Genomic DNA, 57671 nt, shown 5'->3' with positions numbered 1-57671 from the left:
TCCAGAGCAGTGCGTTGATCCTAGCTTAGGCTTCTTAACAGTAAATGCATCAGGTCCAGGTGCAAGCTTTTCTTATGCTTGGTACAACGGTCAAAGCGCTTCAGGAACTGTTGCTCAAAATGGGCCAGATTATTTTGATTTAACGGAAGGTTTTTATACCGTTGAAGTGTTCGATAGTTTAACGAACTGTAGCTATGTTGAAACCTATGAGTTAGTTACAGAGATCAATCCTGTCAATTTGAGTATTTCAGCAACTCCTGTTACGAATTGTGATGCTCCAAATGGATCTGTATTCGCAACTGTAACTTCAAATGGAAGCGCAGTTTATGACTATGAATGGACAGATGCAAATGGAAACATTGTGGGCACTACTAAAGAAATTGACTCCTTAGCAGTTGGAGAATATACTGTAACTGCAATTGATGTTGATGACCCATCATGTCAAAATACAGCGACTATCACCGTGGAAGATCAGCGAATAATTCCTGAAATTACAATGGAAGAAATAGCTCCGCTTACTGTTTGTGATTTAAGTAGAGCGAATGGCGCAGCTAGAGCTTCTATAAATGGAGAATTTATTGGATACACATTCGAATGGTTTGAAGGAAGTTCAGCAAGTGGAAATGTTTTATATGTAGGCCCTGATTTCTCAGGTTTAGAAGCCATAACCTATACAGTACGAGTAACTGATAATATTACACAATGTAGTAATGAAGCCTCTATCACAATCTCATCAGACATTCCTGAAGTGGATAGACCTACAATTGAAGTTATTGCTAATGACACAGATTGTCAGATTGACAATGGTGTTTTACGTGTAGATGTAAATGGAAATATTTCTAACTATGAATTTAATTGGTATGAAGGAGATGAAGGACGAGGCACTGTAATCGGAACAGGTGATAGAATTAGTGATTTAGCTGCGGGAGAATATTCAGTTACTGCAACGGATTTAAGAACAGGATGTACATCAGAAGCTGTAAGTGCTGAAATTGAAGAAATACTAGTATTCCCTATTTTAGAAACTGAAACAATTGCAGCAAACTGTAATCAGGAAAATGGATCTGCTTCAGTTTTTGTAAGTGGTGAAGCTGAAATAAAAAATATCACCTGGTATACTGAATTTGGGAATTTAGTTGCTAGAGGTCCTGTTTTAGACGGAGTATCAAGTGGTAATTACTTCGTTAGTGTAGAATCTTTAAGAGGTTGTATAACGGAAGCAAATGTTACGATTCCTACATCTATTAATGCCTTTAATGGAATCTCTAGAAATGGGGATGGTGCGAATAGCTTCTTTAAAATAGAATGTATAGAAAATTACCCTGACAATTTGGTCAAAATTTATAACCGAGCTGGCACATTAGTCTATGAGGCGGTAGGATACGACAATAATACTGTTAAATTTGACGGTGTTTCCAATAGAGGGATCAATATTTTAGGAGAAGATTTACCTGATGGAACATATTTCTACGTGATTGATAAGAAGGATGGGTCTAAACCAGAGAATGGTTACTTAGAAATTGTTAATTAATATTTATGAATAAAAACAGAATCTATAAAACCTTATTTATAACGGTATTTCTGAGTATAATTGCTTTAACTAGTGTTGCTCAGCAATACCCAATTTATTCTCAGTATATTTTCAATGGTTTAATTCTAAACCCTGCTTATGCTGGGAGCCATGTGCAATTAAGTGCTTCTGCCATGTACAGAAATCAATGGGTGAATTTTGAAGGCGCTCCAAAAACTTTATTTTTTAGCGCCCATTCCTCATTTATGGATGAAAGAATGGGCTTAGGCTTGATTGTTAATGATGATAGAATTGGAAGCTATTCGAATCAAAATATATATGGGAGTTATGCATTTATAATCCCAACACCTAAAGGTAAATTAGCGCTTGGAGTTCAAGCAGGAATAAATATTCTGTCCGCTGATTTTTCAGGCTTAAATCTGGATGACATAGGCGATAACTCATTTGCAAGTATTAGTGCTAATTTGAAGCCTAATTTTGGAACCGGAGCATATTTTTATAATAAAACGATGTTTGCAGGCTTTTCAGTGCCGTTTTTAATAAATAATGGATACGAAAACGTAAATTTTGAGAATACACTAAATGAATTACGTTCTGCCAGATATTATTACTTACATGGTGGGTTAATGCTTCCACTTAACATGGAGAAAAATATTCATCTGCAACCATCTGTTTTAATTCGAGGCCAAGAAGGTGCTCCACTTAATTTTGATATCAATACTAGCTTCGTTTTTTATGATATTTTAAATGTTGGAGTTTCATATCGTAATATTGATGCAGTAGTATCCTATATTGATTTCAAACTATCTGACTCATTTCATTTCAGTTATTCATATGATTGGACAACCTCAGCCATCAGAGCTGCATCAGCAGGTACTCATGAATTTATGTTAAATTATAGAGTCCGTATAAAAGACATACATGATGATGTAAAGTGTCCTAAGTTTAACTACTTCATGTAAAAAAGCTTTTATCATTTTTTGTTATTTTTAAAGCCTATGGATTGTGATATCCATAGGCTTTTTCGTTTATTTTAAATCTTTCTGAACCCTAAAGGTTTCTTAAAGTTAATACTATGTGGTTTTGATTCAGAAATGAAGAAAAAGACATTTTTATATTAACTTTTGTATCATTTTTTATTAGCTTAAATCCTTAATGGAAAACTATCTTAACCGATACCAAGAAATTAGAAGGACTACTGAAAGTATATGTGAACCTCTTGAAATAGAAGATTATGTATCCCAACCAATCGAGGATGTCAGTCCACCAAAATGGCACTTAGCCCATACGACTTGGTTTTTTGAAACTTTTCTGCTCAAAGAATTTGCTACTCACTATAAAGAATTTCATCCTAAATATGCTTATCTATTCAACAGCTATTATGTGTCAGCTGGTGAACGAATGTTAAGACCAAATAGAGGAAATATGACCCGACCCACTGTTGAAGATATTTATAAGTATCGAAAATATGTGGATGATGCAGTTTTTGAATTATTAGGAGGTTTTATTTCAGATGAAATGAAAGAAATTCTTGAAATAGGATTTAATCATGAGCAGCAACATCAAGAGCTTTTATTTTATGATATAAAATACATATTAGGTCATAACCCTTTATTTCCTGTATATGACAAAGGCTTTGAAGAATACTTCCCTGAAGATTTTAAACACGATTGGATTCAAATTAACAAAGGGAATTATAAAATTGGCTTTGATGGAAAGGGTTTTTCTTTTGATAATGAGCACAACAAACATGAAGTGCATTTAGAAGGAGCAAAAATCAGCAATAAATTGATTACCAATGCTGAATATGCTGAATTTATTGAAGACAAAGGCTATGATAATCATGAGTTTTGGCATTCTGATGCCAGAAGCTGGTTAGATGAGAGCCAAATTAAAGCACCCTTATACTGGCATAAGATTGATAACCAATGGCATTATTATACATTAGCAGGATTAAGACCTATTAATGAAGCTGCGCCCTTGATGCATATTAGTTTTTATGAAGCTTATGCATTTGCTGAGTGGAAAGGAATGAGACTACCTACAGAATTTGAATGGGAAACTGCATCTAATCTATTTGACTGGGGTAAAAGATGGGAACATACTGCTAGTGCTTACCTCCCTTATCCTGGTTATAAAAAACCAGCTGGAGCTATTGGAGAATACAACGGGAAATTTATGGTAAATCAAATGGTTTTAAGAGGTGCATCAAGAGCTACTTCAAAAAATCACTCTAGAAAAACATACAGAAACTTTTTTCATCCCCATCTGCAATGGCATTTCAGTGGGATAAGACTTGCTAAAGATTTATGACAACAACTACTACCGAAAATATTAGCTTTTCTGTAGCCGATGCGGTTAAAGATGGCTTATCAAAAAAAGAAAAAACATTACCCAGTTGGTTATTTTATGATGCAGAAGGAGATCGACTCTTTCAAAAAATCATGAATATGCCAGAGTATTATCTTACAAACTGTGAGTATGACATTTTTCAGAAGTATAAAAATGATATACTGAACCTCATAACGAAGGAAACAAATAAGTTTAGCTTAATAGAATTCGGGGCGGGTGATGGCTTAAAAACAGAAATACTGTTAAAGCATTTTGTAGAAAATGACACTAATTTCAGCTACAAACCTGTAGATATATCAGAAAATGTTATTCAACTGCTACAGAATAGAATGCAAAAGTCAATTCCCGATTTAGATATCACTCCAATAAATAAAGAATATTTTTCAGCTTTGGATGAGTTTAATGAAGCTAGAACTAATCCTTGTATTGTACTATTTATGGGAGGAAATATTGGGAATTTTGAAATGGAAGATGCTCAATCTTTCGTAAATAAAATTGCCGCAAAATTAAGAACTGGGGATCGCTTTATTCTCGGATTTGACTTGAAAAAGGATCCACAAATGATTTTAGATGCCTATAATGATGCAGGTGGAATCACCCGACAATTTAATATGAATTTGCTTAAGCGAATGAATAATGAATTAAATGCTGATTTTGATAGTTCTGCATTCAAGCATTTCCCAACTTATGACCCGCAAACAGGGACAACCAAAAGCTTTTTAATTTCACAAAAAAAACAAGAAGTGAATTTAAACGCTATCGACACTATCATCTCATTTGATAAATGGGAACCTATACATGTTGAGATATCCCAAAAGTTTGATTCGGAAATGATTAACGAAATGGCTACTAAAGCAGGATTATCAGTTGAAAAATACTTCTATGATGATCAAGAATATTTTACTGATGTAGTGATGAGAAAGTTATAAATAATCATCTATGACTATCCTCATCCTCCAAAATACTTAAATAGCTCTCATATCTACTGGGGGCTATTTTTCCTTCTTCCATGGCTGCTCTGAAAGCACAACCTGGCTCATGGGTATGGGTACAATTATTAAATTTACACTCTCCAATATATTCTCTCATTTCTGGGAAGTAATGACTCAATTCCTCATCCCCTATATCCCATAAGCCTAACTCTTTAATTCCTGGAGTATCAATCACGAAAGTATTATCCCAGGCTTCAAACATTTCAGCAAAAGTAGTGGTATGTACCCCTTTTCCTACTGATTCAGATACCTCTCCAATTCTCTGATCGATGTGAGGAGAAATAAGGTTTAGTAAAGTAGATTTACCCACTCCAGAGTGGCCTGAAAATAAAGAAGTCTTTCCTTCTAACACTTTTTTCAGATCTTCTATCCCTTCATTCTGCTCTGCGGAGACTAATAAAACTTTATAGCCCAATTCCTCATAATCAAATTTTAAAGCTTCGTAATATTCTAAAGCCTCATCATCAAGCAAATCTGATTTATTAAACACCAATACAGCCGGAATTCTGAAGGATTCACAACTCACTAAGAAACGATCAATAAATCCTAAACTAGTTCTGGGAAAAGCCAAGGTTACTACTAAAACAGCCTGATCTATATTGGCAGCAAGTCTGTGGCTATGCCTTTTCTTACGGGTTGATTTACGTATAATGTAATTTTCGCGAGGAAGAACTTCTTTAATTATGGCTTCTTTTTCATTTTCAGGAGTTATCTCTACCCAATCCCCTACCGCTACAGGATTAGTAACCTTTTCCTCATCTAAACGCATCTTCCCCCTTAATCTACATTCATAAAACTTCCCCTCGGCCAAAACAGTGTACCAACTACCCGTAGATTTATAAACTCTTCCTTTCATGATGCAATTTCTAATTTATCGATTATGGGAGCAATATGATTCAAAATAATTTGAGTGGCTCCAATATTCTCATCCACATATTGTAGGGCCGAATTTGAAGCCTTTTCCAAATCAAAATCAGCACTGTTAAATATTGAGATAAATTCCTGCGAATCTTTTAATGGATAAGCGGCTTTCAGTCTAATCAGATCTACTGCTTCTTGAAACTTCTTATAATTTTGATCTCCAAAAAAGATTGGCATTCTAAAACAAGCTGCTTCTAATGTATTATGTAATCCATCTCCATAAGCGCCACCTATGAAAGCTATTGTACCGTATTGATAGAGAGAAGAGAGTAAGCCTATATTATCTATAATGATTACTTTTGTTTCAGTCTTAATAACACCATCAATTTTAGTAAACCTTTCAGATGATCCACCAATTAGTTGTTCATGTAATTTCAAATTCTTTTCAGAAATATCGTGAGGTGCTATTATGGCTTTCCAGTCTGGATATTCTTTTAAAAATGGAGCCATCACTTTAATATCTTCCTCCCAAGTGCTCCCTCCTATCAATACTTTTTCATTTCTAGCAAAATCATCAAATAATTTAATTGATTTAACATTTTGAGAAATGGAATAAACTCTATCAAATCTAGTATCTCCACTTATGGTGACATTATGAAGATTTATCCCTTTTAAGAGAGACTCTACTTTTTTGTTCTGAACAAAAATATGATCAAAATGATGCAATATTTTTCTATGAAAGCCACCATAAAATTTAAAAAACCTTTGATTAGCTCGAAAAATGGCAGAAATAGAATAAACCCAGCAATCTGAATTGGATAAAGCATTTAAATGATAATGCCAAAATTCATACTTCACAAAAAATGCAATTTTTGGCTGAGTTATTTCCACAAATTGTTTTGCATTACTGGCTGTATCTAAAGGCATGTAGCTCACATAATCTGCGCCTTTGTAACTCTTCCTCACTTCATAACCAGAAGGTGAAAAAAAAGTGAGTAAGATGAAATAATCAGGATATCGCTTTTTAAAAGCTTCTATGATGGGCCTACCTTGTTCAAACTCTCCTAATGAGGCACAATGGAACCAAACCACATTTTGATTAACTTGACTGAAGCGATTCTCTAATTGCTCAAATAAGTTTCTGCGGCCTTCAACAAACTTTTTAGATTTTGTATTGAACAATGAATGAATTTTCACTCCAATACTTAATAAACTTATCCCTAATCGATAGAACAACTCGCCCATAAGGTAAAATTAAGGGTAATATATTAAATCACCTTCAAATATGTTTGAGTTTATATTAAAAGACTTATTTAATGTATTTATTTGAGTGACTTTGATTGAAATAATTATGCACTTTTTCTAACAAATAATGCGACTAATGCTGAAGTAACTATACCAAAGACTGCCGCACCTATCATTGCTTGCCAAAGGTAACTGCTTAAATTAAAGTATTGAAGCGCTTCTTCATTAGTCATTTGACCTTGATTTACTGCATAAGCACTTACGTTTTCAAAGTAATCTGGCGTGATCAATTCATGGGTTATGAGCTGACTTAAAGGAGTTAAAATCACTACTACTGCTGTTATAATTAAACCAGAAATAAAGCCTTGTTTCCAGCTCATTACATTATCAAAATGCTTTTTTCTCTTATCTATCAATGCAAATACATAAATCAAAATGGAAGGAATAGCTACTAAGTTAGTATAGGTAGCATGATCAACAATATTTACATCATGCCAACCCATAGCTTTTTCGAAGTACATCCAAAGGAGCATCATAATAACGAAAATTAATCCCCATTTAATTTCAATTAGGCGCTTCTTCATTTTTAGTTCTTTTTTGTTGACTTACTAAATATACTCCAAAAAATATCATCAAAGCAAATAAGGCTTTCTCCCATTTGAAAGTCTCTTGCCCGAGCATAATCGTAATGAAAGTTGCGAAAACAGGCTGTAAATAAATATAGTAACCAACAATGGTAGAATTAACATGCTTCAAAGCCATAGCATTTAATAAATAAGCTAAAAAAGTAGTGCCGATGATAACATAAACAATACTACTCCAGATTTCCGTAGGAAATGAAGAAAAATCAACTTTAGTGATAGGGAAAATTCCAAATGGAATAATCATGATGGTTCCAAATAGAAAAACCCATTTCACAACGGTAATGGGTTCATATCTTTGCATCAATGGTTTTACCATTACCAAGTAAATACCATAAAAAGTAGCATTTAAGAAAATAAAGATGTCACCTAAAAAAGCATCATTTTCTATGCTCACCTCCTTATTCAATACTAATAGGATCACACCAATAGCACCGAGTGAAATACCAATAATTTTCCGCCAGCTTATTTTTTCATTTAATAGCCAAAAGGAAATCAGTAATACAATAATAGGATTTGCCGTCATGATAATACTGGCATTTACAGGACTTGTTAAACTCAATCCATTAAAAAATATTAGTTGATTACCCATTACTCCAAAAATTGCACATTTGGCAAAATGTAAATAATCCTTCTTTCTGATTACTTTTTCTGTAGATGTTAAAGCATGATAAATCCAAAACAAAATAGTGGCTATTGTAGCTCTTAATAAGATAAAAGCATTAGGACTCATGTAATCAGGCATAACGCCTTTTGCGATCACATAATTACCACCATATATTAAGCCTACTATTGCTAAAGCCCCATGTACGTGCCACTTTTTATTCATTTGGCAAAAGTAAGGGATTATATGGATATTGCAGTTTTAAAAATTGAAAGGAATATGATGTTTGGAGAAGAAAAACCATTAGCTGAAAGAATGCGTCCCACCAAGCTTGAAGAATTAGTTGGTCAAAAACATTTGGTTGGGGATAAAGGGGTTTTAAGGCTTACCATTGCTCAAGGAAAAGTACCTTCTATGATTTTCTGGGGACCTCCAGGAGTGGGTAAAACTACAATTGCCAATATCATTGCCAATCAAGTGAAAGCACCTTTCCAGACTTTAAGTGCAATTAGTGCAGGCGTAAAGGATGTTAGAGAAGTAATTCAGCGAGCCTCGCGATCTGGCAAAATCATTCTTTTCATTGATGAGATTCATCGATTTAATAAGTCACAACAGGATGCTTTATTGGGAGCCGTTGAAAAAGGTGTGATTACGCTAATAGGCGCAACTACTGAAAACCCATCATTTGAAGTAAACTCCGCATTATTATCTCGCTGTCAAGTTTATACCTTAAAGGCACTTGAATTAGATGACTTAAAAGGATTGCTTCATAAAGCAATGGAAGAAGATGAGAAACTAAAAGAAAAAAAAATAACAATCACTGACTATGAGGCACTGATCCAGCTTTCAGGGGGTGATGCACGAAAACTACTTAATTTATTCGAATTAGTAACCGATGCTTTTTCATCCGATGAAGAAATTGAGATCACAAATGAAAAAGTAAGAGAAATTGCTCAAAATAAAATGGCTGTATATGATAAGTCTGGAGAGCAACATTATGATATCATATCCGCATTTATAAAAAGTATTAGGGGTAGTGATCCAAATGCCGCTTTGTACTGGTTAGCCAGAATGATTGAAGGTGGTGAAGATGTTAAATTTATTGCTAGAAGATTATTAATCTCTGCTTCAGAAGATATTGGGCTAGCAAACCCAAATGCTTTGCTCATAGCTACCAATACTTTTCAAGCCGTTAGCATGATTGGATATCCAGAAGCTGAAATAATTCTTTCGCAATGTGTTACCTATCTTGCATGTTCTCCCAAAAGTAATGCCTCCTATTTAGCCATTAAAAAAGCAAGGCAATTGGTTCGTGAAACTGGCGATTTATCAGTTCCTCTTCATTTAAGAAATGCTCCTACAAAATTAATGAAAGACATGAATTATGGAGCCGGATATAAGTATCCTCATGATTTTTCCGGGAATTATACCTATCAAGAGTACATGCCGAATGAAATTAGTAAAAACACCCTTTACGAGCCACAGGACAATGTTAGGGAAAAGGATTTTCGACAAAAGCTTAAAAATCTCTGGCGAAAAAAGTATGATTATGACTAATCTAAGAATTATAGTATTTTTTTTATTAAATTAAATCCCTACCTTTAATTATTAAGTTAACTAAGAAAAATAATATTATAACAAAACATGGATCCAAAACTGGAAAAGTGGAAAGAGATCGAGTTTAATGTTGATCTGCCTCACGCAAAATATGAAGTCTCCAATTACGGCAGAATTAAAAGCTATTCTACTCGTGAAAATGGAAAGATAATTAAAGGCTCAAATGTAAACGGCTATCAGGCCATAATGGTAAGATTCGATAAAAGAATTACTCAAAGCTATTATGTTCACCGCTTAGTTGCAGAATCATTTATTCCAAAAGACAGTGATGACCAAGTTTATGTAACTCACCTAGATTATGATAAATCAAATAATCACATCAGTAACTTAAAGTGGGTTTCTGAAAGACAATTGGCTGATCACAATAATAAAAACCCTAAGGTTTTGAAGAAAAGAGTGACTGGTTATAAATTAACAGAGTCAGATGTTAAAGTGATTAAGAAAATGTTGAAGAACGAGAAAACGCGCTACAGTCAGATAGCTCGTCAATTCGGGATCACTCATACTCAGTTAAACCGAATAAGAAAAGGACATAACTGGGGGCACGTGACAATCGATGATTAACTTATTCATTTTAGAGATATTTTAAAGCATGCAAATTAAGATTTAGCATGCTTTTTTATTTTCATACCTAGAGCAATTTATACTTTACAAATAAATATCTGTTCGATTCAAAAAGCTTCACGCTAATCAATTGTTTATCCCGTAAATCTGCGCTAATTTTAAGGTCAAATTGGATTAGAAAAATGCAGAGAGATAATTTAATATTTGACCTTATAAAAAAGGAGCAAAAAAGACAAGAAGAAGGGATTGAACTAATTGCTTCTGAAAACTTTACGTCACCAGAAGTAATGGAAGCTATGGGTAGTGTGCTGACCAACAAATATGCTGAAGGCTTACCCGGAAAAAGATATTATGGTGGTTGCGAAGTGGTTGATGAAATTGAAAACTTAGCGATAGATAGAGTTAAAGAGCTATTTGGTGCTTCTTGGGCTAATGTTCAACCTCACTCAGGGGCTCAAGCTAATGCTGCAGTTATGCTTGCTTGTCTTAATCCTGGAGACAAAATTTTAGGGTTTGATTTATCACATGGAGGTCATTTAACGCATGGATCAACAGTCAATTTCTCTGGAAAATTATATCAACCCTCTTTCTACGGTGTAGAAGAAGAAACTGGTCTTATTGATTGGGATAAGGTTGAAGCTACTGCTAAGAAAGAAAAACCAAAAATGATTATCTGTGGTGCTTCTGCTTACAGCAGAGAATGGAATTATAAAAAGTTAAGAGAAATAGCAGATGAAGTTGGAGCTATTTTGTTAGCTGATATCTCTCACCCAAGTGGCTTAATCGCAAGAGGATTGTTAGATGATCCATTGGATTATTGCCATATCGTAACTACCACTACGCACAAAACATTAAGAGGCCCAAGAGGTGGATTAATCATGATGCGTGATGATTTCGAAAACCCATTTGGATATAAAAATCCAAAAGGCGAGTTACGCAAAATGACTCAATTATTAGATTCTGGTGTTTTTCCTGGAACTCAAGGTGGACCATTAGAACATGTGATTGCTGCAAAAGCAGTAGCCTTCGGACAATGCTTAACCGATGAATATTTCAATTACATCCTTCAAGTAAAGAAAAATGCTGAAGTTATGGCTAAAGCATTTATGGAGAAAGATTATAAAATCATATCAGGTGGAACTGATAACCATTTAATGCTTATTGATTTAAGGTCTAAAGGAATAACAGGAAAAATAGCTGAAGCTGTTTTGGGTGAAGCTGATATTACCATTAATAAAAATATGGTACCTTTTGATGATAAATCTCCATTTGTTACTTCGGGTATGAGAATAGGTACTGCAGCAGTGACGACCAGAGGCTTGGTAGAAAGTGATATGGAAAAAATAGTGAACTTTATAGACACTGTAATTACGAATCATGAAGATAAAGCGCAGATAGCTTCTATAAAGAATGAAATTAATGAATGGATGGTAGAGTTTCCTTTGTTTAAATAAGATATGCCTGCAGATCAACCACAAGCGGAGATGAGCTTTTTGGATCATCTGGAAGCCTTTCGGTGGCATATCGTAAGGGCTTTATCCGCAGTAGTAATATTTTCAATTATTGCCTTTGCTTCCAAAGAATTTGTATTTGGAACCTTAATTTTAGGCCCTTCAAGGCCTGATTTTTGGTTTTACCAAATGGCTTGCAAGCTAGGCGAAACTGTTGCTAATTCAACTGCCTTTTGTATTGATGATTTACCTTTCATTATTCAAAGTAGGAAAATGACTGGGCAGTTTAGTATGCATATCACCTCTTCTGTTGTGCTTGGGATAATTGTAGCTTTCCCTTATTTTTTCTGGGAAATGTGGCGTTTTGTTAGTCCTGCACTTTATGAAAACGAAAAAAAGACCAGCAGAGGTGCTACATTCTTTGTGAGCTTATTGTTTTTATCAGGTGTACTATTTGGCTATTATATAGTATCACCAATATCCATAAACTTCCTAGCGAATTATCAAGTTGATCCGAGCGTTCTCAATGAATTTGACATTACTTCTTATGTTTCCACTGTAACCATGTTGGTATTAGCTTGTGGGCTAATGTTTCAGTTACCAATGGTAATATTATTCATGAGTAAGGCGGGTATAATAGATCCTCAATCATTAAGGAACTACCGCAAAATTGCGATTGTGGTAATACTTGTGATCAGTGCATTTATTACCCCTCCGGATCCTATAAGCCAGATTCTAATTTCTTTGCCTTTGCTATTATTGTATGAAATCAGTATTTATATTTCAGCAATAATCCATAAGAAAAAGCAAAAGAAAGAGGCTGAAGAATTAAAGAAATTAAAAGAGCACTAAAAAAAATAAATAATGCTTTTTGCCGATATACCAGGATTAAATGATTTAAAGGAGCAACTTATCAAAGGTGTGAAGTCTGGAAAGATTGCTCATGCTCAATTATTCTGGGGTAAATCGGGTGCTCCTAATTTACCTTTGGCATTAGCTTATGCTAATTATCTTAATTGTGAAAATCCTGGTGAAACAGATGCATGCGGCACTTGTAATTCGTGCCATAAAAATGCAAAATTCATTCACCCGGATTTTCAATTTTCTTTTCCCACTGCAGCAAATGATAGCATAAAAGGTGATGATGCTAAGCTAAGCAATAACTTTTTGAAACATTGGCGATCATTTCTTTTAAAAGATCCGTTTGCCTCAGCATTAGACTGGATAGACCACATTGGATCAGGTAATCGTCAGCTTAATATTGCAAAAGACGAAAGTAAGAATATCATCCGAAACCTTTCACTAAAAGCATTTGAAGGAAAATATAAGATCATGCTGATATGGCTACCAGAATATCTACACCCTTCTGCCGCCAATGCCCTGCTTAAAATTATTGAAGAGCCTTCCAATAAAACCATCTTTTTACTAGTCTCTAATGATAGAGAAAAATTAATTGGAACAATTACTTCAAGGACTCAAGCAGTACATATTCCAAATTATTCCGATCCTGAATTAAAGGATATATTGGTTTCTAAATATGGAGTGGAAGAATCTCATGCCAAACAATTAGCTCATATATCACAGGGCGATCTTCACAAAGCAGTCCAGCTCGTTGATGATGTTTCTGACGATGCTCAGCAGGAGTTCGAACAATGGATGCGCGAATGCTGGGCTAATGACTACACCAAGTTGGTTAAACGCTCTGAAGACTTTCATAAATGGGGTAAAATGAACCAGCAGCAATGGTTGATTCATGCTGAAAATATCCTAAGAGAATCATTAGTAGCTTTGATGCAAAGCACTGAATTAATGCGGGTTCCTGATGAACACGAGCAATTCGTTTTGAAATTCAGTAAGACATTAAGTCTAGAGAAAATTATTCAAATGACTGAAATACTAAACAAGGCCATCTATTACTTAGAAAGAAATGCAAGTGCTAAAATGACCTTATTGAATGTTTCATTAAAAATTGCTTCCATTCTAAGAAGTAATTAAAGACTTCCCTAAAAGTTAATGCTAGCGAAGTGTATCAACTCTTGATCATTTCCTCTAATTTCTAGATCAACTCCTAAGCCATTATTCGTTTCATTAATTTTAATAAGGCCATAGTTCAGTTTTGTAACTAATTCTCCTAATCTATATCGGTTATCTTCCTCAGCATCTTCCCATACATGCGTTAAACCGCTTGATGTAATCTCAACCAGTGGATAATCTAAACCCTCTAAATCTATTCTTGATATCTCACCTATATGACGATCTCCACTAAGTAAAACAACTCCTTTAGGTTGTTTTTCTTGAATTAGATCAAGTAGTCTTTGCCTTTCTTTAGGGAAATTAGCCCACTTCTCGTAATCATGATCTTCTGGAATCATTTGTATACCACTTGCTATAATATACAATGAGACAGCATCGTCAGAGAGTTGATTTTCCAGCCAATTCCACTGTTCTTCACCTAATACCGTTCCTGTTTCATTCTTTTGATAAACACGGTTTATCCTTTCTAAGCTATCTCGAAAATACCTGGCATCCAGCAAAATGACTCTAATAGTTTTAGAATTCCAATTTATATCATGAGAAGAATAGACTCCTTCTCTCTTTCTTCTAGGATCATCTTTTGGAACATCAAAAAAATCTAAAAATAACTGCTGGCTTTCTTCTTTGAATTCATATTCTTTTCCTGCATCATTCTTACCATAATCATGATCATCCCATACTCCAATAACCGGTGTTTCCTGTCTAAGCTTAGTATACCCTTCATTTTGTTTTTGGCGATTATATTTTTTCTGCAACACCTTCATATTGTCAGTATCACCATAAATATTATCGCCTAAAAACATAAACAAATCTGAATTATGGGCACTGATCGAAGACCATAATGGTTGAGGAAGATTTTCTCTATTACATGAACCAAAGGTTAAAACCAATTCATCTTTCGATTGAATTTCGAATGTTTGATCTTGGGCCTTTATTGAGTTTGATAAAATCAAAACACAAAATGCAACTAAAAGATAATTTCTCATGATTTCTAAATTTTAAACCGCAAATTAATGCTTAATAAAATTTAAATTTAGAAAAACGGATTATTTTTATGTAAACAACAGGAATGTTGTTTTTAATTAGTGAGCTATAATATTAAAAACTGTATTGATTCTTTCAGAATCATACAGATTAAGTGCTTGTTGCAGCCTTTGGCTAGCTAATTTTAAATCCTGATTATTAATTGCAATCAAACCTTGATTAAAGTACTGCAGAGCTACTAGCTGTCTTAGGCTAATCTGTTTATAAATAGTTTTTGAATTAGGATTTCCATACTGGAGCTCGCCTACTTTCTCATTACTCATTAAAGTATTAACCTGACCCATGGGTAAAAACTCCGCTTTAAATTGAGCTACTTTTTGAGGATCAGAAATAAATCCAGCTTGAGCATCTGTAGATTCAAATATGTATTCTTTTTCCTTAAGCTCGGCTATGATAAAAACATGATAATCCGTTTCAATGATTCGGTGAGAAATATTAAAATAATTCAGCAGTACAGAATACATGATACTTCCAGAAACACAATCGTAATCTCCACCAGATAACAATTCATTTATGGTAGTACCCTTATTATAGTTTTTAAGCATTTTTTGATGAGAAGTGTAAAATAAATACTCCAAAAAATAATCTTGATCATAAGCTGATCTGCGTTCCAATTTATTGATTAATCTGTTCCATTTTTTATGAGTTTCGAAGTCTTTTTGTGAAACTGCAAATTCCTTATCCTTCAAAAGAAACTCATCTTCTAGCTTTAGGGGCTGCCCCAAAACTGGTGCAATGAGTAAAAGGCAGAATGCTGCTATTACTCCTGATAGGATTGAAACTTTGTGATGATATGGTTTTTTAATGTTATCCAATATTAACAAATTGTTAACATATAACGATTTTTACTAATCCAAAGTTAACAATTAATTAATAAAAATAATAAATAGATAACATTATTTAAGCAAAAACCTTACATAAAGGGCTGATTTACATGTTTTTATAAGATTATGTTAATGTTAAAGCTTGTTAATATTATCTAAATAATAGTTGGCTTGATTGAGTAATTCCTCTTTTTCTTCTTTACTCTTTTTATCCCATGTTCTGTACATCATGGAAATTCTCTGGTTCTTCTCTAGCTTTTCTCTGTGCTTATCATAAAAATTCCAGTAAAGACTATTAAATGGACAGGCATTTTTTCCGGTTTTCTTTTTATGGTCATAATGGCATTTGGAGCAATAATTACTCATTTTATGCATATAATTGGCACTCGCCAAATATGGCTTAGAACCTACAATTCCACCATCTGCAAACTGACTCATACCCCTCGTATTAGTAATTTCCACCCATTGAATAGCATCAATATAAATTCCTAAATACCACGCATCAACCTCATCAGGATCCGTCATATTCAATAATGCAAAGTTCCCGGTCACCATCAACCGTTGTATATGATGAGCATAAGCATCAGATAAAGATTGTTTGATAGATTTTTCAAGGCATTTCATTTTAGTATCACCTGTCCAGTAAAATTCAGGTAATTTTCTTTTATGCTCAAAGAAATTAAGCTTCTCATATTCTGGCATTTTTGCCCAATAAATTCCTCGCATGTATTCACGCCAGCCAATAACCTGTCGGATGAAACCTTCTACTTGCGCTAAGCTAATTCGATCTGAATCATCTTCCCATGCTTCAATCACTTTATCAACCAATTCTTTAGGATGAATCAATTTTGTATTTAAAGCAAATGATAATCTAGAATGGAAAAGAAATTTCTCATCCGTGTGCATTGCATCTTGATAGGTTCCAAAATACGGTAACAGTTCTCTACAGAAATACCTAATAAATTGTAAGGCTTGTTTCCTGTTAATCGGCCAATCAAAATGATCCGCATTAATTTCTCCTAAAGTTTCAATTTCAGCATCTTTTATTTCTTCAAGAACATCTTCTACATTGTTTTGGTAACTATATTCCTCTGGTATTGAAACCTCTCCTTTATATTTGTTGCGATTATCATGATCAAAATTCCATTTTTCACCAACTGGATCTTTCCCATTCATCAAAATATCATGATCCTTCCTCATTTGACGATAGAAGTTCTCCATCAAGAACTGCTTTTTACCTTTAAAGAAATTAGCGATATCTTCTCGTTTGGTAAGAAAGTGTTCTGTATCCATAGATTCTGAAGAAATTTCAATCTGATTACAAAATTCTTTAAGCTGCTGATCGAGCCTGTATTCATCGGGTAATAAATATTCAAAATGCTCAATCTTTTCGCTTTTTATTATCGCTTGCAAATTCTTAGTTAAAGAGTGTTGATTATTATCGTCATTGATTTTATAATATATAATGTGATGGCCCTGATCTTTAAGATATTCTGAAAAGGATCGCATAGCTGTAAAAAAAGCTACAACTTTCTGGATATGATGTTTTACATAATCTGTCTCTTGACGCATTTCCATCATCACATAAATAATTTCATTATTTACATCTGAAAACCAGGAATGACGTTCGTATAATTGGTCCCCTAGAACTAATCGCAATGTCTTTTTCATATTAAAAATTTGTATATCAACTCTAGGATAAAATAAATGTTGATAAAATACATTGATAATAAAACGACAATGCTGCCTAAATAGGAACTTTATGTTTTGATAAATGACGCTATACTTTTGCTATCATTTTTTATTTATAAATTTACATTTGCATTCAACTAAGAAAAAATTATGAAAAAGCTATTAATCATTCTCGCCAGTATTGTAGGATTATTGGTTTTAACTATTGTCCTGGTACCTATAGTATTTAAGGATAAAATTATATCAAGCATTCAAACTGAGATTGACAAGTCACTAAATGCAAAAGTTAATCTTGACCCTACAAAAATCAGAGTTTCATTGATTTCAAACTTTCCAAATATGACCTTAGGAGTGGAAGATTTCTCCATTTCCGGAAAAGAAGTATTTGAGGGAGACACCCTTTTTGCAGCCAAAGACTTCGCTGTAGAAATGGATATAGTAGCTATTATTAAAGGAGAACCTCTGAATATTAAGGGAATCACATTAGACCAGCCATTAATTAATATTTTGGTATTAGAAGATGGCTCAGCCAATTATGATATCACCTATCCTTCTGAAGAAGAAACTCCTGAAGAAGAAACTACTTCAGAGGATGAATTCACCTTTGGTATTGACCACTGGGAAATCAAAAACGGTAGAATTAACTACATGGATCAGATGTATGGAGTAGCTATTTCGTTGTTAGGAGTAGATCACTCTGGTAATGGTGATTTCTCACTTTCTGTTTTTGATATGCAAACCAATACAACGGCTGAAGATTTTTCTTTTGCCTATGATGGAGATGTATACATTGCGCATAAAAAATTGAAAGCCGATCTGTTGTTTGGTATGGACCTAGATAATTTTAAGTTTACTTTCAAGAATGCCAAAGCATCCTTAAACGATTTCAACCTAAATTTTGATGGATATTTTGCGATGCCTACTGATGACTATGATATGGATATCGCATTCTCAACCACTGATACTCAGTTTAAGAGTTTACTTTCATTAGTGCCGGGTATGTATGCTGAGGGATTTGATGCGTTAGAAACCAGAGGTGAATTTGATTTCTCAGGTTATGTAAAAGGAATTTACAGCGATACTAAAATGCCTGGGTTCTCAGTTGACCTTGCCGTAAGAGACGCCTACATTAAATCTCCAGATGTACCATTGCCAATTGAAAAAATAGCTATGGAGATGCATGCTTCATCTCAAAGTGGCGATATGAAAGATGGTTATCTTGAAGTCAAAAATTTTGGTCTCAGCATTGATAAAGACAGATTTACAGCCAAAGCAAAAGTTAATAATTTCGATTCTCCTATTTGGGATTTAAGTGTAAACGGAGGATTAAATTTAGATATTATTTCTAAGATTGAACCTACCGAAGATTTCACATTAGCAGGAATGATATCCGCAAACCTAAATTCAAAAGGTTCCTATGTTGATGTAGAAAGTGAAAACTATGCTAAGCTGAATACAAGTGGTAGCATGAGCATGAAGAACTTTTCATATTCAGAAAAAGGTTCGCCAGATTTTAAAATCACAACTGCAGACTTGAGCTTTGATCCTAAAGCCATTACTCTTAGTAATTTTGCTGGGAACTATGGTAAAAGTGATTTCACTTTAAATGGAGGTGTAAGTAATTACATTGCTTATGCTTTAGATGAAAAAGCCGTTATTAAAGGAAATATGGAATTAAAATCATCCTTATTAGATATTAACGAGATGATGGGAGTATCTGAAGAAGAAGCGACAGAGACTCCTGAAGATACTACAGCTATGGAAGTAGTAGTTATTCCTGAAACTATTGATTTCACTTTTGATGCCACTGTAGGAACAATCAAATATGATAATTTTGATATGAAAAATGCAGTAGGTAAAATCATTATAAGAGATGGAATCTTAACATTGGATCCAATGAAAGTGGATATGTTAGGTGGATCAATCAAAATGGCAGGAATTTATAATAGCCAAGATGAATATGAACCTAAGTTTGATTTTAAACTAGATATATCTGAATTCAGCATACCTGAAACCTTTAAGAATGTTACTACCGTTCAAAAATTCGCTCCAATAGCCGAAAAAATGGATGGTAAATTCAGCACGAATTTCTCCATGAATGGATTATTGACTCAAACTATGATGCCTGATTTGAATACTTTATCGGGTGGAGGATTGATTAAAATCGTGCAAGCTGCCGTTAAAGATTCCAAAGTGATTAGTGGAGTAACCTCCTTATCTAAACTAGATAATACAAGCGAAGTGAAAATTAATGATGTTAAGGTTCAGGCAGAAATTAAAGATGGCAGATTGAATGTAAAACCATTTGATGTGAAAATAGGAAACTACAATGCCACTATTGATGGAAGCACTGGATTAGGTGGAGACATTGCCTATAATTTAAAAATGAATGTTCCTACAGGAAGCATGGGGAAAGCTGCTAATTCGGCAATTTCAAGCCTCTTAGGCAACAACTTGAATGTAGTAGGTAATTCCATCAATTTAAACTTCAATATCGGGGGTACTTACGATGATCCAAAAGTTAAACTAGGCAGTACAACTTCTGAAGGCGGAAGCACAGTTGCTTCTTCAGCAAAAGAACAGATAACAGAAAAAATTGATGCTGAAAAAGATAAGTTAAAAGCCGAGGCTGAAGCCAAAGCTAAAGCTGCAAAAGATAGTGCGGCCGCTGAAGCAGAAAGATTAAAGAAAAAAGCTGAAGAAGAGGCTAAAAAGAAAGCTGAAGAGGAAAAAGAAAAGCTTAAAAAGAAAGCCAAGAGCAAGCTTAAAGATATGTTTGGTGATGGTAAATGATCAGAAATAAATAATTCAAAATAGCATTAAAGGAAAATCAGTTTGATTTTCCTTTTTTTATGTCTTCGAAAATGCCGCTGTACTGTTTCTCAATTTTAAGAACGACCAGATTTAAGAAAAAAGGCATTTGCTACAACAAAATATTTTAAAATCGTAAGCATGAACAAGGGGTAAAAATTCAGAAGGTAAAAACGAGGCAATCTGAAATATTTACCTAATTTTAGACTTTTATTTTTCAAGCATAAATTATTTAATAATATGTCAACAGCAATTTACAAGGTGCCAGTACCTAAGAACGAACCTGTTAATAGCTACGCTCCTGGAACTCCAGAAAGAGCTTCTTTACAAGCTAAGTTAAAAGAGCTAAGATCTCAAGAAGTTGATGTTCCAATGTACATTGGTGCTGAAGAGGTAAGAACAGGAAAAACACATCCTTTAAATCCTCCACATGATCATCAGCATAAATTAGGTCAATTCCATGAAGGCGATGCCAGCCATGTAGATCAAGCTATAAAAGCGGCTTTAGCAGCTAAGCAGGAATGGGCTGATTTACACTGGCAGCAAAGGGCTGCAGTATTCTTAAAAGCTGCTGACTTAATCGCTGGTCCATACAGAGATAAAATTAATGCGGCTACAATGTTAGGTCAATCTAAAAATGCTTATCAAGCAGAGATTGATTCAGCATGTGAGTTAGCCGATTTCTTAAGATTCAATGTAAAATATATGACCGAAATCTATGAGGAGCAGCCTTATTCTCCTGATGGAATTTGGAACAGAATGGAATACAGACCATTAGAAGGTTTCGTATTTGCCTTAACTCCATTCAACTTTACTGCTATTGCAGGTAACCTTCCGTCTAGTGCAGCCCTTATGGGTAATACAGTAGTTTGGAAACCTGCTTATTCTCAAATCTATTCTGCAAATGTAGTAATGGAAATCTTCAGAGAAGCAGGAGTACCAGATGGCGTTATCAACCTAATTTATGTGGATGGTCCAACTGTAGGTAAAAAAGTATTTACGCATCCTGATTTTGCAGGTATTCACTTTACAGGTAGTACTGCAGTATTCCAGACGATTTGGAAAACTATCGGTGAGAATATTGAAACCTACAAATCTTATCCAAGAATTGTTGGGGAGACAGGCGGTAAAGATTTCATCTTAGCACACAAAACTGCAGATGCTAAGCAAGTGGCTACGGCTATCACTAGAGGGGCATTTGAATATCAAGGACAAAAATGTTCTGCTGCCTCAAGAGTTTATGTTGCGAATAATATTTGGGACGATGTTAAAAAGAATCTTCTTGCAGATATCAAAGATATCAAAATGGGAGGACCAGAAGATTTCGATAACTTCTTTAATGCAGTAATTGATAGAAAAGCTTTTGATAAAATTAAAGGTTATATCGACCATGCGAAAGAAAGTAATGTAGCAGAAGTGATCGCTGGTGGTGAGTGTGATGACTCAAAAGGTTATTTCATTCAGCCTACTGTAATTGTAACTAAAGATCCTCAGTATGTTACTATGCAGGAAGAAATATTCGGTCCAGTGGTTACCATTTATGTTTACGAAGCGGAAAACTTTGATGAGACCTTAACATTAGTTGACGAAACATCACCTTATGCATTAACTGGAGCAATCTTCAGTAATGATCGCTACATCATAGAGAAAGCTACAAAAAGATTAAGCCAAGCGGCTGGTAATTTCTATGTTAATGACAAGCCAACAGGTGCAGTGGTAAATCAAAACCCATTTGGAGGAGCTAGAAAATCAGGAACTAACGATAAAGCAGGTTCTAAATTGAACTTATTACGTTGGTGTTCTGCAAGAATGGTGAAAGAAACATTCGTTACTCCATCTGATTACAAATATCCGTTCATGGGAGAATAAGATCTAATTACTCATTAGAGTTACTGAAAGCCTTCGAGTTTATTCTTGAAGGCTTTTTTCATGCACTTACTTTATCCTTATTTATTTCCCCCTATCCCCTTTCTTCACCTTCTTAAATAGTTAATATTTTCGAAACTTTTCGATGTAATATTTGTATTATATTCGCATTAATTTTAAAATAAATCAATTTAAAACCAATCAACTTATGATGAAAAGACTTATAATCGGGTCTTTGTGCTTAATGATGTCAATAGGCGCATTTGCACAAAAAAAAGAGATTGAATTCACTGAATTTGATCTTGACAATGGAATGCACGTGATTTTACATCAGGATAACTCTACGCCAATTGTAGTTGTTTCTGTAATGTACCATGTTGGTTCAAAAAATGAGAATCCTGAACGTACTGGATTTGCGCATTTTTTCGAACATTTATTATTTGAGGGTTCAGAAAATATTGAAAGAGGTGAATTCGATAAATACATCACCAATGCAGGTGGTGTTAACAACGCAAACACTTCAAATGACAGAACCTATTATTACGAAATACTACCTTCAAATCAATTAGAACTTGGGCTTTGGCTCGAATCTGAGCGATTAATGCACGCAAAAATTGAAGATATTGGAGTTGAAACACAAAGAGAAGTAGTGAAAGAGGAAAAAAGACAGCGTGTTGATAACCAGCCTTACGGAAGCGTGTTGGAGGAAGTAATGAAAAGAGCTTACACAAAGCACCCTTATCGTTGGACGCCAATTGGTTCTTTAGAGCATTTAAATGCGGCTTCATTAGATGAATTTGTTGAGTTTTATGAAACATTCTACGTCCCAGAAAATGCAACATTATCTATTGCAGGTGATATTGACATTGCAGAAGCAAAAAAGATGATAGAAGATTACTTTGGCACTATACCAAAGGGAGGAAAAGAAATTCCAAGACCTAACATTGTAGAACCAGAGCAGAAAGAAGAGGTAAGAGATACTATCTATGATAACATCCAATTACCGGCCGTAATTCAGGCTTATCATATGCCAGCACAAGGTACTGAAGATTCATATGCTCTTGAAATGTTGAGTACAGTATTATCTGGTGGTCAGTCTGCCAGAATGTATAAATCATTGGTAGATGAACAGCAAAAAGCTTTACAGGTAGCCGCTATCCCTTTTTCGTCAGAAGATCCGGGCCTATATCTATTATTTGGATTACCAACTATCGGGGGTGATTTAAAAGAATTAGAAGCAGCTATGGATGCTGAAATCAAGAAGGTACAGGAAGAATTAATTTCTGATAAAGAATTTGAGAAAATAAGAAATCAGAAAGAAAATGACTTTATCTCAGGAAACAGTAGAATGGCCGGTATAGCTGAAAGCTTAGCAAATTATCATGTTTACTATGGCGATGCTAATTTGATCAATAAGGAAATTGACAGATTCATGAATGTAACTAAGGAAGATATCAAAAGAGTTGCTAATGAATACCTTAATGAAGACAATCGAGTGGTATTGTATTATCTACCAAAATCGCAACAAAACCAATAAGTCGTTTCACTTTATAAATGAATAATGATGATTAAGAAATTATATATAAGCTTAATTTTTACCCTTATTGCAAGTTTTGCAATAGCACAGGTAGACAGAACTACGGCTCCTGAACCAGGGCCGGCAAAGGAAATTAACATTGGCGAACCAACTACTTTCACTCTTAAAAATGGACTAAAGGTATTTGTAGTAGAAAACCATAAGTTACCAAGAGTTGCGTTTTCTTTAACCTTCGACAGAGATCCAATCTTAGAAGAAGATAAAGCAGGCTATGTGAGCATGGCGGGTCAAATGTTAATGAAAGGAACTAAAAATAGAAGCAAAGCAGAATTAGATCAAGACATTGATTTTATTGGGGCTAACATCAATACATTCGCCACAGGAATGTACGCTACGTCCTTAACTAAGCACCAAGATAAATTAATGGAGTTGATGACTGATATCTTATTTAATCCATCTTTCCCGGAAGAGGAATTAGATAAGTTAAAAAAACAATCATTATCTGGTTTAGCTGCATCAAAAGACGATCCGAATGCCATTGCTTCAAACGTTAGAGGTAAATTAGTATATGGAGACAATCACCCATACGGTGAATTCGAAACTGAAGAAACGATTGAAAATATCAATTTAGAAGGCATCAAAGAATATTATAATACCTACTTCAAGCCAAATATTGGCTACCTAGCGATTGTAGGTGATATTACTCCTAAAGATGCTAAGAAGTTAATCAAGAAAAATTTCGAAAGTTGGGAAAAGGCAGAAGTTCCTACAAAAGATTATGAAATGCCTACTCCTCCGGAAGAAACTTTTGTGGCTTTAGTTGATCGTGAAGCTTCCGTACAATCTGTGATCAATGTGACTTATCCAGTTGAGCTTCCAATTGGTAGCGAAGATGTAATTACAGCAAGAGTTTTAAATGAAATTTTAGGAGGTGGTTTTTCATCCCGATTAATGCAAAACTTAAGAGAAGATAAAGCTTTCACTTATGGAGCAAGATCTTCACTAAGTGCTGACAAATTAGTCGGAAGCTTTAATGCTAGCGCTAGTGTAAGAAATGAAGTGACTGATAGTGCTGTGAATGAGTTTATGGCTGAATTAGTGAAAATCAATAAAGAAGGTGTAACACAAGAAGAATTAGATGCTGCTAAAGCTTCTATTTCAGGCAGTTTTGCCAGATCTTTAGAAAGCCCACAAACGGTAGCCTCATTCGCGATCAATACTGCGCGATACAATCTTCCAAAAGATTATTATGCGAACTATTTGAAAAATTTAGAAGCGGTAACTTTAGAAGATGTAAAAGCAGCGGCTCAAAAATATATCCTTCCCGAGCAAGCTAATATTTTAGTAGTGGGTAAGGGATCTGAAGTAGCAGAAAAATTAGAGCGTTTTGGTGAAGTGAAATACTTTAACCGTAAAGGCGAAGAGTATGACCCGAATGACAAAAGCGCGATGCCTGCTGACTTAACAGTTGAGAAAGTGTTCGAAAAATACTTTGAAGCATTGGGTGGAAAAGAGAATATCGAAGCAGTAAAGTCTATCAAAACAGTTTACTCAGCGAGTGTTCAAGGTCAGAATATAACCATTACGGAAGTAAAAAATAATGCCAACTACAAAAATGAGACTGCTATGGGACCAATGGTATTAAGTAAAGTATTGGTAACTGATGAAGATGTGAAAGTTTTTCAGCAAGGACAGGAAGTTCCAGTACCAGATACGGCAAAGGATAATATCAAATTTGGTGCTAAAATTTATCCTGAACTTTATTACGATGAAATTGGAGCTACTTTAAAATTGACGAATGTTGAAGAAGTAAATGGCAAACCTGCCTATGGTGTAAGTGTCACTTTACCTTCCGGAATAAGCTCTACTTCTTACTTTGATGCAGAATCAGGTTTAAAAGTGAAATCAAGCTCTGCTCAAGGATCTGAAGTCATTAAATCATACAAAGAAGTGGATGGAATCATGGTTCCTGAAAAAAGAGCGATCAGTCAGGGCTTTCAATTAAGTGCTGATTTAGAATCTGCAGTGATCAATTTCGAAATCAAAGAAGATACTTTTAAATAAAGGATTAATAACATTTTAAGAAAAGCCCGAATAAATCATCTTTATTCGGGCTTTTTTTATTGAATCTAAAAAGATTAAAATTGGCGATTAAAGTTAAATAGTTATTTAAATTGTTCTTTATTCCTCTTAACAAAGCCAAGGAAGCTTTCAGGCTTTTTTCCACTTATCTTCAAAACAGAATCACTTATTTCCGGAGTTGTTTGAAATCTTGGGAAATAGTGTAGCATAATCATTACAAATATCAGCATAGTAGGCACTTTCTCCTTCCTTTTTCTAAAAAAGAAAGAGAGCAAGTTGGGGGATATGAATATAATATTTTGACCTGTCACTTGATTGATTTGACTTACCATTTCTCCAAAAGTCAATTTTTCACTATTGGTTAAATCATAAGCTTTATTTTGATGCATTTCTGGATTTTGCAATATTTTAGCTCCTACTAGACCGATATCGTTTACATCTACAAGGGTGAACTTCGCATTACCCGCTGGTAAGTACACCTCCGCTTTTTCAATTATATCCTTCCTTAGGGTGGTAGTAAAGTTTTGCATAAAATAAGCTGGCCTCAAGAAAGTATAGTTAATACCTGAGCCCATTATCATTTTTTCAATTTTATGATGAGGAATAATACTGTTTTTGTCTGCACCCTGAACTGATAGAAATACAATATGTTGAATATCCACTTGAACTGCTGCTTCTATTAAAGGCTTAAAATATTTTTTCGTATCGGATATTTGAGGTGGTCTCAATAAAAACAAAACGTCCACACCGCTTAAGTAGTCGTTGAATTGATTGACATTTTCAAAGTCAAACTTCTGAAATTCAAGTGAATGAGACTTTTCAAAAGCGGTACTATCCTTTTCTAAATCTCGAATTCCAGCGATTATTTGTGATTCTATTTTGAGTTCCAATAAAGCCGCTATTGTTGCTTTCCCAATATTTCCGGTGGCACCAGTGATTAAAAGATTCATGATTTTAATTTGATAAATTCTAAAAAATATATTTATAATGCTTCTATAGCTTCAACATAATTCTGAAGAAGCGATTCAGCTTTATAGCTGTTTTATGATGCTGGGCCCTTCATATTGATCAACATATTACTTAAGCTTAAGGGAAAAATATTGATACAAGGTCCATCAATAGCTTACAAAAGGCATCTGTTTATTATACTTTGCAAAATTTTCATCCTTGCACAGCTGGAGAATATAATCGGCTAAATCTTCTCTTCCTATTTTGGTACTTGCATTAACACCGACCCAGCCCACTCGATAATCATCTTTTTTGGGCTCATCTGTCAACCTTGGCCCCCTTACAATAATCCAATCCGTAGCACTATTTTTCAACAATTCGGCATGCTCCACAGCATCATTAAGTATTTTAGGAACCGCCAACTTCATAATGAAACGAATCATCTTGTCCGGGAATTTTGGTTGGTCTTTATCAGGAAAAGGTAGCCCACCACCTGATAGAGAAATAATTTGGTTAACTCCTGCTATTCGCATAGCTTTTATGATATTTTCGGTCCCTTTTGTTTGTAAACCTTCTGGTGATCCTTTTACATGACCGAACAAACTTATTACCATGTCTGTACCACTCACTGTTTTAGTTACATCTTCTGGATTTAAAACATCTCCTTGAATGATTTCTATAATTGATTTTTTAGTTTTGATTTTTTCAGGATTTCGAACCAATGCTTTAATCGAATAGCCTGCGTCAAGTGCTTGTTCTACAAATTTCTCTCCTGTTTTTCCACTCGCTCCAAATACAGCTAATTTCTTCATATCTTTAATTACTCCTTAGTTATTTGCTATTATACCCAATAATTAGGTACTTGTTCAGTAATTATATACACACCTTTTTGTAAGTATGGAAAAAGACATTGCTAAAGTAAGTCCGAGATGCCCTATTAGAACCACGCTTGAATTAGTAGGCGGAAAATGGAAGCTTCTAATTATCATTCAACTAACGCATGAACCGAAACGTTTATCAAAGTTAAAACGGGATATTCCTGACATCAGCGAAAAAATGTTGATACAAGAATTAAAAAATTTAGTGGATAGTGAATTAGTATTCAGAAAAAATTATGGAGAGGTACCCCCTAGAGTAGAATATGAATTAACCAAAAAAGGAAAACTAGCTTTGCCGCTAATAGAACACATGAAAGATTTTGCAGAACAGTATACAGCTCTATAACAATCAAAAAACTATTCTTTTCATGTTTATTGATTAAGACTCTCCTCCAATAAAATCATCTAATTCTGTCCTAATTCAACATATGGGAGTTGAAATTATATGCTTCCATATCAACACAGACAATTCCACTTCTTCCTACATTTATGTATTATTACATCTATAATGTGAAAGATATAGAAAAGCTGATCTGCAATTAGGGGGTAATTTGCTACATTTTATTACTTCATCGCATAATTTTCTCTAATGAATAATCGCAAGAGAACGCTAAAAGAGCAGCAAAATTTCTATTTGATTAAAACAGTGAACAAGAGAGCTCAGCATTTAGAGTTAGCCCTACAAAATTACCACTAATTCTATTTTGACCTCTTACTTAAAAAATTGCAAGATAGCTTCAGAAAGCAAGTCTGCATTTACTCTTTCAATAGGATGCTTCGTTTTGGGGAACACCTGCATTTGACCATTCTGAAGTGCTTTGTAAAATGCATTCGTTTCCTCCAAACTCACCATATGGTCTTGATCGCCTAAGCCTAACCTTACCGGAAGTTCTAACTTATTCACATTGGCGGTATTTAGTAAAGGATGACTTCCTAAATCAAACATCATTTCAGCTGTTTGAGTACATAGGGCTGACCAATTTTCAGCATGTTGAGATTTCAAATGCTCTGCAAACTGAGGTACTTTCTCCTGAATTTTCTCTGGATCTAACATCTTCACTTCCTGCTTAGCTTGTTCTGCTTTCCAGTCGAGCTTAGTACCCAAAGTCATGATTCTATTAAATAAATCCGGCTTTTGCAAGGCAAGTGCTAGTGCGACATATCCACCCATACTGAATCCAAAAACAGCTGCATTAGAAATATTATCCTTCGTTAAAATCGATTCCAAATCATCCACTAGATCTTGCATTCTAAAGCCGTTGCCACCCTCGGCTCTACTGCCGTGCCATTTAAAATCAGGAGTGATGAGATTGAAATGCTTTTCCAATTTCGGAATTAAAAATTCGAAAGATTTCGAGCTTCCTAAAGCTCCGTGTAATAGAATAAGGGTTGGTTTATTTGCCATAAAACTGTTTCCTTTTTTATTAATTTATCATTTAATTTTCTTCTGATAAAAAAACTAAAACCTGTCAGGTTTTTTCTCCTCTTTATTCCGAAAATGACTACTATTCTACTCTTTTTATTCCGTGAAACCTGACAGGTTTAGAAAATTTTGCTGAACTGCTTTAAAATGAAAACCGTCAGATTAATTCGGCTCAAATAGTTCAAGCGTCCGCTTGGACTTTTCATCTTAAATTATCAGCTTTCAATTGACTACCAAAACCTGTCAGGTTTATATCTGCTCTTTATTCTGAAAATGACTACTATTCCACTCTGTCAATTCCTCGAAATCTGATGGGTTTACTTAATCGCAGTATCTGATATTCTAAACTAGTTCAAGCGTCCGCTTGGACTTAATACCTTAATATAACTGTTTATAAATTACAAATAACCTGCTAGCCAATAAGCGGTATAGCCCATCCATTCTTTAAACAAGGTGTGCCATTTGAATAGAGCATCATCTGAAGGAAGAAACATGGACGGACTAATGAGCTGGTCGTTTGTATAATAAACTGTTGGGTATTCTGTCAATTGAAAGCCTTGCTTTCTAAAGCAGCCTGCCGCCCTGGGCATATGAGAAGCACTGGTAATCAGTAATAAGGGTCTGCTTTTATCAATGAAGTCAGAAGCTAAACGAGCGCTTTCCACTGTATTTCTAGATTGATCTTCAATTTTTACCCGAGCCACAGGAAAATTGATAGATTTCAAATAACCGAGCAGCACTGCAGACTCTTGTAAGTCCTTTCTTAATGCGGTAGCACCTCCTCCTGAAATGTATAGCGTATCGATTATTCCTTGCTCAAAAAGCATGATAGATTGTAAAAGTCGATCCGCGTTCTGATTGAAATAAACTCTATCTTTTGGCTCTTTGAGGGTATTGGTCATCCCTGTGAGTAAAACTCCATAGGTATAATGCCTGGATTTAATCTGTTGCAAGTCGGCAGGCGGAGACTGATATGCCTTTAGAAAACTATTGGCTAAAAAATCATTGGTAAAAATGACAAATAAGCTAAAGCCCAAAATGGCTAAATATTTTCGGAATTTCCATCTGCGGAAAATGAAAAAAGCTAGCCAAACAAGGCCAATCAAAGTGGCTGGCATTAATAAATAACTTATGGTTTTGGAGAGGATGAAGAACATATTATTTAAAGATTCAACTTTTCCAAAGTTTGGAACTTTGGAAAAGTTATGCCCATTTTATTGATAAATCCTTTTATACTGATCTTGCTTTACAGTACAGTTGATCCATCCTTCATCTAAATCTGCACCAATGGCTTTATAAAATTCAATAGAAGGCTCATTCCAATCCAGCACTTGCCAGGTTGTTAATCTACAATTTAGCTTATCCGCTTCTTCAAGTATAGCATTTAACAATTTTCGACCATAGCCATTTCCTCTTTCTGACTCGGTTACAATTAAATCTTCCAAATACATCACCTTTCCGTTCCAGGTAGAATAGCGGAAATAATATAAGGCTATGCCTACAATTCCATTTTCCGTTTCTGCCACAAACAAACCATAGGCAGGATTATCACCAAAACCATCTTTAATGAGTTCTTCCACATCCACCACTACAGCATCTGGCTCACGTTCGTAAACCGCTAATTCCTGGATTAACTCTAAAGTTCTTGGGATATCTTTTTCGCTTGCTCTTCTTATTATAATGCTCATAAGGCTAAAATTAACTATTAATAAACTGAACCACAAAAGAGACAAAAGAAAACAAAAGTTTTTCAGCTAAGCTGGAAATAAATTGACAGTTGACAAAAATCAAGCGCTTATCCCAACTCAATTGAAAATGACATTAGAAAAAGGACTAAAAATTTACTACCTTAAATCTCATAGAACTCAAATCAACCAAAAGACGTTTTAACTAAATATTATATTATATGAGTACCCACGAAGGGTTTCAAAAGAAAATTAATAAAAGTTTGACCCAAATGGATGCTAAAATCTCATTTTTAAATGAAGGGGTAAAAGGTTTGGGTGAAGCTTTTAAAGAATTTGAAGCTGATATTACCGAATTTATGGCTTTCTCTGCTGAAAGTTATGCAGACCATGAGAAAAGAATAAAAAAACTAGAGCAGAAACTCTGATTTCGTAAATCAATTCTCACGCGGTCAGCTGTATTTCCTTAAGCCATCTCCATAGCCTTCTTAGATTTTCTGTATAAGAAATTCTGGAAGATATTTCTTTTGGCAAATCGGTAGGGTTTATCAGCATTACAAAGCTTTTGATAGACATTCTTATTCACACCAAAATATTCGTAAGTCGTTCCGTCTAAAAAGCTAACCTCTAACAATAATCCCTTATGTCTGAAATCCAAAATATTTGATTCGGTAGTAGTTTTGGTATACTCTTCCAAATTAGCCTTATGGGTTTCAGGTGCAATACTTATTAAGAAATGATAGCCATCAATGATCTGCTGACTTTTGATCTCCGCCTCTTCAGCTTTGGGATCGCCAGCTTGAAATTTATCGGGATGCCATTCTTTTACTAAATTTCTATAGGTGGTTTTTAATTGCTTCAGGTCGATTGGGCCTTCTACATTAAATAACTTTTTGTATTCTTTAATACGCTTCATAAAGGTGCTTTCTAAAATGGAGCGCAAAGGTAGTTAAATTAAGCTTGTAAATAGCTGTTGATGAAAAATATAGCGATCAACAAGGTGGCAAAACAAACCTGTCAGGTTTCCAAAACCTAACAGGTCTCAGCAGTAATACAGTTAGCTTCGCTTAAAACTCATTCGCAATCTCGATCATCTTCATATAATCTTGCACTAACTCTTTATTCAGTTTTTTAGCCTCAATTTTACTAAGCAATAATTTTAACTGCTGTACTGCCGCCATACGATCATCCAGTTCATCATCATCTATGCAATTAATTAAATCAATACAAGCATCATATTTAATCGCACTGCTTTCAGGCAATAACTCCACCCCCGTCATTAAGGATTGCAAACTCACTTTTTGACCATGACTGTCTCTTAAGAAATTGGAAATATCGATGATGAGGTTCTCTTGAGAAGTGGTTTTGAAATTAGGCAATTGCTCTTGAATGATAGCCGGAGCTTTTTCCTTTGCGAAAGTTGTGTCAATGCCTGGTGGTTGATCAAAATAGCCAACCAATAAGCCCATTACCAAATGAAAGGGATTTAAACTTACCTGCTCTTTTTGATCAAATTTTGCTTTTTCCTCGGCTGTTAAAAAATAAGGCAAGCTAAAATCTTCAGAAGCTTTTAAGTGCTTTCCTAAATCCGAATTTTGTTCGAAATGCTTCCAGATGACAGCATATTTTTCTGAGCTCATGCGATTATCATGTTTTATAAAACCTGCCTGCAAAACTGCAAGCTTTTTTAGGGGATTGCAAAAAGAATTTATTTTCTAAATTAAATAGGTATTGCCTTCATTATGAGAAATGAAGTAATTTCTGTTAATATCAGCCGACAAAACCTTTCAGGTTTGTATTGGCAGTTATGTAGAAATAGTAATAAAATCACTCTGATTGATTTAAGAAACCTCCAAGGATTAATCAGTAAATGCAAAAAAGAAATCTAAAAATTTCATTATTGACCTCAACTCCTTTTAAAAGGATTCAAATTTATTTTTAAGAAAATTAGTTATACTTCTTAAAATTCTCAGCTTGCTCAAAAATCTCCTGATATACTTCATCTCGGTCTACTGGTGGATAATCATTTTCACCTAATAGGACTACCAGGTTTGCTTTGAGCTCTGCTTTTATATCATCCCTTTTGTTCCAATCGGTATATTTGGCTTTGTCATCAACTAAGCCTTTTACTTCTTCGGATAAGGGAATAAGTTTATCTTCTGGATATTCAAAGTCGTATTTATTAGCCAGCTGCTTTAAGATGTCATAGAAAGCTTTTGCCTCAAAACTAATCCCTAACTCATCACCCGAAGCAAAGGCAGCTTTCATATCCAAAATCATATTGGTTAACTGCTCAGACATATCATCATATACTTTACCCTCGAATTCGGTAGTTTCTCTTCGCTCGTTATATTGATCAACTAATGATTGAAATTTTTTACTGAAATCTATGCCCTTTGCACGATTGGTTTTCTTAAACTCTTCAATGGCTTTTTTAAGCAATTGCTGCAAAAGCTTGATCTTAGTGTTGGGCAGCTTTACACCATTGATTTTATCTAAATAGTCGCTATCAAATAAATCAATTTGAGTGGCTTTTTCATCTCCCAATTGGTAAATCTCCTGAACACCATCGCTTTTTATTGCTTGTTGAATAAGGTCTTTTACTTTCTTGTTCATCTGAGCAGTATCAGGAGCATTTCCTTTAGTCAACTTATGGATGATGGAACGAACTGCTAAATAGAAATGAATTTGATCTCTTCTGTCTTCACCTAATTCCTCAGAACCTACGCAAACATCATAAGCGGCTTTCAGTCTTTTGACCAATTCCATAAAGCGCTTTTCCTGCTGATTAGTTTGCATAGCAAAATCAGCTGCTCGCTTCAGGCAATCTAATCTTTCTGTAGGATTTCCCTGATAGTATAAGCTGGCATCAAAATGATGGAACATTTTTTCCAGCACATTTAAATAATCCTTTACGGCTATAATACTTTGATCAATGTCTTCAAAGCTATCTCCTTCTAATTTGGAATACATGGCTAATGCCTGATTCATTTTGGATTTTATGCCTATATAATCTACTACCAAGCCTTTGTTTTTACCTTCATAATTTCGGTTTACTCGAGAGATAGTTTGTATTAAAGAATGCTTTTGTATGGGCTTATCGATATAAATAGTATCCAGAAAAGGGACATCAAATCCTGTTAACCACATATCTACCACTATGGCAATCTTGAAATTCGATTTTGCTTCTTTGAATTGTCGGTCTAATTCTGATTTGTATTCTTTAGTTCCTAACAATTCATAGAGATCATCATCGTCTTCCTTATTTCGAGTCATCACCATTTTTACTTTTTCAATGGCTTTAATCTCTTTTTCCTCTCCTTCTTCCAGTTCTGCTCCTGGGGCTGCTGTTCTAATTTCTCCCCAGTCAGGTCGTAAGCTGATGAGTTCCTGATAAAAAGCATAGGCAATTTTCCGACTACTACAAACAAACATGGCTTTACCCAAGACGGTGGATCCTTCTTCAACACGCTTTTCATAATGTTGCACGAAATCTTCTGCTACAGCTCGAATTCGATCAGGGTCACCAATAATGGCATTCATTTTAGCATTCGCTTTTTTGGATTCCTCTACCTGATATTCATTGGCTCCTGCCTCTGCAGCTTCATCATAATACTTTTCAATCTCTTGAAGTTTTTCATTATCCAAAAGCACTTTAGCAGCTCGACCTTCATACACTATGCGCACGGTAATCTCATCGGTGACAGACTCTCTCATGGTGTAAGCATCTACCACAGGACCAAATACATCGATTGTAGCATCAATTGGAGTTCCCGTGAAGCCAACATAAGTGGCATTAGGTAAAGAGTCATGCAGATACTTTGCAAAGCCATAGCTTTTCTTTGCTCCTTTTTCTGTAATCTTAATCTTTTGATCCAAGTTGACCTGAGAACGGTGTGCTTCATCTGAGATGCAAATGATATTATCTCTTTCTGTAAGCAATTGAGTATCCTCTGTAAACTTGTGAATGGTAGTTAAAAATACTCCACCACTACTTCGTCCTTGCAATAATTCCCGCAAATGTGCTCTGCTTATGACGGATTCAATGCTATTATCACCTACATAAGTTTTAGCTCCTGTAAATTGCTTGGACAATTGATCATCCAAATCCGTTCGGTCGGTGATCACCACTATGGTCGGACTTGAAAGAGCTGTACTGCGCATCAACAAGCGAGTTAGAAAAAGCATGATATAGCTTTTACCACAGCCGGTAGCACCAAAGTAGGTACCACCTTTACCATCACCTAAAGGCCGTTTTTGCTTTTTAATACTTTCAAAAAGTTTTCGAGCAGCATAGTATTGCGGATAACGGCATAATATCTTTTCCTGCTTATGAGATTGATCCGGAATGAGGATGAAATTCCTAATGATATCTTTAAGCCTATCCCTTTCAAACATCCCTAATATTAAAGATCTCATGGAATCAATTCCCTGCATTTCTTCCTGTTCTTCGCCTGTAATTTTACGCCAGGCATAAAAGAATTCTTCTTTAGCGAAAAAAGAACCAGCCTTTGAATTTACCCCATCACTAATCACACAAAAAGCATTGTATTTAAATAGCTCTGGTATATTTCTTCGGTAGGTAACCGTTAATTGCCTGTAGGCATTATGAATGGTAACGTCTTCTTGAATGGCTGTTTTAAATTCAAAAACCACAAGCGGCAATCCGTTGATGTAGAGAATCATATCAGGAATACGCATTTCAGATCCCTGAATGGCTAATTGGTTGACTACTTTATAGCTGTTGTTTGAATCATCTTCATGATCAATGAATTCAATAAATAAGTCTTTCTGTTTGTAATCCTCTCTTTTAAAAATAAACCCATTACTCAATTTTCGCATGAAAGCTTTATTACTTTCATAGAGATCAGAAGCTGGTAGCTTTTCTATTTCTCGAATGATACGCTCTATTTCTATAAGCGTAATACCCTCTTTTTCGTATCGCTTAGCTAAATACTGAGCCAAATCATCTCTAATGAGAACATCTTCTTCCACCACATTGCCATATTGAAGCCTAGGTTCTTTTGCCAATTGGATAGCCTTAGCCTGTCTTAGATCAGAACCATTATGATAGGCATAATCCAGCTTCTGGAATTCATCAATAAAACTTGCTTCAAGTTGGGCTTCGGTGAATTTCATTGTAGGTATTAAAAGAAAACTAAAGATATAAATTTTATAGTAAAACTTTATATCTAGTAGAGGTTAGAGGTAGAACTGCTTAAAATTTGACTCTATTGCCAATTCATGAGTATAGTTTTGCCTGTTTTAAAGATAGTTTAAAGTTTCCGACAAACTCTATTTCCGCATTTTTACAATCATTATCCTTCGCTTTTAAGTGCGCGAAGAAAATTTTCACCTTTTTCTGTAAGCTTATATTTTTGTTTGCTGCTTTTAGGTTTTTCGGGAATGGTTAGTCCAATCAACCCTTCTTCAATTGCCGGTTGCAGAAATTCTTTTCTGAAATATTCTCTATCAGATAGGCTGAGCTTATTTTGCAGTTCCTGCCTGCTATGTTCGCCCTTAATCACCTCCAATAGTTTTTCAACTTGCGGGGTAACTTGCGGGGTGACTTGCGGGGTGACTTTCTCCTTGGCTGGAAATATCATCCGCAAAAAGTTTTCGGAAAATTGGCAACATTCCTTTCCATACGTCTCCAAAATACGGGGAATTCGGGAACCCAATTGCTCCACCATTTCCAAGTCCTTATAAATGCGCATTAATTCATTATTTCGAGGAATAGAATAACCCTCAAAAAATTCTTCCTTGCTCAATCCCTCTGGCAATGACCCTGCAGAAGTAATCTCAATACCGTCAGCTGGTGAGCGATGATTTGTATTCTATACGGTTAGTTTTGGACATATATTCTAAATTTCACCTATCACTTAAAAAAGAGGAAGGTGAATTATTTTTATTAATATAAATATGATGTTTTAACGAAGATTAAGCAATGAAATCGGACTTTTCGGTTATTGTAAATGTCCAGTTTTTTAGTTAAAAAACTGGACATTTTTCATTTTCGAATTGAGTTATCTAACTATTTCACAAGCAACCTAATACCAAGAACTTCCTGTAGTTTAAAGATTGTACTCAAGCTTAGGTTTTCATTGCCTTTCACAATTTGGCTTACGTACTGCTTACTTAGCCCTAATTGTTCTGCAAGCCATGCTTGGCTTTCCCCTAAATCATCCAAAACTTCAAGCACAGAAAATGAAATATCTGCTGATTTATCTAACCAAGCTTCATTTTCCAATTGGTAGTTCAGCTTTTCCTTCCAGTTGGAAGGCTTTGATAATGTAGATAATTTTTCGCTTGCGGTATTCATGTTGTTCTCTTGTCTTTAACTATAATTTTATGGTGGACTATAAAACCAAATTAGTAGTTTAATTAGAAAATTAAAAATCATAGTATTCCTGAAATCATTTTAAATCATAGTTTAAGACTTTTTCATTTTTTTAATATCATCCTCCAATTCTTTTAGGCTGGCTTCTTTTTCTATGATTTTCTGTTTCTTTTTAAATTTCTTATACTCTTCATCAGATTTTTTCAAAGCCATTTTATGCGATATTTTACCTGCATGGGTAAGCAACTCCCTGCCGTTTAATTGTAAAATGCTATCTAGGCGCTCTATCCAATCTTTCATATACATGGGTGTTTGCTGCTGTGCCATGGTTTCAGCAAATGCTAAATATTGCTCCACCAGCAAACCCAATAGCTTCATTTCATCTTCTTCCAGATAGTTTTTTGCAATACTTACCTCTGCTTTTTTAATGGCGACTTGCTGTTTTTTGTCATAAGAAAGCATTCCCATTAAAGGCAAACTGGCATCCACTCTCCTATACACCAATTCAGCTGCAGTTTGCTGACTGATGGCCCAAAGCAATTTGTTTTGTACGATTTTGAAAAACTCAATGGTTTTTTCGTCTTTTGGGTCATAATCTATACTGGTGGCGTAAATGTCTTTAATTTTTTGGTAGAAGAATTTCTCTGAAAGGCGTATCTCCCGAATACGCTCTTGCAGTTCATTGAAATAATTCATTGAATTACCCGACTTAAAGCGATCATCATTCAGAGCAAAGCCTTTGACGATGTATTCTTTCAAACGCTGAGTTGCCCAAATACGGAATTGTGTACCCTGAACAGATTTTACCCGATAACCTACTGATATAATTACATCAAGATTGTAGTGGTCAATGTCTCTTTCCACTTCACGACTGCCTTCCATTCGAACCTGTCGGAATTTCCGACAAGTTCGATTCTGCTCTAATTCGCCTTCTTCAAACACGTTGGCAATATGCTCTGCCACTGTGCTTCTACCTTTACCAAACAAAGTAGCCATTTGGTCTTGGGTCAACCAAACTGTTTCTTCCTGCAAGACAACATCTATCTTAATATTGCCTTCTTGATTTTTGTATAGGAGGATTTCGCTTTCCATAATTTTGTAGCCTTTATTGATTTTGACATCCAAAGGCCTTTAACTTTAATTGGCTATATTGATGATAGTCTATGAAAAGCAAATTAATGGTTTAATTATAAATGAAAAAATCACCCACTGTATAATCTATGATTTTTGTGATTTTTTTGTTGGGCTATAATGGCCATGAATCATAGTATTCTTTTAATCATTTCAAATCATAGTTGAAGACTATTAGGCTATGAAATGCATAACCCAATTATTAAGCTAAAGGTAAATTATGCACGTTTACCAGGCTTCATTACTCGCTTAAACTGTAAGGAAGTGTTGCCAAAATTGATTAACAACCCAATTTCAAGTCCATAAGCTTCTAAATAATTAATAGCTTGTGCTAAATGCACATCTTCCAAATCTTTGATGGCTTTTATTTCCACCATAATTTTATCCTCCACAAAAAAATCTACTCTTCTTGTGCCTACATTCTCCCCTTTATAAGTCAACGGCATCTCTAATTCTCTGACATGATTGAGTTTCTGTAAATTTAACTCAATAGATAATGCTCTTTGGTACACCACCTCTTGGAACCCATTACCCATTTGTCGGTGAACTTCCATTGCGCAGCCTATAATTTTTCCTGTTAATTCAGAATTTTCGTAACGACTATTTATTTCTGTTGCCATTTACTTTGACTTTGATGGGTTTTGATTTTATGATGTAATATGATGTTCAAATATTATAAAATTAATCTCAAAACCAAAAATCATAGTGCTCCTCTTTGTCTAAACTATGATTCATGTGATTGTCTGATGGACTATGATGTCTGCATCTAATCATAGTATTCCTTTAATCTAAACTATGATTTTTCTGGTTTCTTGATTGGCTATGATGTTACAGATTCATAGTATTCTTTTTAATCATTTAAATCATAGTTAATGACTTTATGATTGACTGTGATTGTAAAAAAATCATAGTATTCCTCTAATCATTTTAAATCATAGTTGAAGACCATCACCTAAAAAGCATAGATATTAGAAATCACATTCTCATAATGCGGCTGCCTGGCAATTTCTAAGAAGGTTTTGGGTTGTTGCTTTACGGATGGGATTTCATTTGATTTTAAAAAATCACTCAGATCATTAAATAAAATTTCAGATTTTGGTGTTTCCTCAAGCATAATTTCAATTCGATTTAAAGTCAACAACTCTTTCACTTATAAGAGACCTAAACCTATTTAAGTTTTTAAATACATCCGCATATTTTTTTGATTCATTCTCTGGTGTTGATTTAAGTAACTCTTTTAGTGATTCAATAAGATGATCTATTACCTCAATGTCCTTTCTCTGAGAGAATACCATATTTAACTTGGTCTTTTCCGTATCGAGTAACTGTATAAAATCATTTACATTATTGATAAAAAACCTGTTCTTATTAATCAGGTGATCATCCAGACTCTCGCATAATTTAAGAGCTTCAATAACGTCTTCGATTAAGTTGACAACATTAGCATTTATATCCTCTCTATTAATTTTATTAAAATATAGAGGCCACATATTATAAAACCTACCGATAGATGCTTGTAACTTATTATTTGCCTCGTTAATAGATCCTTTCTTTTGTATCTTTAAATATTCTTCAATTTTATTTATACCCTTTGATAAATCTTCTCGATCATTGTTAAATTCACTGAATTGATTTCTAAGGCTATTTACTTCATTATTTAGATTTTGAGTAGATGTTATATTAACCAATACCGGAACAAACACTCCTAACAGCGTCATAAATCCAATACCTACTGCCATATAAAGATTTAATCTATCAATATCTTTATCAATTATACTTTCTGCTCTGTTCGATTCATTTCTAACTTCACTTCTCAACCCATCTATGTGTCTGTTTACTCTTTCCACATCTAGATATGATATTAATAGAATGCTGTCATTTAAATTTCTAAAATTGATATCAAAGGGGTTAGGCCATTTAGGAGACGCCAACTCCTCACTTTTCTCTCTAAACTCTTGTTTGATTTCTTTCAGCTGATTATGTTGAAAGTACCAAAATAAGGATATCAATAAAACCACTAGCGTACAAAAAACTAATAATATAATATTGAGATTTCTAAACATTATGCTCTTCTTTTTTTAGGTTTTGGTCAATATTTTTTGGCAACTCATAGAATAGGTTCCAGAATTCATATTCCCCATCTAATAAGGAAGTTTTTGAAGGCTTATCTTCTGGCTTGAACATTCTACCTACTTTTGTTTCTGTAATTAAGTTTCTTTTCTCCTCACCTAATGCAATTTCTGTAATTGAGTCCATAGCATTTCTAAAAATCACATCGTCATGAGTAAATAAAATAAACTGCAAATCCATTTCAGGAGTATGCTCTTGAAACAGTAGTATTATTTTCGAAAAGAATCTTGAGAAAGAATTTTTATTTACAAAATCACTACTTGAAAATAAATCGTCTAAGACAAACGGCAGATTAACTTGATAGATCTTACGATTAGCTAACGCCAAACTTAGACTTACCATTAGACAAAATAATTTATATCTAAATGTGTTAAAATATCTATCAGGGGTAATTGATTTGCCAGTTTTTTGATCAATTAAAGTAGCAGTAATTATTTCTTTTTCTATTGCCTCATTTTCTATTGGGGTTATAATTTTTTGAATATTGATCTTAATTTCAATATTTTCCTCCTTTAAATAATCTTTCATTATTACTTCAATAGTCCCTTGGAGTGGCTTAAAAGATTCGGAAATTATTTTAGAAAACTCGGAATCATAATAAAGAAAATACTTTTCTAAAGAAGAATTAATTTCTTTAACTTTTTCATATTCATTCCTTGCTAAATCAAGCTGTGCAGGTAAGGTATTTCTTTTGTCTTCAAATCCCTTTATTTGCACCGAAATTGTTTCTATTTCCTTTTTAAGTTGATATTTTTCGTCTAATAGACCATTATCAGCATTTACTTTATTCTGTAAGAAGTCCTCAAAGCTTTTCTTTCTTATATTTAAATAGTCTCTAATACTTTTTATAATCTCTTTTAAATTAAGTTTTTCAATCCAATTTAAAGTCGCTCTAAAATTTTCAAAGTCACTTACTCTTAAACTATTTCTATTTTCATATGATTCCAGCTTTTCGAATAGTTCAAAATCCTCTGCAATTGCAATGAATTTAGGATTTATATATATTTTTTCACCTTTTTCCTGTAGTGGCCTTAGTTCATCAAAATACAAGTCACCTCTCTCGATTGAAACTCTTGAATAAATAAACCTTATCGTTTTAAATAGGTCTAGAAAAAATCGACTGGTTTCCTTGAGTTTTTCAGATAACCTATTCAATAAATATTCTTTACTTTTAATATCCAAAATTCTCTCTTCTACTAATTGTAAAATTTTATCTTGTGAACTATTAGAGTTCTTACAAAAAGGGCAGTCATCGTTCTCATTCATTAGCTGTTTACCTAGTTCTAAGAATGATTTCTCATTAACCAAATTTACATTTGAATTTTTTTCTTCAAATTCAACAAGATGATTTCTATAGTCCTCGATTATCTGCAAATAGAAATCAGCATTTTGAGTAGATTCAAATGAGATTTGAGAGTAATCAAGTAGTTTAGATTTCGATTCATTAGATTTCGCAGGTATTTTAGATTCCCCCTTTTCTAACTGCTCTAATTCAGTTTGAAAATCAAAAAGTTTTTGTTTTGATTCTTTCAATAACTGTTCGTTTTTTGCTAATTCTTTATCTAAACTCTCAAATTCTTTTTTCTCCTTATTTCTTCTATAATTTCTTAAACTTAACAATTGATCCTTTAGAGAAAGAAAATTAGAAAGACCTAATGATCTAGCCGTTATATTATGAAATGAATTACTGTTTTTTTCATTGGGGCCATAATCAACTTGTCCAAATGCGTAGATATCAAAATCACTGATAAAATGATTAGCCGGCTTAAATTTCTGTAGATCCAATTTATTCTTAAAAACTGGATTAGTAAGATTAAATTTTCCTGAGTTGGTAAAAACAGTGCATTCTGGCTTATTTTCACTATTAAACCTTTCCAAATATTCATTAAAGTCCTTTAAGCTAGGAATCTCAGATTGTCTTAATTTCCTTTCACCAATTTCTTGAGAATAGACCATTTCCAGCGCTGCAAATACTGAAGACTTCCCAACTCCATTATTAGCTAAAATAATAGCATTATTATTTTCTCCACCATCTGTAAAATCAATACCAAAAGAAACTCCATCTGAATCTTCTTCAGGGATACCTCTTAGATTACTTAACTGCACACCACGAATTCTAAAATCTTTGCCAAACAGATCCTCCGTAGCATGACTTAAATCCTTATCAGGCTCAATTAGATTTATATTCTCAGGGATATCTTCATATTTAGCCAATATAAATTCAAATAGCTTTTCCTTTGTTTTCTCCTGTGTGAAATTTTCATAATTAGTAGCCAGAAGCAAACCTATTTTGTTATCTGAATTATCTTTAGCTAACTGAAGTAAAAAGGATTTAATGTCGGTTTGTATCATTAGGTTGACTTTATTTTCTTCAATTTATTAAAAAATAAGATTATTTATATGTTTTTAGTACCTTTCATACCTAAGCTCGTACTACAATATTTTCTAACTCAGGCAATCTCAACTCACCAGAAATCAGTTTAGGCAAAAGAGCATCTCTCGTTTGGGAAAGAATTAATAACTCCTTTGAATTTAACTCGATTTTTTCGTCTTGACTTGAAGCTATTTTATGAAAAGCAGATATTATAGATTCAATATTTCCGAAAGCATCAAGACTCTTTAGCTGTTTTTGATTAATACTCCCAAACACAGTACCTCCAGACTCATAGCTATCTAAAATAGCTTTCTTATGCTTCATAAAGTAATAAGTATACGATTTTGACGATGACTTATGTCGAATTGCACATAAGCCTCTTCCAATTGAACAATCATGCAAGGCAATATTTACATCACCTACAGGGGCGCGAACACTCATTAAAGTATCGCCTTCACTAGCAAATCGTTTTGGTTCAGAGCAATAAATTCGATCAGTAGGATATCTGAAACCAAAATCTGCCTTCCCTTGAAAAAATCGCATTCCTTCACCATTTTCATTGTATGTAGAACCAGGGGGAGATTGTCCCATAGTAACATTAAATTCATTTCCAATATTACTCACTTCCCACCCCTCAGGAATCCAGCCATGTTCTTCGGTGAAGGTAAAGCTATCAGGGAAGAGGTCTGCGATTTCAGCAGGGAGTGGTTTTCGTTTGTTGCCTAAAGCTATGCGCTTTTCTGCATTGGCTTGCAGGGGTTCGGGGATTTCATAACCTGCTGTTAAAGCTTTATCAAGTACAGGGTCAAAATCAACAAACCAACTTTTAAATAGGGCTTGTGCCATTTCCTCCAAAGTCTCGTTCATTTTACGGTTGAGCTCGATTTTATCGTCTAAGGTACTGAGAATGTGGGCAATGGCTTTTTGTTCTGAGAGTGGGGGTATTTTAAAATTAAGCTTCTTTATTCCTGATATAGTCAGAGCCTTCTGAGCTGACCCAATCATATTTGAGGTAAGCATAAATTGCCCCGTACTCGATTTTAAAAAATAACTTAGGTAAGTAGAATTCAATTCTGGGGAAAAATTTCTTAACCAGATCAAATTTCCATCTTTAAAATAGAAATCCATATCATTGGGGACTACCCATGAAATTCCAGACCTATTGCCTACTGCAGAAATTAAAATATCCCCCTTACTGGGACTACCAAACTTAGATTTTATTTCAGAATATCTGTCTTCCGATATGTAAAGTTCAGCATTGATTTTTTCTCCTAAAGCTCTATAAATTACTTCTTTTGATCTAAAAAAGGGAATTCCATTTGGGACATAATCTTTTACAAAGATTCTTTTACTTGATAAAACTTCACTATACTCTTCCAATGTTATTTCAAACCAATCACTCCCCATAACCCAACATCTTTAAGTTCTTTCGAATAGCTTCATCCAGCTTTTCTCCTTCTTCCATTTGGGAATAAAGCTGCTTGGATAGATTTTCCATCTTTTCTTCGAAAGGGATACCATCATCTTCTACTTCAGCCATGCCTACATAGCGGCCGGGTGTGAGTACATAGTCGTTCTTTTTAATTTCTTCGAGATCTGCTGCTTTGCAGAAGCCAGCTACATCTTCGTATTCTCCGTCCTTTTCTTCGCCTCTCCAGGCATGATAGGTTTGGGTAATCTTATCAATGTCCTCATCAGTTAATTCTTTATGCACCCTGTCAATCATAGTTCCCATTTCGCGGGCATCTATGAATAAGGTTTCACCCTTTCGGTTTCGGTAACCACGTTCCTTATCTTCCTTTTTATTTTTCGTCATAAACCAAAGACAAACAGGAATCTGGGTGGTATAAAAGAGTTGTCCTGGTAGGGCAATCATACAGTCCACCAAATCATTTTCAATCATGCTTTTACGCAATTCTCCTTCACCGGAGGTATTGGAACTCATAGAGCCATTGGCCAATACAAATCCTGCTGTTCCATTTTCGGAAAGCTTGGAAAGCATGTGCATAATCCAGGCATAGTTGGCGTTTCCTACAGGAGGCACCTCATAGCCTTTCCAGCGGGCATCATCTGTCAGTTCATTCTTATCACGCCAGGCACTTTGGTTAAAAGGTGGGTTGGCCATGATGTAATCTGCTTTTAAATCAGGATGCTGGTCCTTAAAGAAGGTATCAGCAGGTACATCGCCCAAATTGGCAGAAATACCCCTAATGGCCAGATTCATTTTTGCCAGCTTATAGGTAGTCGCTGTATATTCCTGCCCATATACTGAAATATCTTTTTTATTACCATTGTGGTTCTCCACAAACTTGATGGATTGCACAAACATACCCCCAGAACCACAGCAAGGGTCATATATCTTGCCTTTATAAGGCTCCAGCATTTCAGCGATCAGGTTTACTATGCTCTTAGGCGTATAGAATTCTCCACCGCCTTTGCCTTCTGCAGAGGCAAACTTGCCCAAGAAATACTCATAGATGCGGCCAATCACATCTTCCTTTTCATCTAAAAGGGTATCAATATTATTAATGGTATCAAGCAAAGCGGCCAGCTTCTCGCTATCCATATTCAAGCGGGAGAAGTAGTTATCAGGCAAAGCACCTTTTAGGGAAGGGTTGTTTCTTTCTACTATGTGTAAGGCTGAGTCTATCTTTAATGCCAGGTCTTCTTGCTTGGCATTTTCCATGATATAACCCCAGCGTGCTTCAGGAGGCAGGAAGAAGACATTCTTCATATTGTAGAATTCCTTCATCTCAAGGTATTTCTCTTTTCCTTCTTCAATGAGCTCTTCTTTACGCTTATCAAACTTATCAGAAGCAAACTTGAGGAAGATAAGCCCGAGTACTACGTGCTTATATTCTGAGGATTCCACCTTTCCTCTGAGTTTATTGGCGGTTTCCCAGAGTGATTCTTCAATGGATTTTTGATTTTTTGGTGCAGCTTTTTTAGCCATGAACGCTATCTATAAATTTTATGAATTCAATTTAAAGGAAAATGCTGAGAATTGAAGTCAGAAATTACTGTTTTCGATTAGTATAGATGAAATTAGGATTATTGAATTTAAACAAGCGGAAAGTCTTACATAAAAAAAGACCTTTCCATCACAAAGGTCTTTTTGTATAATAAACCTGTCAGGTTTGAATGTGCAAATCATTGCGAAATTAGCTCCTTATCTAATTTGAAGTTTCGGAAAACCTGACAGGTTTTAGGGCTATACCACCTTGATGATTTAAAAAAAACCTGTCAGGTTTGTATTTGCTTTTATATCGAAATAGCAATCATACTTCTTCGATTATTGCTGGAAACCTGACAGGTTTTTATCATCAAATCAACTTACATTTCTTCCCTAAACGGCTGTACGCCCATATTATACCATGCAAATGAATACTTATCCGCTATGCCATCGATGATTTTGTCGGTTGGTTTACCTGCTCCATGGCCTGCATTGGTTTCAATTCTAATTAAAACCGGGCTATCGCCTGCATGCTTTTCTTGTAGCTCTGCGGCAAATTTGAATGAGTGAGCCGGAACTACTCTATCGTCATGATCAGCAGTCGTTACCATAGTAGCTGGGTATTTCACACCTTCTTTCACATTGTGAACTGGTGAATAGCCCTTCAAATACTCAAACATCTCTTTGCTGTCTTCTGAAGTACCATAATCATAAGCCCAACCCGCACCCGCTGTAAAGGTGTGGTATCTTAGCATATCCATTACACCTACCGCAGGGAAAGCTACTTTCATGAGTTCAGGTCTTTGAGTCATAGTAGCGCCTACTAAAAGACCACCATTTGAACCACCTGAAATCGCTAAATGATCAGAATCAGTATAGCCTTCTGCTATTAAATACTCAGCAGCTGCAATAAAATCATCAAATACATTTTGCTTTTGCATTTTAGTACCCGCTTTATGCCACTCTTCTCCGTATTCTCCTCCTCCTCTTAAGTTGGGTTGTGCGTAAATTCCGCCATTTTCTAACCAAACTAATCGCGCTATGCTAAAACTAGGCCTTAAGCTTACATTAAATCCACCATATGCATATAGCTCTGTAGGGTTTTTACCATTTAACTCAGTGCCCTTTTTATAGGTGATAAACATTGGGATTTTAGTTCCGTCTTTACTTTCGTAAAATACTTGCTCGGTTTCGTAATCTTCAGGATTGAAATCAATCTCAGGTTTCCAGTACAATTCTGAAGTTCCTTTTTCAATATCATATTCAAAAATGGCTGAAGGATAAGTGAAGGAAGTGAAGCTGTAATATAGTTTTTCATCTTCTTTTTCTGCTCCAAATCCACCTGCAGTCCCGATTCCCGGCAATTCTACCTGACGAACTTTATTACCTTCATAATCAAATTGATGCACTTCAGTCTTTACATCTACCATATAATTAGCGAAAATATAACCGCCTGCAGTACTCACATTTAATACATTTTCCGTTTCCGGGATGACATCTTTATAATTCTCCGTAGAAGGATTATTGACATCTACTTCCACCAATCTTCTATTTGGTGCATCGAGATTGGTTTCAATCAAAAGACGATCGCCATCATTATCTAACACCCCATGTTCGCTATCAAATCCTGTAGCAATAGGCACTATAGGGTTATTCCAATCGGATAAATCCTTTACATATAATTCATTACCGCTGGTGCTTACAGAGGCTGAAATGAACAGAAAACGCTCATCATCGCTTACGTAGCCGCCAATATATCGTCTAGGGGTTTCGCTTCCGCCAAAGATCAATTCGTCTTCCGATTGAGGTGTATTTAATTTATGGTAAAACAATTTATGCTCTTGCGTTTTGGCAGAAAGCTCACTTCCTTCCGGCTTATCATAACTGCTGTAGAAGAAGCCCTCATTTCCTTTCCAGGAGATGCCGCTGAATTTCACATTGCGGATGGTATCTTCCACTATGGACTTATCTTCCGTGTCCATTACAATTACTTTTCTCCAGTCAGAACCGCCTTCGGAAATAGAATAGGCTAATAAGCTTCCATCTTTAGTAAAAGACGTTCCGGCCAGGGAAGTCGTAGCATCATCAGAGAATGTATTAGGATCTAAGAAGACTTCCTCTTCTCCATCTAATCCTTTTTTACGGTACATCACCCACTGATTTTGTAGGCCATCGTTTTTATAGGTGTAATAATAATCTCCATGCTTACGAGGTGAACCTTCTTTGGCATAATTCCAAAGTTCAGTAAGTCTTTTTTCGATTTTATCTCTGAAAGGAATATTATTCAGATATCCAAAAGTCACTTCATTTTGAGCCTCCACCCATTCTGCCGTTTGCTCAGATCGGTCATCTTCCAGCCAACGGTAAGGATCCGGCACTTCGGTTCCGAAATAAGTATCTACAGTATCTACTTTTACGGTTTCTGGATAAGAATTAATCTCCATTTTCTCCTTTTTTTCTTCACTATTGCAGGCAAATATTGCCAAAGCAAGAGGAAAAGCCCATATTTTTTTCATATTAGCGAGTTTTAATTTTGAACTAAAATAAGGGCTTTTTAGGAGAAATGCAGGGGAATTATAAAAGCGGTGGAAGATGGGGATGGTGGGAAAATTCAGTTCTTTATCAATTGTAAATAAGCCTTTTCTAATGAGCCAAAGCTTTTCACTAATTCAGATTTCTTTTCATCTATTAAAACTCTACCTTCATTTAAAAAAAGTATATGGTCACATACTTCCTCAATTTCATTCAAAAGATGGCTAGCAATTATGACAGTTTTTCCTTTTGCCTTTAAATCTAAAACCAGTTGCCTCAACATTATAAATCCAGATGGGTCTAAGCCATTGTTTGGTTCATCTAATATAACCAATTTAGGATTTCCTAAAATAGCACAGGCAATATTAAGCCTCTGCTTATTGCCTTGGGAAAGCACACTTACCTTCTTATTCAATTCATCACATAATTCCAACTGCTCAATAACTTTCTCAACTTGTTGATTGTCAGCCTTCTTAATAAATTTAAATATTTTGATTACTTTTTTGACAGTAAATCGAGAGGGAAAACCAAAATTTTCAGAAGCTAAACTAATTTCATTTAATTTAAGTCCGTTATAATTAACATTGCCTTTGTAATCTGTTATAAGTCCAGTAATAATTTTAATGAAAGTAGATTTTCCACTACCATTTTTACCGATTAAACCAATTACATTATTTTTAGGTAAATCTATATTCACCTGTTCAAGACCAATTACCTTACTATATTTTTTGGATATTGAATTTAGAGTAATCATACTTTAATCATCAAAACTTGTCTTTATCAATTTGTAATAAGATAAAAAAGGGATTGCAATAATGAGGAACATTAGTGTCAAAATAACAGTATTGAAATAATCTTCATTATAAAACTGAGGCAATGACAAAGAAAGCCCATGCGGAAACAGATAAATAAAGTTATTATGATCATACCTTAAAAGAAATTCAAAGATATTAATATCAAACCCTAAAAATATAAAGTAAGGCACCAGTACAGCGTAAATGGTTTTTTTAAAAAACAAAACAAATAAATAAGCCAACTGTGCCAACACGATAAAAGATAATAATGTTACAGAAAATCTATTAAACACTGATACATCCTCCAATACATATAAAGAAATACAATAAAGACTTATTGAAGAAAATAAAAAATAGATCGCTGCTAGTATTAATATATGAAACTGATTATTCAGAAATACATCCTTCCTACTTAATCCATTGGAAAGCTGTTTTGCTAAAAACCCAGAAGTTTTTTCTGTAGAAAAAACAACTAGTGTAGAGATATAAAAAAATTTGCAATTTAAATTAAATATTATTTGAAGATCGTTGTTACTTATCCCTTTAGTATAAGAAAAAATAATAAATAATAGTTGAAGTATAGAAAAAACTAAAAGGAAAGCAATATTCCCCTTAGTTTTTAGTTTTAAGAAAACAATTTTAATAATCATTTATTTTAATTAATACGGACATCCATCCTCGATACAACTTGCAATTTCCCATAATAAAGAACCTGGGAATCCAACAGCAAATCCTGCCGTTTCTACCCAGTTATAGTCTTCAATTCTATAACCTGCACAAGCCAAAGCACCCCTTGTTGAACATCCTAAATAATTTAAACTTCTTTCATTTAATCCAACTTTACTTTTCAATTTTCCATTTTCAAATTCAAGTGTGACAGGTTCGCCAGAAATAGAAGGTGAATAATCATAAATCGTAACATTACCCGAATAATTTTCTTTTGGAATATTCTCATATGTCAGAAACATACTAGTAGGATTTTCATTTAAAATATTATTCGAAACTAATAAAAATTCTGAATAGGCTCCTTTAATACGCATAGTGGATGGGAATTCATTTATAGGTACTTTGATTGCCATTTTGGCATCCATTTCATGGAACTCTATTTTTTCTTCGTTTATTTCATATCCTGTATATTTTAATGAAGAATAAAATGGTGAATTTAGAAACTTATCTAAATTTCCTTCATGTATAATCGCATCTGGCTCATCATTTACACAAGCATACATTGTTATAAATAATATTGGGAAAAGTATAACTTTAATTTTTTTCATAATAATAATTAATTAATGTTAATAGTTTTATTTTACCAACTCAACTACAACAAAAAAAAGAAAATGGACAACTATTCCGCATCTGTGGCGCCTTCGGGATAAATAGGAAAGTTATTCACTGTGCTGGGTTTTGGTCTTTTTTTTCAGACTAAATCCTAACTTTTTAGTGTTAGTATTTTGTTGATGCTCAAAGAAAAAAAAAAACGATTAATTTTTCCAAGTTTATTACACTTAATTTTTTCAGTCAAATTATTCAATTAGTTTGAAATACCCTCGTATTAATTGAAAAGAGTCATTTTATATGAAATAGGATTTAATTAATAATTTTATGCGCAGAAACATACATTGATTAAAGCAGAGGATTTAAGTCATCCAAGTGAATTATAAAAATAGTGAAAGGCAAGGATAGTGTTTTTTTAAGATAATTATTTCCAGTCTCGCAATACAGTCGTAAAAATGTAACAATTGGACTTTGATAAATTATTTTAAAGTATTGCCATCATAAAATAAAAAACACTAAGATTATAATGTGTTTTACCTAAGTTTCAGTGAAGTTTTACAAGCACTGCACTAAAATTTATTTGAAAATTTACTTAATTCATTTGAACCAAAACTGAATCTTTTTGTATCTCTATTTCAAAACTTCTATTTAACGAAGCTCCATTTGTATAGTAGCCGAAACACTTTTGATGTTTAAGTTCGCCTTTATTATAAACTTCTAATTGATAGCAACCATCACCTATTACTGTAGTGTCAAATCTAATGGAACCAGCATGTCTGCTATCAATTTTAACATTTCTTAATACTGTTTGATTGGCCTCAGATACAAAAATTAATGCACTGTCATAATCAATATCCGATCTATTAATTAAGACCACATCTGGTTCATTCTTAATGCAGCTCACTAGCAATAAAGTAAATAGTATTAGAACTGTTCTCATATCTTTTCAATTCGCATTTAGGATTCGGAAAAAATATTACAAGCTAAAGCTTAGCTCTATTGAACCATTTTTGGCTCGGTATGGATCAATAGTATATTTAACGACTTTTTTACCGTAGTAGTCACCATTAATTAAGGTGTCTATAGTGCCAGTAAGTACTATATCATAATATCCATCCCTTTTTATCTTAATGGAATCATTAACATAGCCTTTAGCTTGAATAGCCCAACTTACATAGGTTTTGTCCTCATACGGGATCAATTCTACCTCCTGAGGAGAGTCGAAATCAGAAAATGTGATGTCAGCTTCGTCTGTAGTTGGACTGCAAGATATAAATGCGAAGGCAATAAATAGTAAGATAGATTTTCTCATTGCTTATTGATTTGTAGTTATCATTTCCATTTCAGATTGGTTCGCCAAAAGAACCACTTCCTAAGTGAGATAATCTTCTCTAATCTCCCTGAGAAATTGCGATTTAATAATCTCTTCAAAAGAGAAATAATTCTGTAGAAAATCATAACTTTTATAAAAGCGGCACTAGTCGGGGATAGTGGGTTATTCTTTTATCATTTGGTCAATCTTTTCAGTTCTTTTTCACTCACCTCTAACAATCCTACCTCAGGCAATCTTTTAGTCAGCTCGCGCCAGTTTGAATCTTCAGCATATATTTTTTGAAGCATTTCCACTGCTTTATCAGTTTTCCCGTCATTGGCTAGGGTAATAGCCGTCCAATATTGCATTTCCAGATTCTTAGGAAACATTTCCATGGCCGCATTATACTCATTCATGGCTTCTTGCATCTGAGCTTTTTCTACATATAGATCACCTTGATTCATATGCTGGTAAGCACGATACACCTTAACCAATCTGTTCAATTCTTTTACAGGGTTCTCATGATCATCCACTCTTAAATCTAAGACTCTATCATTCCATGGTTCATCGCTAGCTTCTGGCTTTACAATTAATAAGGCAGCGGATTGCTTTCCTCTTATATCACCACCTTGAGCTTGAGCGGCTTCTAAAACTTTCACCATTCTTTCCGCTAAAGCCAAGTCACCATTATCTTTCCATGCTTTTTCCATAGCAGGGACTACCGTATCATTCAGCATCATATTCGCTTGAACAGAGAAATTATCTCCATTCGCATGACCTGCTTCATCAATACATTTCGCTCCTGTGTGAGTTGCCACTCTTCCTTTAACATCCAAAATAGCAACTTGCCTGAAGGCTTTCCCTTCATCATTATTCAATAGACTATCCAAGGCCTCCTGTGGACTTAATCCAGCTTTTAGCATAGCTAAACCTCTTATGCCAAAGGATTTATTGGTGAAAGATTGAGTAGCTACTACTCCAACACCTGCCTCTCCCCATGAAACCGCTGTACCTACACTAAACCAATGACTTTGCACTGCTACTGCCATTTCTCCTGTTTCAGCATCTCTAGCCACTATGGAATAGGTATGTGCTAAAGGATCGGTCGGTTTATTTAACTGTGCAAAAAGATTATAATTCAATAATGAGATTAGAATGATGATGAATGACTTTTTCATTTTTATAGAATTAGGTTGTGACTATTTAATGCTATTTAAGAAGTTGGATAATATTTTATTATATCCCTGCTGATTATCATTTAAGGTTGAATGCCCTGCTCCTTTTACTACAGCAAATTCAGCATTTGGCGTTTGTGTACTGAAATACTTAATCGTTTCAGGTCTTGCCTCATCAAACTCGCCCGTGACAAATAATGTTGGGACTTTTATATTTGATAGTTTATCTGTGGCATCAAAATCTTTCAATGTTCCGGTACATCTGAATTCGCTAGGCCCCCACATATAATTATAGATTACTCGATTAGAGGATGCTGGCACCGTATCCATCGGATGTTGTTTTCTTTTTGTTCTTAGCCCAAATTGAGCCCAGTAATAATTATTAGCTGAATCATAGGCTGCCGTAGAATAATTGCCTGTTTCATTTGCTTCATGTACAATTTCTTGATAACGCTCAGGCAATGTAGTTACTAAAGTATCAGCATCCGCTTCCCATCTTGGCGTGCTAATTAGCGGACTGCTTAATATCATAGCCTTTATCCCTTCCGGATGTGCTGCATAATATTCAAGAGCTAGAGCTCCTCCCCAGGAATGGCCTAATAAATAAAATTCATCTAATTTCAAATCATTCACTACTTTATGTACTTGCGCTACAAAATGGTCTACCGTCATTAAGGTAGTGTCTTCATGATAATCTGATCTACCGCTACCTAGCTGATCAAAAAGTATAACTTTTCGACTTTCATTTTGGGGACTTAATTTGTAGAAATATCGATGAGTTCCACCAGGGCCACCATGCAGTGTTAAGATAGGAGTTCCCTCTCCTTCTCCCATCACTTTATACCAAATCTCTCCACCTTCTACTTTTACTTTTCCTTCATGAGCTTTTATACTTTCTTTTTCCTGACACCCAAAAAATAGAATTATAGAAACTGCTACAAGTAAATATCTCTTCATACTATATTATTCAATTAAATCTCAAATTAATAAATATAAAATTAAAAATAGAAGTCGAAATTATAGACATAAAAAAAGCGTATGAGACAATGCCCCATACGCTTCATATTTAATTAATTTAAACTTACTTAACCATGAAATTAGCACTCACCGCTTCTTTTACGGTATGAGCTTTAAGAATATACATTCCTTTCTCTAAAGTACTAACATCAATAACATTTAATTCCTCTGTAGTAGAAATAGTTCTGATCAAAGCACCATTGCTGCTGTAAATTTGAATTCCTTTTGAAGCATCAATATTCTTAATGTTTACATTCAATTTATCAACTGCTGGGTTTGGATACATATTATATACTGAAATATTATCTTCTTTCCCTAATAATTCAGAGCCTAAGTCAGCCATTGCAAAATTAGCAGGACTATCTGTGATATTTATGGTATAATCTTCCACCTCACCGTATGAGAATACTTCACAAGGAGTAGCTTCTGCATTATACTTCATCGTTACTCTCATTCTTGTAGTACCTGTTAAAGCAGTAGAAGGAATATTTAAGGTTGCACTTAGTAAATTGCTGCTGCTTGATGATCCGTTTACTAATCTTTCACCAGATGAGAAAGTACCATCCTGATTTAAATCAACCCAGATGCTCCAGTATTCAGTATAACTGCTTCCGCTAAATGCAGCTTGAACGTTCATAGAAGTAGCTGCACCTCTCTGTACATTTGCTACCTGACTAGTGAAATCAGCATATCCACCATTGTCTCCACTTGTATTATCAATAGAACCTAATACTACTCTCTGAATCCATTCGTAGCTAGAGTTATTTCCGCTTGAATTACAATAAGTAATTACAACTGGTGCATCCGTAGTAAAGAAACTAGAAGATGAATAAGCACTATTGCTGCTTGAACAGTTACTTCTAACTTGCCATTCATATTGAGTTTCAGCAGATAATCCACTAACACCAGTTGAATTTGAAGAAGAAGCTAAAGTAGTCCAAGAAGAAGTTCCGTTTACTCTAATTCTTACTGTATAATCATTAGCAGCACTTTCACTTGACCAAGATAAAGTTGCAGAAGTTTCACCTATGCTAGAAGCTGTTAGGCTAGTTGGCACAGTACATACTTCAGGAGTACCTTCGGTTATGTTAACAGTATAATCTTCCACCTCACCGTATGAGAATGATTCACATGCGGTTGGCACGCCATTATACTTCATTGACACTCTCATAGTGGTATTACCAGAAAGAGCTGATGCAGGAACTGTAAAGCTTCCGCTTACTGGTGTAGCTTGAGTAGCAGATTGACTCCAAACTTGCTCACCAGCGTCAGAGAAATCTCCATCCTGATTATAATCAATCCATACACTATAACCTTCACTGTAAACAGTACCTGTCCATTCCGGAGTAACCGTAATAGTTGCAGCATCCCCTTTACCTAAATTAGTTGATTGAGAAGTGAAATCAGCATAACCAGAAGCAGCAGCACCAGAAGAATTATCTAAACTTCCTAACTGTACTCTACCAATATACTCATCTGCCACGCTGTTTCCATTAGAATTACAATATACTAATTGAACTTCAGTAGTAGTGAAATTAATACTTGCCGAATAAGCAGAATTTGTTCCGCCAGAACATTTGCTTCTCACTTGTGCTTGATATTGAGTAGTTGCGCTTAAACCTGTTAAAGTAACAGAGCTAGCAGAAACGCTTTCTACAGTCCAAGTTGAAGTACCAGCTTGTCTGTATCGAACATCATAAGTAGCACCCGTAACTGCATCCCAACTTAAATCAGCTGAGTTAGAACCTACATTTGATGATCCTAAATTAGTTGGTGTAGTAGCCTCACAAACAACTGGAGTACCCGATACACCGGTTACAATTAATGAGAAATTTTGGCTGCCACTATTTAAAGACCCCTTATGAGTAACTGTAATAGTATAAGTACCACTTGCATTATTTATGTCAACTCTCTCGTAAGGATCTACATTATTATCACCTTTAGCATTGCTATTTACGCCTGTTAATTTGTAAGGCTGATAGGTATTTGAACTTTGAGTTACTCTGATATCTAAATCATTTACTAAAACTGGAGTACTTAAATTAGTTGTACCCGTGTTTGCAGTTCCTCCTAAATCAGTCCATGAAATTGACGCTAATAACGGACTAACCCCATCAGACTCTACCGTGATAGTATAAGATTCACCATTATTTAAAGTTAATTCTTCAATTTTACTTTCATTGCCAGCTGCAGTAATCGTTTCAGCAGCTCTTTTAGTATTCATTAATCCCCATCCAAAAACAGCATCAGGACCTGTGATCCCTGCATCATCTGCAGTATGAAGTGCTAATCCTTTAAGAGTAGCCGCTCTCATATAATTACCAAAAACATTGTTAGCATGCTCTTGTAATAATAATAAGCTACCTGCTACATTAGGAGAAGCCATTGAAGTACCTGTAATGGAGTTATATGCAGTATTACTACTTTCATAAGTTGAATACACGCCAGTACCGTTACCTGTAATATCTGGCTTAATTCTGTAATCATCAGTAGGACCTTCACTCGAAGAGCTATTTATGGCAACCGCAACTAAATTACCATTAGCATCAATATTTGCGTCCTGAGCGTTAGCCACAACCATATTGTTTTTAGCCGTTGAATGACCTGATAATTTATCGAATGAGCTATTACCACCTAATGGGCTACCATTATAACTGTTTTGGTTTCCATCATTACCTGCAGCTACAACCATCATATAATAAGGTGAATTATACATTAGATTATCCCAATCTCTTGATTCTGCAATGTAAGCACCAAAATACCAATCAGGTAATTGATCACCTCTATATCCATAAGAGTGGTTAGATATTAACATACCTCCTGCAGCGGCAGATGTAGCTTCAGATAAATCGTTATTCCAATCATACCCTACTGCATTTGCATGGGGAGCCATTCCTTTCGCATCAGCTACCACTCCAGACGCTATGATAGTACCTGTAACATGAGCTGCATGAAAATTTAAGGTTGAAGATCCGTCCCCAACTGAAAACCTATTTGTACCACCTGCTCCATCATACTCTTGGTGAGAAGCTCTTGCAAGGCCCCCATCCCAAACGTGAGCAGTCATGTCATCACCCATTAAGTTAAGGCCTAAGCCTCCACCAGAGTTTAACCAATTAGCTCTTGTAGATCTTGCTGCATCTACATTGTAAGTGATATAATAAATGGGTTCTCCACTAGGGGTCAGCTTTTGTAATTCAGCCATTCTTCCATCATCAAACTGCATTCTAACTTCCCAACCTTTTTGTTTGGCAACTTTTATAGCCTGCTCCTTTTCTTTTTTTGCTTTGGTTGCAAAATCAACTTCAAGTTGTTTTAGTGTTTGAATATTATACTGATTAGAAATTTTCTTCCTCTGTTGCAATGTTTGAGCCATTGCTGTGCTTGTGAGCAACACGCAAGCAAGCACCAAAAAATTTAGTCTAGTAAAAATTGTTCTCATGTGATTTAGTTTAGGTTTAAAAATTATTGTTAGTTAGTGATAAAAAATTTATAATATAATTATTCTAATATTTACATGTGTTTAAATTTATATTTTTAACTGAATACTCTTCCCAAATGTCAATCGAGACTTTTAATACACTCAATAAAATTAATGTAAGTACATTATATGTATTTGATATTTTACTAAAAGAAACGATACAATAGTTATTAAATAAACTGAAGGGTTTAGGGAGCATTAGGGTAAGGTTTTGATCTTGATATTTGAACTTTTAATTGCATACAATTACAATTATAAGAATAATATTCTGTAAATCTAAAATTTTACACAACATATCACTTTCAATTTTACGAGCTAATAAATATATACTTATGTAAAAACTAAGTTTAAACCATTATAAAACAGAAATTAAACCTATGTAAGTTTTTAATTTTTTTTCATATTTTTTATTAATGATCCTAACGGAAAAGTTATATAAATCTAAAAGAGATAAAATATCTACAAAACATACTAT

At 34.6% G+C, this 57671-nt stretch carries 48 protein-coding genes (1 of these 48 cut by a window edge); 15 read left to right on the top strand and 33 right to left on the bottom strand.

Annotation, left to right across the window (positions count from 1 at the left end):
* The 4 genes from QYS48_RS10465 to QYS48_RS10450 all read left to right on the top strand — a co-directional run.
* A protein-coding gene (locus QYS48_RS10465) for a gliding motility-associated C-terminal domain-containing protein (RefSeq protein WP_308355866.1) crosses the window boundary here: on the top strand, positions 1-1531 show its final stretch. The gene continues 4616 nt to the left of window position 1, outside the view; only the last 1531 of its 6147 coding nucleotides appear in the window; its start codon lies beyond the left edge, outside the window; its stop codon occupies positions 1529-1531.
* Positions 1532-1536: 5 nt separating this feature from the next.
* Positions 1537-2493, top strand: a complete 957-nt coding sequence (locus QYS48_RS10460; protein ID WP_308355865.1) for a type IX secretion system membrane protein PorP/SprF — start codon at positions 1537-1539, stop codon at positions 2491-2493.
* 193 nt (positions 2494-2686) lie between these two features.
* On the top strand, positions 2687-3844 hold the full coding sequence (egtB, locus tag QYS48_RS10455) for an ergothioneine biosynthesis protein EgtB (protein WP_308355864.1): 1158 nt from the start codon (positions 2687-2689) through the stop codon (positions 3842-3844).
* Positions 3841-4812, top strand: a complete 972-nt coding sequence (locus QYS48_RS10450; RefSeq protein ID WP_302101903.1) for an L-histidine N(alpha)-methyltransferase — start codon at positions 3841-3843, stop codon at positions 4810-4812. The genes egtB and QYS48_RS10450 overlap by 4 nt, the downstream gene beginning before the upstream one ends.
* Before the next feature lie 4 nt (positions 4813-4816).
* Here the strand turns inward: QYS48_RS10450 and rsgA are convergent, their stop codons facing one another.
* From rsgA to QYS48_RS10430, 4 genes are all read right to left on the bottom strand, one after another.
* Positions 4817-5731, bottom strand: coding sequence for a ribosome small subunit-dependent GTPase A (rsgA, locus tag QYS48_RS10445; RefSeq protein ID WP_308355863.1), 915 nt, complete (start codon positions 5729-5731; stop codon positions 4817-4819).
* Complete coding sequence (locus QYS48_RS10440) at positions 5728-6981, bottom strand: glycosyltransferase N-terminal domain-containing protein (protein WP_308355862.1); 1254 nt, start codon at positions 6979-6981, stop codon at positions 5728-5730. The genes rsgA and QYS48_RS10440 overlap by 4 nt, the downstream gene beginning before the upstream one ends.
* Positions 6982-7085: 104 nt before the next feature.
* Positions 7086-7565, bottom strand: a complete 480-nt coding sequence (locus QYS48_RS10435; protein WP_308355861.1) for a DUF4199 domain-containing protein — start codon at positions 7563-7565, stop codon at positions 7086-7088.
* The gene (locus QYS48_RS10430) at positions 7546-8451 is read right to left on the bottom strand and encodes a DMT family transporter (protein ID WP_302123220.1); all 906 of its coding nucleotides are present in this window, start codon (positions 8449-8451) and stop codon (positions 7546-7548) included. The genes QYS48_RS10435 and QYS48_RS10430 overlap by 20 nt, the downstream gene beginning before the upstream one ends.
* Positions 8452-8505: 54 nt before the next feature.
* Here QYS48_RS10430 and QYS48_RS10425 point away from each other — a divergent pair, with 54 nt between their 5' ends.
* From QYS48_RS10425 to QYS48_RS10405, 5 genes are all read left to right on the top strand, one after another.
* On the top strand, positions 8506-9783 hold the full coding sequence (locus QYS48_RS10425; RefSeq protein ID WP_308358433.1) for a replication-associated recombination protein A: 1278 nt from the start codon (positions 8506-8508) through the stop codon (positions 9781-9783).
* An 87-nt stretch (positions 9784-9870) separates the two neighbouring features.
* Complete coding sequence (locus QYS48_RS10420; protein WP_302123216.1) at positions 9871-10407, top strand: HNH endonuclease; 537 nt, start codon at positions 9871-9873, stop codon at positions 10405-10407.
* A gap of 182 nt (positions 10408-10589) precedes the next feature.
* Complete coding sequence (gene glyA, locus QYS48_RS10415) at positions 10590-11861, top strand: serine hydroxymethyltransferase (protein ID WP_308355860.1); 1272 nt, start codon at positions 10590-10592, stop codon at positions 11859-11861.
* Positions 11862-11864: 3 nt separating this feature from the next.
* Entirely contained in the window at positions 11865-12710 is an 846-nt protein-coding gene (tatC, locus tag QYS48_RS10410; RefSeq protein WP_308355859.1) for a twin-arginine translocase subunit TatC, read from the top strand.
* 12 nt (positions 12711-12722) lie between these two features.
* Positions 12723-13853 carry a DNA polymerase III subunit delta gene (locus QYS48_RS10405; RefSeq protein WP_308355858.1) on the top strand — a complete coding sequence of 377 codons (1131 nt, stop codon included), beginning with the start codon at positions 12723-12725 and terminating at the stop codon, positions 13851-13853.
* A gap of 8 nt (positions 13854-13861) precedes the next feature.
* Here the strand turns inward: QYS48_RS10405 and QYS48_RS10400 are convergent, their stop codons facing one another.
* From QYS48_RS10400 to QYS48_RS10390, 3 genes are all read right to left on the bottom strand, one after another.
* Entirely contained in the window at positions 13862-14878 is a 1017-nt protein-coding gene (locus QYS48_RS10400; RefSeq protein ID WP_308355857.1) for an alkaline phosphatase D family protein, read from the bottom strand.
* A gap of 96 nt (positions 14879-14974) precedes the next feature.
* Positions 14975-15751, bottom strand: coding sequence for a hypothetical protein (locus QYS48_RS10395; protein WP_308355856.1), 777 nt, complete (start codon positions 15749-15751; stop codon positions 14975-14977).
* Positions 15752-15895: 144 nt separating this feature from the next.
* Positions 15896-17431, bottom strand: a complete 1536-nt coding sequence (locus tag QYS48_RS10390) for a cryptochrome/photolyase family protein (RefSeq protein ID WP_308355855.1) — start codon at positions 17429-17431, stop codon at positions 15896-15898.
* A 171-nt stretch (positions 17432-17602) separates the two neighbouring features.
* Between QYS48_RS10390 and QYS48_RS10385 the strand changes: the two genes are divergently transcribed.
* The 4 genes from QYS48_RS10385 to QYS48_RS10370 all read left to right on the top strand — a co-directional run bounded on the left by QYS48_RS10385 (position 17603) and on the right by QYS48_RS10370 (position 25730).
* Positions 17603-20245, top strand: a complete 2643-nt coding sequence (locus tag QYS48_RS10385) for an AsmA-like C-terminal region-containing protein (RefSeq protein ID WP_308355854.1) — start codon at positions 17603-17605, stop codon at positions 20243-20245.
* A gap of 258 nt (positions 20246-20503) precedes the next feature.
* Complete coding sequence (gene pruA, locus QYS48_RS10380) at positions 20504-22132, top strand: L-glutamate gamma-semialdehyde dehydrogenase (protein WP_308355853.1); 1629 nt, start codon at positions 20504-20506, stop codon at positions 22130-22132.
* A gap of 205 nt (positions 22133-22337) precedes the next feature.
* Positions 22338-23666 carry a pitrilysin family protein gene (locus QYS48_RS10375; RefSeq protein ID WP_308355852.1) on the top strand — a complete coding sequence of 443 codons (1329 nt, stop codon included), beginning with the start codon at positions 22338-22340 and terminating at the stop codon, positions 23664-23666.
* 24 nt (positions 23667-23690) lie between these two features.
* A complete protein-coding gene (locus QYS48_RS10370; protein WP_308355851.1) occupies positions 23691-25730 on the top strand; it encodes a pitrilysin family protein in 2040 nt (679 codons plus the stop codon).
* A gap of 101 nt (positions 25731-25831) precedes the next feature.
* Here QYS48_RS10370 and QYS48_RS10365 read toward each other — a convergent pair whose 3' ends face one another.
* On the bottom strand, positions 25832-26698 hold the full coding sequence (locus QYS48_RS10365; RefSeq protein WP_308355850.1) for an NmrA family NAD(P)-binding protein: 867 nt from the start codon (positions 26696-26698) through the stop codon (positions 25832-25834).
* Positions 26699-26863: 165 nt separating this feature from the next.
* A complete protein-coding gene (locus QYS48_RS10360; RefSeq protein WP_308355849.1) occupies positions 26864-27508 on the bottom strand; it encodes an NAD(P)H-binding protein in 645 nt (214 codons plus the stop codon).
* 85 nt (positions 27509-27593) lie between these two features.
* Here QYS48_RS10360 and QYS48_RS10355 point away from each other — a divergent pair, with 85 nt between their 5' ends.
* Complete coding sequence (locus QYS48_RS10355) at positions 27594-27920, top strand: helix-turn-helix domain-containing protein (protein WP_302101934.1); 327 nt, start codon at positions 27594-27596, stop codon at positions 27918-27920.
* 366 nt (positions 27921-28286) lie between these two features.
* Here the strand turns inward: QYS48_RS10355 and QYS48_RS10350 are convergent, their stop codons facing one another.
* From QYS48_RS10350 to QYS48_RS10340, 3 genes are all read right to left on the bottom strand, one after another.
* The gene (locus QYS48_RS10350; protein WP_308355848.1) at positions 28287-28979 is read right to left on the bottom strand and encodes an alpha/beta hydrolase; all 693 of its coding nucleotides are present in this window, start codon (positions 28977-28979) and stop codon (positions 28287-28289) included.
* Between the two features lie 416 nt (positions 28980-29395).
* Positions 29396-30115: a YdcF family protein gene (locus QYS48_RS10345; RefSeq protein WP_308355847.1), complete on the bottom strand. Its 720-nt coding sequence runs from the start codon at positions 30113-30115 to the stop codon at positions 29396-29398.
* Between the two features lie 96 nt (positions 30116-30211).
* The gene (locus QYS48_RS10340) at positions 30212-30685 is read right to left on the bottom strand and encodes a GNAT family N-acetyltransferase (protein ID WP_308355846.1); all 474 of its coding nucleotides are present in this window, start codon (positions 30683-30685) and stop codon (positions 30212-30214) included.
* A gap of 218 nt (positions 30686-30903) precedes the next feature.
* Here QYS48_RS10340 and QYS48_RS10335 point away from each other — a divergent pair, with 218 nt between their 5' ends.
* Positions 30904-31110, top strand: coding sequence for a hypothetical protein (locus QYS48_RS10335; protein ID WP_308355845.1), 207 nt, complete (start codon positions 30904-30906; stop codon positions 31108-31110).
* Positions 31111-31148: 38 nt separating this feature from the next.
* Here the strand turns inward: QYS48_RS10335 and QYS48_RS10330 are convergent, their stop codons facing one another.
* From QYS48_RS10330 to QYS48_RS10230, 21 genes are all read right to left on the bottom strand, one after another.
* A complete protein-coding gene (locus QYS48_RS10330; RefSeq protein WP_302101942.1) occupies positions 31149-31598 on the bottom strand; it encodes a KTSC domain-containing protein in 450 nt (149 codons plus the stop codon).
* Between the two features lie 151 nt (positions 31599-31749).
* Positions 31750-32322 carry a hypothetical protein gene (locus QYS48_RS10325; RefSeq protein ID WP_308355844.1) on the bottom strand — a complete coding sequence of 191 codons (573 nt, stop codon included), beginning with the start codon at positions 32320-32322 and terminating at the stop codon, positions 31750-31752.
* 307 nt (positions 32323-32629) lie between these two features.
* The gene (locus tag QYS48_RS10320; protein ID WP_308355843.1) at positions 32630-35821 is read right to left on the bottom strand and encodes a type I restriction endonuclease subunit R; all 3192 of its coding nucleotides are present in this window, start codon (positions 35819-35821) and stop codon (positions 32630-32632) included.
* Positions 35822-36000: 179 nt separating this feature from the next.
* The gene (locus QYS48_RS10315; RefSeq protein ID WP_369592740.1) at positions 36001-36483 is read right to left on the bottom strand and encodes a Fic family protein; all 483 of its coding nucleotides are present in this window, start codon (positions 36481-36483) and stop codon (positions 36001-36003) included.
* A gap of 233 nt (positions 36484-36716) precedes the next feature.
* Entirely contained in the window at positions 36717-37004 is a 288-nt protein-coding gene (locus QYS48_RS10310; protein ID WP_302101948.1) for a helix-turn-helix transcriptional regulator, read from the bottom strand.
* Between the two features lie 111 nt (positions 37005-37115).
* On the bottom strand, positions 37116-38114 hold the full coding sequence (locus tag QYS48_RS10305; protein ID WP_308355842.1) for a virulence RhuM family protein: 999 nt from the start codon (positions 38112-38114) through the stop codon (positions 37116-37118).
* A gap of 257 nt (positions 38115-38371) precedes the next feature.
* Positions 38372-38773 (bottom strand): GxxExxY protein, encoded by a 402-nt coding sequence (locus QYS48_RS10300; protein WP_308355841.1) that lies wholly within the window; start codon positions 38771-38773, stop codon positions 38372-38374.
* Between the two features lie 332 nt (positions 38774-39105).
* Positions 39106-39267 carry a hypothetical protein gene (locus tag QYS48_RS10295; protein ID WP_308355840.1) on the bottom strand — a complete coding sequence of 54 codons (162 nt, stop codon included), beginning with the start codon at positions 39265-39267 and terminating at the stop codon, positions 39106-39108.
* A 4-nt stretch (positions 39268-39271) separates the two neighbouring features.
* Entirely contained in the window at positions 39272-40216 is a 945-nt protein-coding gene (locus QYS48_RS10290) for a hypothetical protein (protein WP_302101952.1), read from the bottom strand.
* Positions 40209-42635, bottom strand: a complete 2427-nt coding sequence (locus QYS48_RS10285; RefSeq protein ID WP_308355839.1) for a hypothetical protein — start codon at positions 42633-42635, stop codon at positions 40209-40211. The genes QYS48_RS10290 and QYS48_RS10285 overlap by 8 nt, the downstream gene beginning before the upstream one ends.
* A gap of 70 nt (positions 42636-42705) precedes the next feature.
* Positions 42706-44064, bottom strand: coding sequence for a restriction endonuclease subunit S (locus QYS48_RS10280; RefSeq protein ID WP_308355838.1), 1359 nt, complete (start codon positions 44062-44064; stop codon positions 42706-42708).
* Entirely contained in the window at positions 44054-45610 is a 1557-nt protein-coding gene (locus QYS48_RS10275; RefSeq protein ID WP_308355837.1) for a class I SAM-dependent DNA methyltransferase, read from the bottom strand. The genes QYS48_RS10280 and QYS48_RS10275 overlap by 11 nt, the downstream gene beginning before the upstream one ends.
* A 380-nt stretch (positions 45611-45990) precedes the next feature.
* Positions 45991-48126 carry a prolyl oligopeptidase family serine peptidase gene (locus tag QYS48_RS10270; RefSeq protein WP_308355836.1) on the bottom strand — a complete coding sequence of 712 codons (2136 nt, stop codon included), beginning with the start codon at positions 48124-48126 and terminating at the stop codon, positions 45991-45993.
* A gap of 95 nt (positions 48127-48221) precedes the next feature.
* Complete coding sequence (locus QYS48_RS10265) at positions 48222-48896, bottom strand: ABC transporter ATP-binding protein (protein WP_308355835.1); 675 nt, start codon at positions 48894-48896, stop codon at positions 48222-48224.
* Between the two features lie 3 nt (positions 48897-48899).
* A complete protein-coding gene (locus QYS48_RS10260; protein ID WP_308355834.1) occupies positions 48900-49586 on the bottom strand; it encodes a hypothetical protein in 687 nt (228 codons plus the stop codon).
* Between the two features lie 9 nt (positions 49587-49595).
* Positions 49596-50210, bottom strand: a complete 615-nt coding sequence (locus tag QYS48_RS10255; RefSeq protein WP_308355832.1) for a hypothetical protein — start codon at positions 50208-50210, stop codon at positions 49596-49598.
* A 593-nt stretch (positions 50211-50803) separates the two neighbouring features.
* Positions 50804-51151, bottom strand: coding sequence for a hypothetical protein (locus QYS48_RS10250; protein ID WP_308355831.1), 348 nt, complete (start codon positions 51149-51151; stop codon positions 50804-50806).
* Between the two features lie 36 nt (positions 51152-51187).
* On the bottom strand, positions 51188-51523 hold the full coding sequence (locus tag QYS48_RS10245; protein ID WP_308355830.1) for a hypothetical protein: 336 nt from the start codon (positions 51521-51523) through the stop codon (positions 51188-51190).
* A 194-nt stretch (positions 51524-51717) separates the two neighbouring features.
* Positions 51718-52701 carry a DUF1028 domain-containing protein gene (locus QYS48_RS10240; protein WP_308355829.1) on the bottom strand — a complete coding sequence of 328 codons (984 nt, stop codon included), beginning with the start codon at positions 52699-52701 and terminating at the stop codon, positions 51718-51720.
* A 21-nt stretch (positions 52702-52722) separates the two neighbouring features.
* The gene (locus QYS48_RS10235; RefSeq protein ID WP_308355828.1) at positions 52723-53655 is read right to left on the bottom strand and encodes a proline iminopeptidase-family hydrolase; all 933 of its coding nucleotides are present in this window, start codon (positions 53653-53655) and stop codon (positions 52723-52725) included.
* Positions 53656-53779: 124 nt separating this feature from the next.
* On the bottom strand, positions 53780-57157 hold the full coding sequence (locus QYS48_RS10230; protein ID WP_308355827.1) for a GEVED domain-containing protein: 3378 nt from the start codon (positions 57155-57157) through the stop codon (positions 53780-53782).
* Between the last annotated feature and the right edge of the window lie 514 nt (positions 57158-57671).

Origin of the sequence: Marivirga arenosa (assembly GCF_030503895.2) — a bacterium.
In the GTDB taxonomy this organism is placed as follows: Bacteria; Bacteroidota; Bacteroidia; order Cytophagales; family Cyclobacteriaceae; genus Marivirga; species Marivirga arenosa.
The sequence above is the reverse complement of the archived record's forward strand: the minus strand, read 5'-3'. Positions and strand labels throughout refer to the sequence as shown.

Excerpts from the sequence above, each read along its gene's own strand:
- QYS48_RS10460 (WP_308355865.1), top strand. The coding sequence starts at position 1,537 with ATGAATAAAAACAGAATCTATAAAACCTTATTTATAACGGTATTTCTG.
- QYS48_RS10405 (WP_308355858.1), top strand. The coding sequence starts at position 12,723 with ATGCTTTTTGCCGATATACCAGGATTAAATGATTTAAAGGAGCAACTT.
- QYS48_RS10275 (WP_308355837.1), bottom strand. The coding sequence starts at position 45,610 with ATGGCTAAAAAAGCTGCACCAAAAAATCAAAAATCCATTGAAGAATCA.
- QYS48_RS10440 (WP_308355862.1), bottom strand. The coding sequence starts at position 6,981 with ATGGGCGAGTTGTTCTATCGATTAGGGATAAGTTTATTAAGTATTGGA.
- QYS48_RS10435 (WP_308355861.1), bottom strand. The coding sequence starts at position 7,565 with ATGAAGAAGCGCCTAATTGAAATTAAATGGGGATTAATTTTCGTTATT.
- QYS48_RS10235 (WP_308355828.1), bottom strand. The coding sequence starts at position 53,655 with ATGAAGAGATATTTACTTGTAGCAGTTTCTATAATTCTATTTTTTGGG.
- QYS48_RS10230 (WP_308355827.1), bottom strand. The coding sequence starts at position 57,157 with ATGAGAACAATTTTTACTAGACTAAATTTTTTGGTGCTTGCTTGCGTG.
- QYS48_RS10330 (WP_302101942.1), bottom strand. The coding sequence starts at position 31,598 with ATGAAGCGTATTAAAGAATACAAAAAGTTATTTAATGTAGAAGGCCCA.
- QYS48_RS10300 (WP_308355841.1), bottom strand. The coding sequence starts at position 38,773 with ATGGCAACAGAAATAAATAGTCGTTACGAAAATTCTGAATTAACAGGA.
- QYS48_RS10320 (WP_308355843.1), bottom strand. The coding sequence starts at position 35,821 with ATGAAATTCACCGAAGCCCAACTTGAAGCAAGTTTTATTGATGAATTC.
- QYS48_RS10350 (WP_308355848.1), bottom strand. The coding sequence starts at position 28,979 with ATGGCAAATAAACCAACCCTTATTCTATTACACGGAGCTTTAGGAAGC.
- QYS48_RS10355 (WP_302101934.1), top strand. The coding sequence starts at position 27,594 with ATGGAAAAAGACATTGCTAAAGTAAGTCCGAGATGCCCTATTAGAACC.
- QYS48_RS10420 (WP_302123216.1), top strand. The coding sequence starts at position 9,871 with ATGGATCCAAAACTGGAAAAGTGGAAAGAGATCGAGTTTAATGTTGAT.
- QYS48_RS10280 (WP_308355838.1), bottom strand. The coding sequence starts at position 44,064 with ATGGGGAGTGATTGGTTTGAAATAACATTGGAAGAGTATAGTGAAGTT.
- rsgA (WP_308355863.1), bottom strand. The coding sequence starts at position 5,731 with ATGAAAGGAAGAGTTTATAAATCTACGGGTAGTTGGTACACTGTTTTG.
- QYS48_RS10365 (WP_308355850.1), bottom strand. The coding sequence starts at position 26,698 with ATGAATCTTTTAATCACTGGTGCCACCGGAAATATTGGGAAAGCAACA.
- QYS48_RS10375 (WP_308355852.1), top strand. The coding sequence starts at position 22,338 with ATGATGAAAAGACTTATAATCGGGTCTTTGTGCTTAATGATGTCAATA.
- glyA (WP_308355860.1), top strand. The coding sequence starts at position 10,590 with ATGCAGAGAGATAATTTAATATTTGACCTTATAAAAAAGGAGCAAAAA.
- egtB (WP_308355864.1), top strand. The coding sequence starts at position 2,687 with ATGGAAAACTATCTTAACCGATACCAAGAAATTAGAAGGACTACTGAA.
- QYS48_RS10240 (WP_308355829.1), bottom strand. The coding sequence starts at position 52,701 with ATGAAAAAGTCATTCATCATCATTCTAATCTCATTATTGAATTATAAT.
- QYS48_RS10340 (WP_308355846.1), bottom strand. The coding sequence starts at position 30,685 with ATGAGCATTATAATAAGAAGAGCAAGCGAAAAAGATATCCCAAGAACT.
- QYS48_RS10360 (WP_308355849.1), bottom strand. The coding sequence starts at position 27,508 with ATGAAGAAATTAGCTGTATTTGGAGCGAGTGGAAAAACAGGAGAGAAA.
- QYS48_RS10310 (WP_302101948.1), bottom strand. The coding sequence starts at position 37,004 with ATGAATACCGCAAGCGAAAAATTATCTACATTATCAAAGCCTTCCAAC.
- QYS48_RS10265 (WP_308355835.1), bottom strand. The coding sequence starts at position 48,896 with ATGATTACTCTAAATTCAATATCCAAAAAATATAGTAAGGTAATTGGT.
- QYS48_RS10295 (WP_308355840.1), bottom strand. The coding sequence starts at position 39,267 with ATGCTTGAGGAAACACCAAAATCTGAAATTTTATTTAATGATCTGAGT.
- QYS48_RS10250 (WP_308355831.1), bottom strand. The coding sequence starts at position 51,151 with ATGAGAACAGTTCTAATACTATTTACTTTATTGCTAGTGAGCTGCATT.
- QYS48_RS10285 (WP_308355839.1), bottom strand. The coding sequence starts at position 42,635 with ATGATACAAACCGACATTAAATCCTTTTTACTTCAGTTAGCTAAAGAT.
- QYS48_RS10255 (WP_308355832.1), bottom strand. The coding sequence starts at position 50,210 with ATGAAAAAAATTAAAGTTATACTTTTCCCAATATTATTTATAACAATG.
- QYS48_RS10260 (WP_308355834.1), bottom strand. The coding sequence starts at position 49,586 with ATGATTATTAAAATTGTTTTCTTAAAACTAAAAACTAAGGGGAATATT.
- QYS48_RS10430 (WP_302123220.1), bottom strand. The coding sequence starts at position 8,451 with ATGAATAAAAAGTGGCACGTACATGGGGCTTTAGCAATAGTAGGCTTA.
- QYS48_RS10385 (WP_308355854.1), top strand. The coding sequence starts at position 17,603 with ATGAAAAAGCTATTAATCATTCTCGCCAGTATTGTAGGATTATTGGTT.
- QYS48_RS10345 (WP_308355847.1), bottom strand. The coding sequence starts at position 30,115 with ATGCCAGCCACTTTGATTGGCCTTGTTTGGCTAGCTTTTTTCATTTTC.
- QYS48_RS10270 (WP_308355836.1), bottom strand. The coding sequence starts at position 48,126 with ATGAAAAAAATATGGGCTTTTCCTCTTGCTTTGGCAATATTTGCCTGC.
- QYS48_RS10400 (WP_308355857.1), bottom strand. The coding sequence starts at position 14,878 with ATGAGAAATTATCTTTTAGTTGCATTTTGTGTTTTGATTTTATCAAAC.
- QYS48_RS10335 (WP_308355845.1), top strand. The coding sequence starts at position 30,904 with ATGAGTACCCACGAAGGGTTTCAAAAGAAAATTAATAAAAGTTTGACC.
- QYS48_RS10325 (WP_308355844.1), bottom strand. The coding sequence starts at position 32,322 with ATGAGCTCAGAAAAATATGCTGTCATCTGGAAGCATTTCGAACAAAAT.
- QYS48_RS10245 (WP_308355830.1), bottom strand. The coding sequence starts at position 51,523 with ATGAGAAAATCTATCTTACTATTTATTGCCTTCGCATTTATATCTTGC.
- QYS48_RS10390 (WP_308355855.1), bottom strand. The coding sequence starts at position 17,431 with ATGAAAAAGACATTGCGATTAGTTCTAGGGGACCAATTATACGAACGT.
- QYS48_RS10370 (WP_308355851.1), top strand. The coding sequence starts at position 23,691 with ATGATGATTAAGAAATTATATATAAGCTTAATTTTTACCCTTATTGCA.
- QYS48_RS10290 (WP_302101952.1), bottom strand. The coding sequence starts at position 40,216 with ATGTTTAGAAATCTCAATATTATATTATTAGTTTTTTGTACGCTAGTG.
- QYS48_RS10425 (WP_308358433.1), top strand. The coding sequence starts at position 8,506 with ATGATGTTTGGAGAAGAAAAACCATTAGCTGAAAGAATGCGTCCCACC.
- tatC (WP_308355859.1), top strand. The coding sequence starts at position 11,865 with ATGCCTGCAGATCAACCACAAGCGGAGATGAGCTTTTTGGATCATCTG.
- QYS48_RS10450 (WP_302101903.1), top strand. The coding sequence starts at position 3,841 with ATGACAACAACTACTACCGAAAATATTAGCTTTTCTGTAGCCGATGCG.
- pruA (WP_308355853.1), top strand. The coding sequence starts at position 20,504 with ATGTCAACAGCAATTTACAAGGTGCCAGTACCTAAGAACGAACCTGTT.
- QYS48_RS10305 (WP_308355842.1), bottom strand. The coding sequence starts at position 38,114 with ATGGAAAGCGAAATCCTCCTATACAAAAATCAAGAAGGCAATATTAAG.